Consider the following 48,232-nt stretch of genomic DNA (forward strand, 5'->3'; position numbering starts at 1 on the left):
GAACCCATATCAGCCGTTACCCAAGTAACGGATATGTACACGATCAAAGGCCATCTATGGAAAAGTCAAAGTTACGCAAGCTGGGAATGCTAACGGTATTAGCCGTAGCCATCGGCCTACTCATCTACACCGTCCAAGCCCCCGCCGACGCCCCCCAATACCTCACCGCCACCGCCGAACGCGGTGACATCGAAAACGCCGTCCTGGCCACCGGCCTGCTCGAAGGCATCAAACAGGTCGACGTCGGCGCCCAAGTCTCCGGCCAGCTCAAATCCCTCAAAGTCAAAGTCGGCGACAAGGTCAAGAAGGGCCAATGGCTCGCCGAAATCGACCCCTTGATCCTGCAGAACACCCTGCGCAAAGCCCAGGTCGACGAAGAAAACCTCCAGGCCCAACGCCGCGCCACGGCCGCCCAACTCAAGCAAGCCAAGTCCGTGTACGAGCGCTACAAAGGCCTGCAAATCGACGAATCGGTCTCCCGCCAGGACTTCGAGGACGCCGAATCCACCTATCAGGTGCAACAGGCCAACCTGCTGTCCCTGGACGCACAGATCAAAAGCGCCCACATCCAGATCGACACTGCCAAGGTCAACCTGGCCTACACCCGCATCGTCGCGCCCATCGACGGCGATGTAGTGGGCATCGTCACCCAGGAAGGCCAGACCGTGATCGCCAGCCAACTGGCGCCGGTCCTGCTCAAGCTCGCAGACCTGGACACTATGACCGTCAAGGCCCAGGTCTCCGAGGCCGATGTGATTCACATCAGCCCGGGCCAGCAGGTGTACTTCACCATCCTCGGCGAGGCGGACAAACGCTACTACGCCAAGCTGCGTGGCACTGAACCGGCGCCGCAGAACTTCCTCGAAACCCAGCCCGCCGGCACGCCCAAGCAGAACACGGCGGTGTTCTACAACGCGTTGTTCGACGTGCCCAACCCCGATCATCGCTTGCGCATCGCCATGACGGCCCAGGTGCGCATCGTGCTCGACACCGCCCAGGCGGCGCTGATGGTGCCGGTGGCGGCGCTGGGGCCGCGCAACAACGATGGCACCTACTCGGTGCGGGTGCTCGACGCCAAGGGCAAGGCGGTGTCGCGGGAGGTGAAAACCGGCATCAATAACAACGTCAAGGTGCAGGTGCTCGAAGGCCTGGCCGAAGGTGACAACGTGGTGATCGGCGACGCCACGCCGGCCGTGGCGGGGAATTGATCGATGACCCAGCCACTGTTGGAGCTCAAGGGCATCACCCGCAGTTTCATGGCCGGCGAGCGCGAGTTCATTGCGCTCAAGGGCATCGACCTGACGATCGAGGCCGGGGAGATGGTCGCGATCATCGGCGCCTCGGGGTCGGGCAAGTCCACCCTGATGAACATCCTCGGCGGCCTGGATTACGCCACGGCCGGCAGCTACAAGATCAACGGCATCGAAACCCGTTCCCTGGGCGATGAACAACTGGCGGAACTGCGCCGCGACTACTTCGGTTTTATCTTCCAGCGCTACCACCTGCTGGCGCACTTGAGTGCCTTGCACAACGTGGAAATGCCGGCGATCTATGCCGGCACGCCGGAAACCGCGCGCCACAGCCGCGCACGGGAGCTGCTTGCACGCCTGGGCCTGGCGGGGCACACCACCCACCGACCCAGCCAGTTGTCGGGCGGGCAGCAACAGCGGGTGAGTATTGCCCGGGCCTTGATGAACGGCGGGGAAGTGATCCTGGCCGATGAACCCACCGGCGCCCTCGATACCCACAGCGGCAAGGAGGTGATGCGTATCCTCGCCGAGCTGCACGCGGCCGGGCACACGGTGATCATCGTCACCCACGACCCCAAGGTGGCCGCCAATGCCCAGCGCATTGTCGAGGTGTGCGATGGCGAGATCGTCAGTGACAAGGCCAACGACAGCGTCGGGCTGGAGCTGAACACTGAGGCGCCCATCGAGCCCAAGCGCAGCGGAGCCCGGCGTTTGGTGGCCAGCCTGGGGTTGTTCAAGGAAGCGTTCAACATGGCCTGGGTCGCGCTGGTGTCCCACCGCATGCGCACGCTGCTGACCATGCTCGGGATCGTCATCGGTATCACCTCGGTGGTGTCGATCTCGGCCATCGGCGAAGGGGCCAAGCGCTATGTGCTCAAGGACATCCAGGCGATCGGCAGCAACACCATCGACATCTTTTCCGGCACCAGTTTTGGCGACAGCCGTGCCTCGGCCATCGAGACCTTGATGCCGTCGGATGTGGAGGCGCTGAACCAGCTGTATTACGTCGACAGCGCCACGCCGGTGGTGGGCCGCAACCTGTTGCTGCGCTTTGGCAACATCGACCTGGATGCGCAGGTCAACGGCGTGAGCGACCGCTACTTCAAGGTCAAGGGCCTCAAGCTCGAGGCCGGTATTGCCTTCAGCGAAAGCGATGCGCGGCGCCAGGCCCAGGTGGTGGTGATCGACCACAACACCCGCCAGCGCCTGTTCGGTCCGAACATCGACCCTCTCGGCCAGGTGATCCTGGTGGGGAACCTGCCGTGCACGGTGATCGGGGTGACGGCCGACAACAAAAACATGTTCGCCGCGAGCAAGGCGTTGAACGTGTGGGTGCCCTATGAAACGGCGGCAGGAAGGCTGCTGGGGCAACGCCACTTGGACAGCATCACCGTGCGCATCAAGGACGGCCAGCCGAGCAAGGTGGTGGAAGACAACGTCAACAAGCTGATGCTGCAACGCCACGGCACCAAGGACTTCTTCACCAATAACCTCGACAGCATCATGCAGACGGTGCAGAAAACCAGCCGTTCGCTGGCGTTGCTGTTGTCGTTGATTGCGGTGATTTCGTTGTTGGTGGGAGGCATCGGGGTGATGAACATCATGCTGGTGTCGGTGACTGAACGCACCCGTGAGATCGGCATCCGCATGGCGGTGGGCGCACGGCAGTCGGATATCCGTCAGCAGTTTCTGGTGGAAGCGGTGATGGTGTGCCTGATCGGCGGGATGATCGGCATCTCGCTGTCATTTGCCATTGGCTATTTGTTTTCGTTGTTCGTGAAGGAATGGGAAATGGTGTTTTCCCTGGGCTCGATCGTCACGGCGTTCGCCTGTTCGACGATGATCGGCATTGTGTTTGGCTTCGTGCCGGCACGAAACGCCGCACGCCTGGACCCGATCGAGGCATTGGCCCGGGATTGATACCTCCCAGGCACTGGATACTCAATGTGGGAGCGGGCTTGCTCGCGAAGGCGGCGTATCAGTCAACCGATTCATTCACTGATCCACCGCCTTCGCGAGCAAGCCCGCTCCTACATTTTAGATCTGCGTGGACTTAAAAACTGGCGGTTTCTTCAGTGGCATACATCCACCGCAACAACGAATGCCGCCCGCTGATCCCCAGCTTGATCGACGCGCGCTTGAGGTAGCTTTCGATGGTGTTGACCTTCAACGCCAGTTGCTCCGCCAATTCCGGTGCGGTACGCCCGGCCAGCAGGCCGACGCACACTTCCAGTTCACGGTTGGACAAGGTCAGCCCCGATTGCACCAGGCGTTCTTCAATGCGCCGGCGCAGGGTGTCGATGCCCTGGCTTTGCGGCACCTGCAGTTCGCTGTCGGTGCGGCACGGCTGGATGGCGGCGATGTGTTTTTCCACCATGGGCAGCAACAGCGAGGAAAAGTCCTGCAACATGCTGCGCTCCTGGGGCGAAAAGCTGTCGGACTGGCTCGCGCGGTACACCGACAGCACGTAGCGCATGTCGTCTTTGCGCCGCGTCAGGTGCAACTGCGCGGCGGGCTGTTCTTGCCCCAGCGCGGTCATCGAATCGGTGTACACAGGGCTGATCTTGCGGCGCAGTTGCCCTTCGGAACTCACCCGCAGCTGCGAGATATGCGTGGCGTCCACTGCCAGTTGGGTGAGGATGAGGTCATGCAGCATGCGTGGGAAATGGCGACTGCCGGTGCTGGCGATGACCTTGCCTATATGTGGGAACAGGTGTGAGTTCATCAATTCGTCCATGAGTTTCAAGTGCAGGCATTCGGCTATATAGCGACGGGGATTAAGAAGGTAGCAAGTGCGAATAACCCACAGTGATAATGCTCTCCGTCGGAACGTATGCTAGTACAGCCTGGCGAAAGGATGGGGATCCAATCTGCAAAAAAACCACTTTAAAAGCACAAAACGGTGGTCGGACCTGTCCGACCACCGTTTTGGGAAAACGCCGTGCTTGAGCACTATCTGACGGCGTGCGCGACCATCGCGGTATGACGCGGGGTTGTACGTGTGCATTTGGCCAGGGCTTGTTGCACATCTGCCAGCAAATCGGCGACATCTTCAAGCCCCACCGACAGGCGCACCAGGCCTTCACTGATGCCGTGGGCCGCGCGCTCCTCGGGCGTGTAGGTGGAGTGGGTCATGCTGGCGGGGTGCTGGGCCAGGGATTCGGCATCCCCCAGGCTGACCGCGCGGGTGAACAGTTTGAGTGCGTTCATGAAGCGCCGGCCAGTGTCGATCCCGCCCTTGAGTTCGAAGGCGATCATGCCGCCTGATTGGCTCATCTGCCGCGCCGCCAGGTCGTACTGGGCGAACGAGCGCAAGCCAGGGTAGGTGACGCTCGCAACAGCCGGATGGGCTTGCAGCGCCTCGGCCACGGCCAGGGCGTTGCTGCAATGGCGGTCCATGCGCAGCGCCAGGGTTTTCAGCCCGCGCATCAACAACGACGCATCCTGCGGCGACATCACGGCACCGGTCAGGTCCTTGAGCCCTTGCAGGCGGATACGCTGGGCCAGCGTGTGGCTGCTCACGGCGATGCCCGCCGTGATATCGCCATGGCCGCTGAGGTATTTGGTGGCCGAGTGCACCACCACATCCGCGCCCAGGTCCAGGGGGCGTTGCAGGTATGGGGTGCAGTAGGTGTTGTCGACCACCAGCGTGATGTTGCCGTGGGCGTGGGCGATGTCGGCCACGGCGGCAATGTCCACCAGTTGCAGGTTGGGGTTGGCCGGGGTTTCGCAATAGATCATGCGCGTGGCGGGGGAGAGCGCGGCACGCAGGGCGTCCAGGTCGGTGAGGTCGACGTGGCGCACCTTGATGCCGAATTCGCCAATACCGTGGTGCAGCAGTGCGAAGGTGCAGCCGTAGAGCGTTTGGCTGACGATCACCTCATCGCCGGGGCGCAGCAACGTCCAGAAGGTGGCGGCGATGGCGCCCATCCCGGAGCTGAACGCCACCGCCGCCTCGCCGTTTTCCAGGGTGGCCATGCGCGATTCCAGCAGCGCCAGGGTCGGGTTGGAAATGCGCGTATAGAAGTGGCCGTTGGCTTCGCCGGCAAAACACGCCGCGCCATATTCGGCGGTGGGAAAGGCAAAGGTTGCCGACAGGTAGGTGGGCGGCACGAGCGCGCCGTGGTGGTCCTTGGGGTCGTAGCCGTGGTGGATGGCGCGGGTGGAAAAGCCGAATGCATTGTGTTTATTGTTCATGTCGGACGCTCCTTATTTCCTACAATGCTATGCTCATAACCAGAGATGAACTTTGCAAAAAATGCGCACAAATCCCGCGTCCTGGGATGAATCTCCTATAAAAATAATGAATTGAGGCACGTTATGCCCGTGAGTCTGGACCGCACCGACAAAGCCCTGTTAAACGCCCTGCAGGGCAATGCTCGCCTCACCGTGGCCGAACTGGCCGACCGCGTTTCCCTGACCACCTCGCCCTGCTGGCGACGGGTGCGGAACCTGGAAGACAGCGGGGTGATCAGCGGCTACCAGGCGATCCTGTCGCCCAAGGCCCTGGGGTATGGGGTGACGGCCTTTGTCAGCATCATGATGGAAAGCCACACCCAGGAAATCGCCCGGAAGTTCGAGCAGCGGCTGCTGGAAATTCCGGAGATCGTGGCGTGCCACAACGTGTCGGGACGCTATGACTTTTTGCTCGAAGTGGTGGCCAAGGACCTGGAGTCGTTTGGCGAGTTTGCCCGCGAGGTGTTGCAGACCCTGCCGTGCGTCAAGGAGATCTATTCGAGCTTTTCCTACAAGTCGGTCCGGCCCTTGCGCGTGATCCCGTTGCCGGGATAAAGCTCAGCGAAAGAACTCCCCCGGTGTCGCCTCGAATTGTTGGCGAAACGCGTTGATAAACGCCGACGTCGACTCATACCCGCAGCCCAGCGCCACATCGGTCACCCGTTCGCCTTGCTCCAGGGCGGGCAGGGCGGTCAGCAAGCGCAGACGTTGGCGCCAGGCGCGAAACGTCAGGCCGGTGTCACTGAGGAACAAGCGGCTGAGGGTCTTCTCACTCACCCCCAGTTTCTGGCTCCACTGGCCCAGGGTGGTCTGCTGTTCCGGGTGCGCGTTGAGGCTGCGGTAGATCTGGCGCAGGCGCGGGTCCAGGGGCAGGGGCAGCATCAGGTCGACCTGAGGGGCGGCCGCCAGTTGGTCCAGCACCACCTGGGCCAGACGCCCGTCGGGTCCGTCTTCGGCGTACTCCACGGGCAACTCGCTGAAACTGCGGATCAACTCGCGCAACAGGCTGCTCACCTCCAGTACATGGCAGCGTTCGGCCGCCCAGGTGGTCACGCTGCAATCGAGGTACAGGCTGCGCATTTCAGTGTGGGGCGAACTGAACACCCGGTGCGGCACGCCTGCGGGGATCCACACCGCACGCTGGGGCGGCGCGACGAAGCGGCCGACGCTGGTCTGAATCTCCAGCACCCCGGAAATCGCGTAGGACAACTGCACCCACGGGTGGCTATGCCGACGGGTCAGCGCCCGGTTGGGCAGTGATTCGGTGCGCCCATACACCGGGCGTGGCAGGCTGGAAAGCCCAGGCACTGTGCGGCGGACGGTCTTGTCATGTCCTTTAGGCGGCATTTACTGGCTCATTGGCGTTAGTCGGTAACAAGCCGTTACGTTAGAGTCGCGAGGATGCTCTTGGCAACCCCTGGAAGATTTGCTTATGACCCGCCCGCGTTTTCTGCCTGACAACTTCACCCTGACATTGATTGCCACGGTGATCCTCGCCTCCTTGCTGCCCGCCAGCGGCCAGACCGCCGTGGCCTTTGGCTGGGTCACCAACCTGGCCATCGCGCTGCTGTTTTTCCTGCACGGCGCCAAGCTGTCGCGCCAGGCCATCGTGGCCGGTGCCGGCCACTGGCGCCTGCACCTGCTGGTATTCAGCCTGACCTTTGTACTGTTCCCGCTGCTGGGCCTTGCGCTCAAGCCGGTGCTGTCGCCGCTGATCGGCAAAGACCTGTACATGGGCATGCTCTACCTGTGCGCGTTGCCGGCCACGGTGCAATCGGCGATTGCCTTTACCTCCCTGGCGCGGGGCAATATCCCGGCGGCCATCTGCAGCGCAGCGGCCTCCAGCCTGTTCGGGATTTTCCTGACGCCGCTGCTGGTCACCCTGTTGCTCAACGTGCATGGCGATGGCGGTTCGACCGTCGACGCGATCCTGAAAATCAGTGTGCAACTGCTGCTGCCCTTTATTGCCGGGCAGATCGCCCGTCGCTGGATCGGCGAGTGGGTCGGCCGCAACAAGGCCTGGCTGAAATTTGTCGATCAGGGTTCGATCCTGTTGGTGGTGTACGGCGCGTTCAGCGAGGCGGTCAATGAAGGCATCTGGCACCAGATCCCGCTGTGGGAACTGGGTGGCCTGGTGGTGGCGTGCTGTGTGTTGCTGGTCCTGGTGCTGGTGGCGTCGACGCTGCTGGGCAAGGCCTTTGGTTTTAACCAGGAAGACCGCATCACCATCCTGTTCTGTGGCTCGAAGAAGAGCCTGGCGACCGGTGTGCCGATGGCTCAGGTGCTGTTTGCCGGGGCGACCATGGGCGTGCTGATTCTGCCGCTGATGCTGTTCCACCAGATCCAGCTGATGGTCTGCGCCGCCCTGGCGCAGCGCTATGCCAAGCGGCCGGAGTCGATTCCGGAACTGATGGCGCAGGTTGATCCTTAATGAGGTCTTGGGAAATTTCCTACGTATAGGTGGGACGTTTCCCTTATAGATCAAGACTATTCCCGGCCACTATTACCCCATTCGCACCCGCAAAGTGGTTGGTAAGCATGGACTCTTCCCCCGTCAAACCCTTGCCCAGTGAGCTGGAGATCCAGCGTGGCCTGGCCCTGGGTGAGTTTCGCGCCTGGTTCCAACCCAAGTTCTTCATGCACACCGGCCAACTGGCGGGCGTGGAGGCCTTGGTGCGTTGGGAACACCCGGCGCGGGGCGTGCTGTTGCCCGAAGACTTCCTGGCCGCCGTGCTGGCCTACGACCTGATCGACGACATGTTCAAGCAATTGCTCGAACAGGGGCTGAGCCTGCTCGGCGTGTTGCGCCGCCAGTCCATAGCGCTGGAGCTGGCGTTCAACCTGCACGCTTCGCAATTGCTCGGTGGCGCCCTGGTCGCTCACATCCAGTGGGCCCTTGGGCAGCACGGGTTTTCCGGTTCTTCCCTGGTGTTCGAATTTGCCGAGAACGGTTTGCTGAACGCCTCGCCGGCGGTCCAGGAAAACCTGCTGCGCCTGCGTATGCTGGGCTGCGGCTTGGCCATCGACGACTTCGGCAACGGATTTTCCTCCCTCAAGTTGCTCTGTCAACTGCCCTTCAACCAACTCAAGCTCGACGGTGGCTTTGTGCGCCACAGCCCCAGCCTGGTCAGCAGCACCCTGGCACTCTCGCGGTTCCTGGGCATGGGCCTGGTGATCGAGGGCGTCAGCAACCCGCAGATCCGGGACGGCGTGCTGGCCCTGGGCTGCGAGCTGGGCCAGGGGTTTTACCTGGCGCGGCCCATGGCGGGCTACCGTTTGCTACCTTGGCTGGAAGCGCAGGCGTCCGGCTATTCAAAGTTCTAAGAAATTTCCTACACTCAGGTCGCGCTCGTGTATTTTGTGGCGGCGTGTCTCACAGGGGTTGTTATGTTTAAAGCGTTAGTCGTGGACGATCATCCGTTTATTCGCTCCTCGGTGAAGATGCTCCTCAAGCAGGAAGGCTTCGAGGTGGTGGCCGAGGCCGACAATGGCGCCGACGCGGTGCAGTTGGCCCGTGAACACGAGCCTGAACTGATCGTGCTGGATATCGCCATGCCCAAGCTCGATGGCCTGGAAGTGATCGCGCGCATTTGCGGCCTGGGCCTGCGGTGCAAGATCCTGGTGCTGACCTCGCAGTCGCCGCTGTTCTATTCCATGCGCTGCATGAAGGCCGGCGCGGCGGGGTATATCTCCAAGACCAACGACCTGGATGAGCTGATCAAGGCGATCAAGGCGGTCATGGGTGGCTACACGTTCTTCCCCAACCTGGCCCACAGCTCGGTGCGCCGCAGTGACGCCGAAACCACCGACCTGGAATTGATCCAGACCCTGTCCGACCGCGAGCTGACCATTTTGCAGCAGCTGTCCCAGGGCTTGAGCAACAAGGAAATCGGCGACGCGATGCTGCTCAGCAACAAGACCATCAGCACCTACAAGACGCGCCTGATCGAGAAGCTCAAGGTCAAATCGGTGGTGTACCTGGCCGATTTCGCCAAGCGCAATAACCTGGTCTGAATGAACATGTCCTCGCGTAAATGGCTGATGGGCTTGCTGCTCGCCGGCACCCTGAATGGTGCCGTGCTGGCGGCCGCACCGGCCGATACCTATCAGGTCCTGGGCCGCTCCCATGTGTCGGAGTACGCGGTCTCGCTCGCCGAGCAGGACTGGAGCTGGCTGCGCAGCAAACGCACCCTGGTGCTGGGCGCGTCCGCCCCGGATTATTCGCCGTTTGGCATGACCACCAATGGCCGCGATTACGAAGGCATCACCGCCGACTACGCCACCCTGCTCAGCGAACTACTGCGTACACCGGTGGAGGTGCACCGCTTTGCGTCCCGGGCCGATGTGATCGAGGCGCTCAAGCGCGGCGAGGTGGATTTTCTCGGCACCGCCAATGGGTTTGAGCAGGCCGACCATGACCTGCTGATGTCGACCTCCTACGCCGAGGACCAGCCAACCCTGGTGACCCAGGTCGCCAACAGCCAGACCCTGACCGAGGACCTGGCCGGCAAGAAGATCGCGATGCTCTACCACTACCTGCCGCCGCAGGCCGTCGAGGCGTTCTACCCCAAGGCCACCTTGCAACTCTATCCCTCGACGTTGAGCGCAATCGGCGCCGTGGCCTTCGGCAATGCCGACGTGTACCTGGGCGACTCTATCAGCGCCCAGTACCTGATCAACAAGAACTACTTGAACAACGTGCAGCTGGCCGACTTCTCGCGGATGGAGGTCAGCAACTTCTCGTTTGCAGTGGCCCAGGGCAACCGCCGCTTGTTGCACATCATCAATACCGCGCTGGCGGCGATCCCCCAGGGCGAGCGCATGACCATCCTGCGCCGCTGGAGCGCGGGCGGTGGCAGCATGCCAGGGCGCACCGCACTGAATTTCAGCGCCAGCGAGCTGCGCTGGATGGCCGCGCACGCCCATGTGAGGGTGTCGGTCGACGACAGCTTTGTGCCGTTCTCGTTTTTCAACGAAGACGGCGAATTCCGTGGCATCAGCGCCGATGTGCTGGCCAAGGTCGCGCTGCGCACCGGCTTGAAGTTCGATGTACGCAGCACGCAGTCGGTGGCAGGCATGATCGAGCAGATCCGCACGGACAAGGCCGATCTGTTGATTACCGTCACCCCCAGCCAATCCCGTGAAAGCCAGATGCGCTTCACGCGGCCTTACTTGAGCACCCCTTACGTGCTGGTCAGCCGCACCGGCCCGGACAGCCCGGCCACCCTGGATGACATGGCCGGCAAGCGCCTGGCCGTGATCACCGGTAACCCGGTGCGCGACCAGTTGCTGGGTGAGTACCCGAATATCACCCTGGTCAACGCGCAGAACGCCCAGCAAGCCATGGCCCAAGTGGCCAATGGCGAGGCTGATGCGGCGGTCAATTCGTTGATCACGGCGCGCTACATGATCTCGCGCCAATACCGCGACCGGTTGCGCATCACCACCACGGTCGGCACCGAATCGGCGCGGGTTGCGTTCGCCACGTCGCGCGGTGCGCTGGAGCTGTATTCGATCCTGGAGAAAGCGCTGCTGAGCATCCCGCCGGAGGAGATGGACGAAGTCACCAACCGTTGGCGCAGTGAAATTGCCGTGGATGACAGCTACTGGCTGCGCAACCGTGCGCTGATCCTGCAAGGCTTTGCCGTTGCCGCGATCTTGCTGCTGGTGGCGTTCGGCTGGATCGCCTACCTGCGCATGTTGATGCGCCAGCGCAAACAGGCGCAGATCGCGTTGAATGACCAGATGGAGTTCATGCGCGTGTTGATCGACGGCACGCCGCATCCTATTTATGTGCGTGACCGTGAAGGGCGACTGCGCATCTGCAACAGCGGTTACCTGGACGTCTTCGGCGTGGAGCGTGACACCGTGCTCGGCAAGACGGTGGTCGAAGGCGTGCTCAAGCGCGCCGACGAAGCCGCCGCCTACCACGAAGACTATTTGCAGGTGATGGCCGACGGCGTACCCCGGGTGCAGGACCGTCGCTTGACCATGGGGCCGGACAACGTGCTGACCATCTACCACTGGATGCTGCCGTATCGCGGCAGTGACGGTGAAGTCAGCGGCATGATCGGCGGCTGGATCGACATCAGCGAACGCCAGCATTTGCTCGAAGCCCTGCGTGAAGCCAAGGAAGGCGCCGACGCGGCCAATCGGGCCAAGACCACGTTCCTGGCAACCATGAGCCATGAAATCCGCACGCCGATGAACGCGATCATTGGCATGCTCGAACTGGCGATGAAAAAGGCCGACCAGGGCGTCACCGACCGTTTCTCCATCGAAGTGGCGTCGGGTGCGGCTCGCGGCCTGCTGGACCTGATCGGCGATATCCTCGACATCGCGCGCATCGAATCCGGTCGCCTGTCCCTGGCACCGGAGCGCGCCAACCTGCGCGAGCTGGTGGAATCGGTGGCGCGGATTTTCGAAGGGCTGGCGCGGCAGAAACAGCTGCAGTTGATCCTCGACCTGGATGCCAGTATCAACCGTGAGGTGCTGGTGGACCCGCTGCGCTTCAAGCAGATTGCCTCCAACCTGTTGAGCAATGCGATCAAGTTCACCGGCCAAGGCCAGGTGCGCCTGCGGGTCAGCGCCGAACCTGGCGCCGATGACGAGCGCCTGGCGATCTGCCTGCGAGTGGAGGACACCGGCAGCGGTATTTCCAACGAAGACCAGCAGCGTCTGTTCAGCCCGTTTGCCCAGGCCAGCAACCATGGGCAGTCGGCGCGCGGAGGCTCTGGCCTGGGCCTGATGATCAGCCGTACGTTGTGCGAAATGATGGGCGGCAGCCTGGTGCTGCACAGTGTGCTGGGGCAGGGCACCCAAGTGGAAATGCGCGCCAGCTTGCCGACCCTGGCGGCGCTGGAACATGCGCCGGCTGCCGAGCCGATGCAGATGCCGGCGTCCCAGGCGCTGAAGGTGCTGGTGATCGACGATTACCCGGCCAACCGTCTGTTGCTCACCCAGCAACTGCACTACCTCGGCCACCGTGTGGTGGATGCCGAGGACGGCGCCCATGGTTTGCGGGCCTGGCGTGCAGAGCATTTCGACGTGGTCATCACCGACTGCAATATGCCGTTGATGAATGGCTATGAACTGGCCCGGGCGATCCGTGACGAAGAGCGTTCCCGGGGCCTGCAATCCGGGCTGATCCTCGGCCTGACCGCCAATGCCCAGCCCGAGGAAAAAGACCGCTGCCTGGCGGCGGGCATGGATGATTGCCTGTTCAAGCCCATCAGCCTGCAGGACCTGAGCGCACGCCTGACCTCCCTGACCCCGGAAAGCGTGCCGGCACCGGTCGAGGCCTTGCCGGACGACATCGACCTCACCAGCCTGGAACAACTCAGCCGGGGCGACGAGGCCTCGATCAGAAGCCTGCTGCACGACCTGGCCACCAGCAACCAGCAGGACATGTCCCGCTTGATGCAGCTGTTCACCCAGCACGACGTCACCGGCCTGGCCGACCTGGCGCACCGGGTCAAGGGCGGCGCACGGATCATCAAGGCGCAACGCCTGATCCAGGCCTGCGAAGCCCTGGAAGCCGCCTGCGAAGGGCTCAATTCGGCGGTCTTGACCGACGCCGTCGACACCTTGCAACAAGCCATGGAACAACTCGAACACCACCTCGACACCTACCTGGCTTGTAGTGAGCGAGCTAGCCTCGCGCCCCAGGCGCCGCGTACTTCCTGAAAAACCACGGCGCCCAAATTGGCGCCGCCACACGCCTGTAGTGAGCGAGCTTGCCTCGCGCCCCGGACACCGCGCACTCCCTGAAAAAACACGACACCCGAATTGGGGCGGCTTCGCCACCCGGCGCGGGGCAAGCCCGCTCACTACAGTGTGTGGTGTGGGAAATTTCCTACGTGTTGCGGGGATGGGGACTACATGGTTGGGTAATTCCGAGGCGGAAAATAAATCACGTCGACACAGCAGATGCTTTGTTTATTTCAGGCGCGTATCCGGCGCCTGGCAACTCATCCGTGCATGGCGACAGTGATTAAAACTTTCCCCTTGGAGTTGCACCATGAAGATCAAAGCCCTCTCGCTCGCAGCCCTGGTTTGCGCCACCGGCGCCCAGTTCGCCAATGCTGCCGATGGCACTATCAATTTCAACGGTGAGCTGGTCAACCAGACCTGCACCATCGCCGTTGACGGTGTTGTCAGCCCGGCCGTCGCTACCGTGACCCTGCCGACCATCTCTACCGGCCTGCTGACCGCTGCCGGCCAGGCCGAAGGCCGTACCGGTTTCAACATCCAGTTGAGCAACTGCGTCGGTTCTGCCGCCACGGCTGCGGCGTTCTTCAACTCGGGCGCCACTGTGGACCCGGTCACCGGCAACTTGAACAACATGACCGGCACCGCCACCAATGTGCAGCTGCAACTGGTCGACGCCCAAGGCGGCGCGGTGATCCAGGCCGGTAACACCAACCAGCTCACCCGCACCACCCGCAACACCATCGACGCCAGCGGCACGGCGAACATGCCGTACGCCGTGCAGTACTTCGCCACCGGCACCACCACCGCCGGCACCGTGGTCAGCTCCATCACGTACAACGTCGACTACCAGTAAGCCCCAGTCACATCTGCGCGCGGCCTGTGCGGCGCGCCGATGTGCGGCTGATGAGGTGTGTTATGTCCTGCCTGAAAATGCTCCGCCGTAGCGCATGTGTGGCCCTCGCCACGTTGGTCTGTTCCCAGGCCATGGCCGGTGTGGTGATCACCGGCACCCGTTTGGTCTACCCCGCGGGCCAGAAGGAAATCACCGTCAAATTGAACAACAACGGGATGCACCCCGCGCTGGTCCAGGCCTGGGTGGATACCGGTGATATCAACGCCAGTCCCACCAGTTCCAAGGCACCGTTCGTGCTGTCGCCGCCGGTGTCGCGCATCGACCCGAGCAAGGGCCAGAGCCTGCGCCTGATGTTCACCGGCGCGCCGTTGGCCAGCGATAAAGAGTCGGTGTACTGGCTCAACATCCTGGAAATCCCGCCCAAGGCCGATGGCCCGGTGGACCTCAATATGCTGCAGATGGCGTTTCGCTCGCGGATCAAGATTTTCTACCGCCCCGATGGCCTGCCGGGCAGTGCCACCGAGGCACCCGCCGGGCTGCAATGGAAGGTCGTCCCGCAGGGCCAGGGCTATGCGCTGCAGGCCTACAACCCGAGCGCGTTCCATGTGTCGCTGGTGGAACTGACCCTCGCGACCGGCAACCAGCGCTTCGACGGTGAGAACGGCATGGTCGACCCGGGTGCGACCCGCGTGTTTGCGGTCAATGGCCTCAAGGCCTTGCCCGGCGCAGGCCAGGTCGAGTTCAACGCCATCAACGATTACGGCGCCCTGATGCCGATGCAACAACCGCTCAAGCCCTGACTCCCATCGCGCACGAGTAACTGACCATGACTATTCCAGGCCTGGGCCACGGCCCGCAGGCGCAACCGCGCTTTGCCCTCAACCCGCTCGCAGTGGGTGTCATCACCGCGCTGGTAGGGTGCCTGGCGCCGTCGGCGTGGGCTGAAGACGTGCAGTTCAACGACGCCTTCCTGCCCGAGGACTCCCGCAGCCTCGACCTCACCGCGTACCAGAAGAGCAACCCGGTGCTGCCGGGTGACTATCGGGCGGACGTGGCGGTCAACGGCAACCTGGTCAGCCGTCAGGACATCCGTATCAACGCCGATGCCGACGGCAGCCACCCCGTGGTGTGTTTCAACAGCGGCCTGCTGCAACTGATTGGCGTGGACATGCACAAGCTGTCGGCCCACGCGAGCGCCGCCCTGGAGAGCGGCGCCACGTGCCTGGACCTGGGCCAGTTGATCGAAGGCGCCACCGCGACCTTTTCGCCGGACAACCAGCAGTTGGATATCAGCATTCCGCAGGTGGCCTTGCGCCGGGACGCCCGTGGGTATGTCAGCCCTGAACTGTGGGACCGTGGCGTCACGGCCGGCACCTTGAGCTACACCTTCAACGCCAACCACAATAAGACCGACTTCGGCACCTACGACTCGGCCTACCTGGGCCTGAATGCCGGCTTGAACCTGGGCGACTGGCGCCTGCGCCACAACGGCTCGCTCAATTGGCAGAAGGACGCGGGCCAGGATTACCAGACCCTCAACACCTACGCCCAGCGCGACGTGACAAGCCTGCAAAGCCAGCTGACCGTGGGCGAGGCCAATACCAGTGGCGAGATCTTCGACACCCTGGCCTATCGCGGCGTGCAGCTGGGCACCGATGACCGTATGTTGCCCGAATCCCAGCGCGGCTACGCACCGGTGATCCGAGGCATTGCCCGCACCGGGGCACGGGTGGCGGTGCGCCAGGCCGGCAACCTGCTCTACGAAACCACGGTGGCGCCGGGCGCCTTCGTGATCGACGACCTATACGCCACCGGCTATGGCGGCGACCTGGACGTGACCGTGTACGAGGCCGATGGCAGCGAACAACGCTTTGTCGTGCCTTACGCCGCCACCGCCCAATTGCTGCGCCCTGGCACCTCGCGCTTCAGCGTGACCGCCGGTGAAACCCGCAGCAACTACCTCGACCGCCAGGCCAGGCTGGTGCAAGGCACCTACCAACTGGGCCTGAGCAATATCTTCACCGGCTACGGCGGCGTACAGGGCAGCGACGACTATCGCGCGCTGCTCGGCGGGTTGGCGTTCGGCACGCCGATTGGCGCCATGGCCGTGGACGTGACCCAGGCCCAGACCGACCTCAAGAGCGGCCAGGCCAAAGGGCAGAGCGTGCGCATGAGCTACAGCAAGAACATCCTCAGCACCGGCAGCAACTTCGCCGTGGCGGCCACGCGTTTTTCCACCCAGGACTACCTGGATTTCACCAACGCGATGCAACTGCTGGACGCCGAGCGCACGGGCCTGGATACCAGCCTGTTCGGGCGCCCGCGCAGCCGTGTGTCGCTTACCGCCAACCAGAGCCTCGGCCCGTGGGGCCAGGTGGCGTTCAGCGGCTTTACCCAGAATTACTGGAACCAGCCGGGCCGCGATGTGCAATACCAGTTCAGCTACAGCAAGCAGGTGCGCCAGGTCAGCTATGGCATCAGTGCCAACCGCAGCCGTGTCGGCCTGGGCGAGATGGACACCAGCCTGTTGTTCACCGTGAGCATGCCCCTGGAGTTCGGCAAGTCCACCCGTCAGCCGCAACTGTCGGCGCGGGTCATGCGTGACACCCAGGGCACCTACAGCGAGCAGGCGACCCTCAGCGGCACCGCTGGCGAGGATCGTCAGTATCAATACAGCCTCACCGGTGGCCATGAAGGCGCCAGCGGTGCCAACAGCACCTCGGTCAACGGCCAATACATCGGGCCCAAGGCGGTTGTCGGCGGCACGGTCAGCCGTGGGCAGGGCTACGACAGCCTGTCGCTGAACGCCAGCGGCAGCGTGGTGGCCCACCCCGAGGGGGTGACGTTTACCCCGTATCGCGGCGAAACCATGGCCGTGATCAGCGCCCCAGGTGCCCAGGGCGCCAAGGTGGTCGGCTTCCCGGGTCTCAAGCTCGATGGCCGGGGCAATGCGGTGGTGCCTTACCTGCGCCCCTATGAATTGAACGAAGTGGCGATCGACCCGATCGGCTCTTCCCTGGACGTGGAGCTCACCGAAACCAGCCAGCAAGTCGCGCCGCGTGCCGGTGCGGTGGTGGCCCTCAAGTACGGCACCAGCACCGGTGAAGCCCTGTTGCTCAACGTGACGCTCACCGATGGCAGTGCGCTGCCGTTCGGCGCCAGCGTGACCGATGACCGGGGCGTGTCCGTGGGCGTGGTGGGGCAGGGTGGTCAGCTGTATGCGCGGGTCAAGGACGATGCACGGCGTTTGTTGATCAGTTGGGGAACCAAGGCCGGCCAGCAGTGTGCGTTGCCGCTGCCCGCCGGCAAAAGTGACGGCCAGCAACTGCGCCAGCTGGATGTGGTGTGTGCGGCGCCAACGGACATGTCGCGGCTCAACGCTGCGCGGTCGAACTGATTCGGAGGTTATATGAAGTCTGTATTGGCCATTCTGGCGTGTGTGTTGAGTGTGTTCGGCAGCCAGGTTTCGTTCGCCGCCGTGTGCCGCTTTTCGGACGACAACCCGTTGGGCAACCGGGGAGTGACCGCCACCATGCCGTTGTTGGGGACGAACATTACGGTGGGTCGTGATGTGCCCTTGGGGGCCGAGGTGTATCGCCAGACGTTCGCTCCCGCCAGCGTCATCAAAACCACGTGCAACGACATCAGCACCTACGCGATTGAACGCAACTTCTTCACCCGCACGCCGATGCCGTTGAGCAGTTGGTCGTCGGGGCCCTATGCCGGGAAAATCTATGAAAGTGGCGTGCCCGGGATCGGCATCGTGGTGACGCATGGCAATGATGCCGTGCCCTATGACTGGAACTGGATGAACTGCACCAATTGGACCGTCACCTGCATCGTTTCGATGGGCACGGGGACGCTCTCGTTCACGGTTCTTTTCATCAAGACCGGGCCTGTGTCTGCGGGTGTCGTCAATGGCAGCAACATCCCATCGCCGGGTCGCAACCTGATCACCGACCTGACGATGGACATGATCCGTCTCAACTTCTCCGGCAGCATCAATATCGTCTCGCGCACCTGCGCCACGCCGGACGTCGCGGTGCCCATGGGCAGCCATCAACTCAGTGAGTTTTCCGGGCGCAACACCTTCACGCCCTGGAAGGATTTCTCCATTGCCCTGAACAACTGCCCGGCGTTCAACGGCTACTACCAGAGCAGTGGGCCGACCTGGACCAGCGATGGCGGCAGCGGCCTGGTGGGCAACCTGGACTCGCGCAAGAGCAACGTACTGCGGGTGCGCATCGACCCGACGCTGGCGGCGGTCAACCCCACTCAAGGCATTTTGAACGTCAACCCCAGTGCGCCCGGCGACAGCCCGGCCGCTACCGGTGTGGGAGTGCAGGTGGCCGACAGTCACGGCACGCCCTTGCCCCTGGCCACCTTGCGTGCCAGTGGTATCACACCGCGTGCCGATGAAGGGGCCAGCTATTCCATACCGCTCAAGGCCCGCTACATCCAGACCGAAGACCGCATCACGGCCGGTCCGGCGAATGCCACCGCCACCTTCACCATTGACTATTACTGAGGCTTTTTCATGTCATTTCTACCGCTGCGGGTCCTGGTACTAGAGGACCACCTGTTCCAACGTTCCGTGGCCGTCAGCTTGTTGAAGCAACTGGGCTGTGGCGAAGTGCTGGAAGCCGCCAATGGCGACGAGGCCCTGGTGGCGCTGCACCGCGCCGGCCGCGTGGATGTGGTGGTGTGTGACTTGCAAATGGATGGCATGGACGGCCTGGAGTTTATCCAGCGCATCAGTGCCACCGGGCAGGTGGGCGCGATCATCGTCAGCAGTGGCCTGCCCTGGGATGTGCGCCGCGCGGTGCGCCAGATGGGGGCGTTGCTGGGGGTGAACATGCTCGGGGATATTGGCAAGCCGTTGCAGGCCGAAGCCCTGCAGCCATTGCTGGAACTCGCGTTGAGCCAGCGCCCGGTGGTCCCTGACGTGCAGTCGCCGCTGGACATCGCCGATGAACCGCAGGTACGCCAGGCCATTCTCGACCAGCAACTGGAGGCCTGGTACCAGCCCAAGTTCGACCTGCAGACCGGTGCCGTGCTCGGGGTGGAAGTGTTGGCGCGCTGGAACCACCCGTTCAAGGGGGTGCAGTCGCCTGCGGTGTTTTTGCCGGCGATGGAAAAAGCCGGCCTGATGGACGAACTGCTGTTTGCCCTGATGCGCCAGGGCCTGTCCTTGCAACGTCAGGCCAAGGGCCAGGGGTTGAGCCTGGACCTGGCGTTCAACCTGCACGCAGCGCAGTTGGCCGATGCCGGCTTGACCGCCCATATCAAGGGCCTGCTCAGTGCCTACCAGGCACCCTGCGCAGGCATCACCTTTGAACTCACCGAGAGCGGCCTGCTGGAAGTGCCTGCCGTGTCCCTGGAAAACCTGGTGCGCCTGCGCATGCTCGGTTGCCGCCTGTCCATCGATGATTTCGGTGCCGGGTTTTCCTCGTTGCAGCGCCTGTGCCAGTTGCCGTTCAACGAGATCAAGCTCGACGCCGAATTCGTCCGTGGCCTGGCCCATGAGCCACGCTGCCGCGCGGTGATCGGCAGCACCCTGGCCCTGGGCAAGACCCTGGACATGTCGGTGGTGGTGGAGGGTATCGAAACCGCCGAGCAGCACCAGCAACTGTTGGAACTGGGCTGCACCCAGGGCCAGGGCTACTGGCATGCACGGCCGATGCAGGGCGCCGACCTGTTGCGCCTGCTGCAAGGCAACGCGCAACTGCGCCGCTGGAGCCAGCCATGATCAATAAAGCCCTGCGCATCATGATCGCCGACCCGCAGCACCACCAGCGCCTGCGCCTGGAACAGGACTTCAATCGCCAGGGCTATTACGCCATTGCGCCGGTGTCGAGCCTGGATGAAATGCTCACGCTGCTCGATTATGGCGGCCTGGGCTTTGACCTGGTGCTGGTGAATGCCAGCCTGGCCGCGAGCGAGCGTTTTGACCTGTCGGCCTATTGCCTGGAGCACCCACGGGTGGGCCAGGCGTTGATCTACGCGGTGCCCCAGCGACAAACGGCCTAAAGTCCGAGCCGTCGTGGACGACTACCTTCTTAACTACACAAGAAGGAGCGTCGGCATGAACCTCAAGCGTTTGTCATTGGTTACCGGCTTTCTTGCGGTGTGGGCGGGAAACTGCATGGCCGCCTCCTCGGGTGTCATTCAGTTTCACGGGAGCATTGTCGAGCCTGGCTGTGTGCCGGACGCACCGGGCGGCGCCGCAATGCTGTTGAAAAACTGCCCGCAAGCGTCTCGCGGTAGCCAGTTCGACGTACAACCTGCCCGTAGCGTCCAGGCGCTGGGCAACGCTGCGGTCAACGTCAAGCTGGTGACGGACAGCGGCGAGGGGCGTTATTACGACCAGCGGTATGTGCTGGTGGATTCACGGGGCAAGCCCATTCAATCGGGGGCCTACGTGGTCACCATGACCGCACCCTGAGGACGGTTGAGGTTATTTTGAGCCGGATGAGCGTCAACAACCGGGCCGCAAACCTATAGAATGCTCGGCGGCGGCGCTTGTCCTGGGCGGCCGCTTGATCATCGCCAGAGTACCGCGCCCTTCAATGAGCATTTCAGCCGCAACCCCCCAAGCCAACTGGCAACCGGTCATCGCCCTCGCGCTGGCCGCGTTTGTGTTCAACACCACCGAATTCGTCCCCGTCGGGCTGCTCAGCGCCATTGGCGCCAGCTTCGACATGCCCATCGCCAGCGTCGGCCTGATGCTCACCATCTACGCCTGGATCGTGTCCCTGACCTCGCTGCCGGTGATGCTGCTGACCCGTAACGTCGAGCGGCGCAAATTGCTGATCGTGCTGTTCGGCCTGTTCATCGCCAGCCATGTCCTGTCCAGTGTCGCCACCAGCTTCGGCATCCTGATGCTCAGCCGGGTCGGTATTGCCTTGTCCCATGCGCTGTTCTGGTCGATCACCGCCTCGCTGGCGGTGCGCCTGGCGCCAGAAGGCAAGCAGGTGCAAGCCCTCGGCCTGCTGGCTACGGGCACGTCCCTGGCAATGGTGCTGGGTATTCCCCTGGGTCGCCTGCTGGGCGAAGCCATGGGCTGGCGCACCACGTTCCTGGTGATCGGTGCCTTTGCGGCCGCCCTGGTGTTTTGGCTGGCGCGCACCTTGCCGTTGCTGCCCAGCCAGAACTCCGGCTCCCTGCGCAGCCTGCCGTTGCTGTTCAAGCGTCCGGCGCTGGTGGCGCTCTACGTGCTCACCGCCATGACCGTGACCGCGCAATTCACCGCCTACAGCTACATCGAACCCTTCGTCGAAGGCGTGGCCGGCATGAGCGGCGGCGCCGTGACCCTGATCCTGCTGGTCTTCGGCGGCGCGGGCATCATTGGCTCGCTGCTGTTCAGCCTGGTGCACCGCTTCAACCCGCACCTGTTCGTGGTCGGCGCGGTCTCCATCCTGGCCGCCTGCCTGGCGTTGCTGTTGCCCCTGAGCGGGGCCGAGTCGTACCTGGTGGCACTGAGTGTGTTCTGGGGCATGGCGATCATGGGATTCGGCCTGGCCATGCAATCGAAGGTGCTGGTACTGGCGCCGGATGCCACGGACGTGGCCATGGCGATGTTCTCCGGCATCTACAACATCGGCATCGGCGGCGGCGCGCTGATGGGCAGTTGGGTTGGCAGCCACTTCGGCTTCGCCTGGATCGGCGCGGCGGGCGGCTTGCTGGCAGCGGTGGCGCTGATCGGCTATTGCCTGGCGATTCGCAGATTCGGCACGGGTGTTCCCCGTCCATGAGGAGGCAGCGTATGACGATAAAACCTGCGGTGTTTGCATTGCTTGCCAGCGCGTCGGCGCTGCTGCTCAGCTCCTCAAGCTCTGCCGCCAGTTTCGACTGCACCAAGGCCAAGGCGCCTGACGAAATCACCATCTGCAAGCACGTCAGCCTCAATGACCAGGATGTGACCATGGCGTTGCTCTACGACCTGAACAAGCACTTCATGGCCATGGGCGGACGCGGTTCGTTGATGGACGGGCAGGCCGAATGGCTCAAAAAACGCCACACCTGCGGCGCGAACGTGAGCTGTTTGAGCGATGCCTATACGCAGCGGATTGGCATGCTGCGTGGGTTTATCGATGAGCGGGTGATGACGAAGGGGCCGTTCTGAACGTTAGTGCAGGCGGTGTTCGAAGCCCGGTAAAGAAGACCTCATAAAAACCAGACAAGTCTCACGGAGAATCTGGTTACGCATTGCTACCGTCGCCCAGGACCGCACACATCCCGTGTGACGGCACCTGAGTAGCAATGGAGTCGCGTGTGCAAAAGCGTTTGACTGTAGAGTTTCTGGGCACTTTCTGGCTGACGTTCGGCGGCTGCGGCAGTGCGATCCTGGCGGCGGCATTTCCTGGGTTGGGCATTGGTTTTGCCGGCGTAGCCCTGGCGTTTGGTCTCACCGTGTTGACCATGGCCTATGCGGTGGGGGGGATTTCCGGCGGGCATTTCAACCCGGCGGTGACCGTCGGCCTGTGGGTGGGGCAGCGCGTGTGCGGTGCAAAGGTGTTGCCGTATATCGTGGCGCAGGTCATCGGTGCGATTGCCGCGGCTGCGGCCCTGTATGTGATTGCCAACGGCCAGCCAGGTTTCGAGATGGGCGGCTTTGCGGCCAACGGCTACGGCGCGTTAAGCCCGGGCCTGTTCGACATGAAGGCCGCGCTGGTGGCTGAAGTGATCGCCACGTTCTTCTTTGTGCTGATCATCATGCGCGTCACCGCGCCGGGCCCGGCCGCCGCCTTTGCGCCGATTGCCATCGGCCTGGCCTTGACCCTGATTCACTTGATCCTGATCCCGGTGACCAATACTTCGGTCAACCCTGCACGCAGCACCGGCCCGGCGTTGTTTGCAGGCGGCGAATACATTGCGCAGCTGTGGCTGTTCTGGCTGGCACCGATGGTTGGTGGCGTGCTGGGGGCGCTGTCGGCGCGTGCATTGGACGAACGCAGCCCGGCGTGATACGGCGGCTTTTGCAGGAGCGCGCTTGTGCGCTCCTGCAGAAAACCTGCGTTACAGCGCAGCCAGTACGGCCTCGAGTTTTTCCTGGTCCCGCGCGAACTGGCGAATGCCTTCGGCGAGTTTTTCGGTGGCCATTGCATCTTCATTCGACGCCCAACGGAACTGCGCTTCGGTCAGTGGTTGGCGCGCTTCACCCGTGGCGCCCGGCACCAGTTTGCGTGCCAGTGTGCCGTTGTCGTCGGCCAGCTTTTGCAGCAGGTCCGGGCTGATGGTCAGGCGATCACACCCCGCCAGTTCTTCGATCTGGCTGAGGGTGCGGAAGCTGGCGCCCATGACCACGGTCGGGATGTCGTTGGCCTTGTAGTAGTTGTAGATGCGTGTCACCGACTGCACACCCGGGTCTTCGGCACCGGTGTAGTCCAGGCCGGTGTTCTTGCGGTACCAATCGTAGATGCGGCCCACGAATGGCGAGATCAGGAACACCCCTGCGTCGGCGCAGGCCACGGCCTGGGCGAAGGAGAAGAGCAGGGTGAGGTTGGTCTGGATACCGGCTTTTTCCAGGCGCTCGGCGGTGCGGATGCCTTCCCAGGTGGAGGCCAGCTTGATCAGCACGCGGTCGCGGCCGATACCGGCCTGGTCGTACAGGGCGATCAACTGGTTGGCCTTGGCCCACAGCGCTTGCTCGTCGAAGGACAGGCGAGCATCCACTTCGGTGGAGATACGCCCCGGGATCACCTTGAGAATGCCGGCCCCCACGGATACCGCGAAGTGATCGCAGGCCAGGTCTACATTGCCCTTGGAGTGGGCGACGGCGCTGCGCAGCAGTTCGGCATATTCCGGAATGGCCGCGGCCTTGAGCAGCAGCGACGGGTTGGTGGTGGCGTCCACCGGGCGCAGGCGGCTGATGGCTTCCAGGTCGCCGGTGTCGCAGACCACGGTGGTGAACGCTTTGAGTTGTTCGAGCTTGGACTTCATGGGCAGCAGTCTCCAGAAAAGGGGTTAGTGGTTCAGGGCCTGGGCGGTGTCGAGGTCGGTGATCAGGATGTCGAGGTAGCCGCCCTTGAGCGCGCCGCGAATCGCCTGGACCTTGTTCAGCCCGCCCGCCAGGCCAAGCACACGTTGGATCGAGCGCAGTTTGGGCAATGCCACCGACACCACGAATTCTTCGTCTTCTTCCAGCACCGGTTTGCCCTGGGCGTCGAAGTAACGCAGGCAGATATCGCCCACGGCGCCGCGCTCGGCGAGCAGGCGCAGCATGTCTTCGGTGTAGTAGTTGCCGCTGTTGCGCAGCAGTTGCGAGGGTTCCAGGTCACCAATGCCGACGATCGCCAGGGTGATGCTGTCAAAGCGCTGCAGCACCTCCTTGACCTCTTCCATCTGCACGATGCGCTGCTTGCTTTCCACCGATTGCTCGATGCTCTGGGACGGCAGCAGGAACGCCGGGCAGTTGAGCAGGGTGGCCAGGCGCTGGGTGAGCAGGGTGGCTTCGAAGGCGCCTTTGTGGCCCACGCCGCCGAGCAATTGCACCACTTCCTGGGCGCCTTGCTTGCCCGGTTGCGCGTGCAAATGGCCGACCATGGCGCGGATGGTGCTGCTCCACGACGATATGCCGATATGGTCCTGGGGCGACAGGCTGGTTTCCAGGTAATGCGCCGCCGCCGAACCGATGGCCTGCTTGATGCTTTCATCGCTACCGGGTTCGGTGGCTTCCACCACGATCACCCGGCGCACGCCGTAGCGCCGTTGCAACTGGGTTTCCAGTTCCAGGTGCAGGCCTTGCAGGCGCATCACGCTGATCTTCACCACGCCTTCCTGCAGCGCCCGGCGCAGGGCGCGGCTGATAAAGGACTGGGACAGGTCCAGTTGTTCGGAAATCTCGGACTGCTTCAGCCCTTCTTCGTAATAGAGGCTGGCGATCTTGGTGATCAGGCGCTGTTCTTCGATCTGGCTCATGAAAGCCTCAATAAATGAATCAATGTCGGTGAGGATACCAAACCCTTACGACATGATCAGGCCGCCATCGATATTGATCGCCTGACCGGTCAGGTAGGCCGCGTCGTCAGAGGCCAGAAACGCCACCAGACCTGCCACATCCGAGGGTTTGCCGGCGCGGCGCAGGGGGATGTTCTTGACCCATTCGGCCATCAGTTCGCCCTTGCCGTAGCGTTTTTCATCGGTACTGAGGATCTCGCCCCACACGCGGTCGTTGTAGTCCCACATTTCGCTTTCGATGATGCCGGGGCAAAACGCGTTGACCGTGATGTTGTGTCGCGCCAGTTCCAGCGCCAGGCTTTGGGTGATACCGATGACGCCCATCTTGCTCGCCGCGTAGTGCGGCGTATAGATGAACCCCTGGCGGCCCTGGCCGGACGAGGTGTTGATCAGGCGCCCGCTGCCTTGCTTGACCATGTACTTGGCCGCTTCCCGGCAGCCCAGCCAGACGCCGGTGGTGTTGACGTGCAGCACCTTGTCGAAGTCGGCACGGGGCATTTTGTCGTAGTGATCAATGGTGATGATGCCGGCGTTCTGCACCGACACGTCGATGCTGCCAAAGCGCGCATGGCCTTCGCGGTAGAGCTTTTCGATATCTTCTTCGTTGGTGACGTCGATGCCCAGGGCGAGGGTGGCGACCTTGTATTCCTGGGCCAACTGGGCGGCGGTGAAGGTCACGCGCTCCAGGTCGTTGGAGGCCAGCACCAGGTTGGCGCCTTCCTGGGCGAAGCGTTCGGCAATGCCGGCGCCGATGCCACGGCAAGCGCCGGTGATGACTACAGTTTTACCGCTGAAGCGTTGCGACATGACAAAAGGCTCCAAAAAAGGCTTACCAGCAGACAAAACCGCCATCGACCAACAGGTCGACGCCGGTGCAGAACGACGAGGCCTGGCTGACCAGGAAAATCGCCGGGCCGACCATTTCTTCCACGCTGGCCATGCGGCCCATGGGCGTGGTCTGTTCAAAGATCTTCACCTGGTCGGCCACCTCCGGGCGCGAGTTCATCGGCGTGGCGGTGTAGCCGGGGCTGATGCAATTGACCCGCAGGCCCTTGTCGGCCCATTCCATCGCCAGGCTTTTGCTCAGGTGGATGACCCCGGCCTTGGACGTGTTGTAGTGGGCTTGCAGCAAACCCCGGTTGACGATGCTGCCGGACATGGACGCGATGTTGACGATAGCGCCTTTGCCCCGGGGCAGCATCACCGCGGCCTGGGCCTGGCAACTGAGGAAAATCCCGGTGAGGTTGATGTCCAGGGTGGTCTGCCAGCGTTGCAGCTCCAGGTCTTCGGCGGCCTGGGCATTGGCGATGCCGGCGCAGTTGACGGCCACGCTGAGTTCGCCGAGTTCGGCTTCGGTGCGGGCCACCGCCGCGTCGAGGGCAGCGCGCTCGGTGACCGTGCCGCTCAGGGCCAGGGCGCGACGGCCCTGGGCCTGGATGCGTTCCACGGTGCTGGCGATGCCGGGGCTGCCCGGCAGGTCAAAACAGGCCACATCGGCCCCAGCCTCGGCCAGCCCGACCGCGATGGCCTGGCCAATCCCGCTGCCGGCGCCGGTGACGAAGGCGACCTGGCCGTGAAGACTAAAAAGTTGCATGAACGACTCCATTATTTGAAATAACACCGAACCCCTGTGGGAGCTTCATTGTTTGCGAAGGTAGGGCACTAGGCCGTGGCCATTTCCATCACCGAAACCGGTGTTGCCTCGCCACGCTCCAATATCCCCATCTGCCGGCCCCGGCTCATCACCATCACCCGATGGGACAGGCCGAGCACTTCATCCAGGTCCGAACTCACCACAATCACCGCCATGCCTTTGGCTGCCAGGTCTGCGATCACTTCATAGATCGCCGCCCGTGCGCCCACGTCGATACCGCGAGTGGGCTCGTCGAGGATGAACACTTTGGGATTGCGCGCCAGCCATTTGGCAATGATCACCTTCTGCTGGTTGCCGCCCGACAAACTGGAAATCCGCGACTGCGGCGCACCTTTCACGCCCAGCCGTGCCACCGCCGTGCGCGCGAACTCGCGCAGCGGGGCAGGCAGCACCCAACCGCGTTTGTCCAGCAGGTCGGTGTTGCCATAGATCAGGTTGTCTTCGATGCGATGTTCCACCACCACGCCTTGCTGCTTGCGGTCTTCGGGCACCAGCACCACACCGGCCTGGATCGCCTCGAAGGGCGAGCGCAATTGGCGAATCTCACCATCCAACACCATATGCCCCTTGATGTCCTGGGCCGCGCCGGCAATGGTGCGCACCAGCTCGGTCCGCCCGGCGCCGACCACACCGGCAATGCCAAACACTTCACCAGCGCGCACGCTGAAATCGATGCCGTGCAACGCAAACTCACGGCAACTCAGGTCCTTGACCTGCAACATCACGTGTTCCTTGGGCGCCTGCAACGTCGGGAAAATTCGCTCCAGGCTGCGCCCGACCATCTGTTCTACCAGCTCGCGCACCGGCACTTGGGCCGTGGCGTGCAGGGCGATCTGGCGACCGTCACGCAGCACCAGCACGCGGTCGGCGATGCGCGCGATTTCTTCCAGGCGATGGCTGATATAGATAAACGACACACCTTCAGCCTTGAGCCGCTCCACCTGCTGGAACAACAGCTCGGTTTCTTCACCGCCCAGGGCGGCCGTGGGCTCGTCGAGGATCAGCAGCCGCGCCTTGAGGGTCAGCGCCTTGGCGATTTCCACCAGTTGTTGGGCGGCCACGCTCAGGCCTTCGACCTTGCGCGACGCCGGCACCTTGAGCCCCAGGCGTTCCAACTGGATCTGCGCCTGGGCCTCGATGTAGTCGCGGTCGACCCGCCCGTGACGCATGGGCAGGCGGCCGACGAAGATGTTTTCGGCGATCGACAATTGCGGCAGCAGGCGGATTTCCTGGTGGATCAGGCCGATACCGGCACCCAACGCGGCCCCCGGTGAACCGGGGGCGTAGGGCTGGCCCAGCCAGGTCATGCTGCCTCCGGCTTCGGGTTGCACCAGCCCGGCGATGATCGACGACAAGGTCGACTTGCCCGCGCCGTTCTCGCCGAGCAGGGCCAGCACTTCACCGGGGCGAATGTCCACGTTGACCTGGGACAGCACCTGCACCGGCCCATAGGCCTTGCTGATATTGCGCAGGCACAGCACCGCCTCAGCGGTGGTATCCAGAGCGGCTGCTCTCATGACGATCTCCGAGGTTTACGGGTGCTGTTGCAGGAACGGCGCGACGTTTTCTTTGGTGGTCAACACGGTCGGCAGCAGTTGTTCCTTGGGCACGGCTTTACCGGCCTTGAGGTCGATGGCCGACGCCACGGCCAGGCGCCCCATTTTCTGGGTCTGCTGGGTCATGGTCGCGTTCAGCACGCCACTTTCCACGGCCTTGAGCCCGGCGACGTCGCCGTCGAAACCCACCACCACGACTTTGTGATCCAGGTTGCCGACCTTCACCGCCTGGGCGGCACCGAGGGCCATGGCATCGGCGCGGCCGAAGAACACGCTGATGTTCGGGTCACGCTGGAGCAGGTCCTGGGCCACGGCGAAGCCTTTGTCCTGGGCCCATTCGGCCGGTTGCTGGGCGACCACCTTGAGGTCCGGGAAGGCTTTCAAGCCTTCTTCGAAGCCTTTGGCCCGGTCAATTTCAGGCGTGGTGCCCAACTGGCCTTGCAGGATGGCGATGCGGCCTTTGCCGTCGGTGATCTTGCCCACGTATTCGGCGAGGGTCTTGGCCCCGGCCACGCTGTCGCTGGCGATAAAGGTGTCACCCGGGGCATCGGGCGCGTTGCGGTCCACGGCAATCACCGGGATGCCAGCGGCCTTGGCGGCCTTGACCGGTACACCGGCTGCGGTGGCACCGGCCGGGATGTAGATCAACACGTCGATCTGGCGGGTGATCAGGTCTTCAATCTGGCTGACCTGGGTGGACGAGTTGCCCTGGGCGTCCACGGTGATCACCTTGATCCCCTTGGCCTTGCCCTCGGCTTCCACCGATTGCTTGATCTGGTTGAAGAAGTCGGCCTGCAGGTTGGCCACGGCCAGGCCGATGGTCAGGTCCTTGGCCCAGGTGGTGCCGGCTGCGGTGAGGGTGGCGGCCGCGAGTGCGGTGGCGATAAGCAGTTTCTTGGGGCTGAACATGTCGGTGACTCCTGGTTTTATTGTTGGAGGGTGTCAACTGTCGAACAGGTTTATCGGGCGGTGCTGGAGCGGCGTCGCAGGGTGTCGATGGTCACGGCGAGGGCGATGACCACGCCGATCACCACTTGTTGAATGAAGGGCGAGACGCCGAGCAGGTTCAGGCCATTGCGCAACACGCCAATGATCAGCACGCCCACCAGGGTGCCGCCGATGCTGCCCACGCCACCGCTGAGGCTGGCCCCGCCAATCACCACGGCGGCGATGGCATCCAGTTCCAGGCTCAGGCCGGCGCTGGGTTGGGACGAGTCGAGGCGGGCGGCGAGGGTGACGGCGGCGATACCGGCCAGGGCGCCGCTGATGGCGTAGACCCACAGGGTGATCGCACGCACCTTGATGCCTGACAAGCGCGCCACTTCGGGGCTGCCGCCCATGGCATAGAGGTTGCGGCCACCGGCACGAAAGCGCAGGAACACCCAAGCCACCACCAGCATCACCAGAAACAGGCCGACCGTGGCCGAGAGGAAGCCGAAATGCCGCACCGTGGCCAGGCTGGTGAACCAGTCCGGGTAGCCGACGATCTGCCGGCCTTCGGTGAGGATGTTCGCCAGGCCCCGGGCCACCGACATCATGGTCAGCGTGGCAATGAACGGCGGCAGCTTGGCGTAGGTAATCAGCCCACCGGAGACCAGCCCGGCGAGCATGCCGCTGGCGATCGAGATCGGAATCGCAAAGCCCAGGGGCATGGCCTGGTCCTGGTACAACCAGCCCAGCATCATCATCGAGAACGCCAGCACCGAGCCGACCGACAGGTCGATGCCGCCGATCACGATCACCGCCGTCATGCCAATCGCCAGGATGCCCAGCACGGTGACCTGATCGAGGATGTTCAGGCCATTGCGCAACGAGAAGAAGAATTCGGAACTGAAGGAGAAGACCAGCACCAGCAACACAAGGCCGATCAGCGGGCCACCGATGTTGCTGGGAAGCAGTTTCACCAGCCGGGGACGGCGGGTCGGCTTGAGATCGGCCGGGTGATGGACAGAGGCTTTGGCGTCCACATTGTTCTCCTGACTTATTTTTTTTGGAGTTCATTCAGGCGGCGTGAATATTTATGCGTGCCTGACTGTTAATTCAGATTCCAGTGACACCGTGGCAAAGTCAAGCGCTTAATTTTTCATGCATGCCTCTAGACCGCCGTTTTTATCGGGCGCAAAGCCACGGGATAGATAAGCGCGCGTGGGATTTTAGCCGTCTGTCCGAGGGGAGTTTCCGGGTTTTATTTCATTTTTCCGCCGTTCGCTCACTTGACCTGCTGCGGGATCGGCGTCTAAATAGAAATATATTGTCACTGCTGAATAAATATTCAAAACAGCCGTGAACGCTTTCACCTCGCGTGGTCAGCCTCAAAGGAGCCGCTGCATGAATGCCTTCCAGTACGACGCCCACCAGATCAAAGAACAGGCCCGTTTGATCCGGCGCCATGTGATCCGCTTGAATGCCGACTCCCCGGCAGGCGGCCACACCGGGGCGGACCTGTCGGAAACCGACATCCTCGCCACCCTGTATTTCCGCATCCTCAACACCGGCCCCGAGCGCACGGAAGACCCCGAGCGCGATATCTACATCCAGAGCAAAGGCCATGGCGTGGGCGGTTTGTACTGCTGCCTGGCGCAGGCCGGCTACATCCCCACCGACTGGTTGCCGACCTACCAGCACTTCAATTCCCATTTGCCCGGCCACCCGGTGCGGCAGAAAACCCCGGGCATCGAACTCAACACCGGCGCCCTCGGCCACGGGTTGCCGGTGGCGGTAGGGCTGGCGTTGGCGGCGAAGATGTCCGGCAGTAAAAAGCGCATCTACGTGTTGACTGGCGACGGCGAGCTCGCCGAAGGCTCCAACTGGGAAGCGGCGATGGCGGCGGCCAAGTACGGGCTGGATAACCTGTTTGTGATCGTCGACAAGAACAAGCTGCAACTGGCCGGGCTGACCGCCGAGATCATGCCGCTGGACCCGCTGGACGTGAAATGGGCGGCTTTCGGTTTCACCGTCAGCGAGTGCGATGGCAATGACGTCGGCCAGCTGATCGAGAGCCTCGAAACCATGCAAGCCCACACCGGCTCACCCCAGGTGCTGATCGCCCACACCATCAAGGGCAAGGGCGTGTCGTTTATTGAAGCGCGTCCCGAATGGCACCACCGCGTGCCCAAGGGTGATGAAATCAACGCAGCACTGGAGGAGTTGAATCATGGCAAGTGAGCACCTGGCGAGCGTCATGGTGGAGGCGTTTATCGCGGCGGTCGATGCTGGCCTGGACGTGGTGCCGGTGGTCAGCGACTCCACCTCCACGGCCAAGATCGGTCCGTTTGCCCAACGCTTCCCCGAGCGGTTGATCAACGTCGGCATTGCCGAGCAGTCCCTGGTCAGCGTGGCGGCTGGGCTGGCATTGGGTGGCAAGATCGCGGCCACCTGCAATGCCGCGCCGTTCCTGATTTCCCGCGCCAACGAACAGATCAAGGTGGACGTCTGCTACAACCAGGCCAACGTCAAGATGTTCGGCTTGAATGCCGGCGCCAGTTACGGCCCGTTGGCCAGCACCCACCACAGCCTCGACGATATTTCGGTGATGCGCGGGTTTGGCAATGTGCAGATCTTCGCCCCGGCCGATGCGCTGGAGTGCCGGCAGATCATCGATTACGCGCTGCGCTATAAAGGCCCGGTGTATGTCCGGCTTGACGGTAAAGCTTTGCCTGAGGTGCATGGCGCCGACTATCGATTCGTGCCCGGCCAAGTGGACATCCTGCGCCAGGGCGCAGACGTGAGCATCGTTGCGTTGGGCTCCGTGGTACACGAGGCGGTGGATGCGGCGGCCTTGCTGGCCGAGCAGGGCATCCAGGCGCAGGTGATCAACCTGTCGTCGATCCGCCCATTGCAGCGTGACGCCTTGCTCAGTGCACTGAGCGCCACGCGCGCGGTGATTACCGTCGAAGAACACAACATCAATGGTGGCGTCGGCAGCCTGGTCGCCGAAGTGCTGGCCGAAGCCGGGCTGGGCATTGCGCTGGTCCGCCTGGGCATCGGCGACGGTGAATACGCCGCGGCCGGCGCCCGCGAACCGACCCGCGCCTTGCATAACATCGACGCGGCTGGGATTGTGGCGGCTGCCACTCGGTTGCGGTGAACCCATGACAAACCACACTCCGCTGATCCTGGCGATAGATGAAGGCACCAGCAACGCCAAGGCAGTGCTGGTCAACGAACTCGGGCAGGTGATTGCCCGGGGTTCGCGGCCCTTGAGCATCAACCACCCCCAGCCCGGCTTTTCCGAGCAGGACCCGTTGTTGATCTGGCTGCACACCCTGGCCGCGATTGAAGAATGCCTGGCCCAGGTGGAGCGACCGATCACCGCATTGGCCATCAGCAACCAGCGCGAGTCGGTGGTGGCCTGGGACCGGCGCAGCGGCGAGCCGTTGTCGCCGTGCATCAGTTGGCAATGCCGACGCTCCACCGCGTTGTGCGCACAGTTGCATGAGCAGGGGCACGAAGCACTGGTCCTGGAAAAGACCGGGCTGGCCCTCGACCCGATGTTTTCCGCCGGCAAATTTCGCTGGATCCTTGATCACCTGGACAACGGCCACGCACGTGCGGCGGCCGGTGAAATCTGCCTGGGCACGGTCGACAGTTGGTTGTTGTGGAAGCTCAGCGGCGGTCAGGTGTTCGCCACCGATTATTCCAACGCCGCGCGCACGCAACTGTTCAACCTGCACACCGGCACCTGGGACCCGGAGCTGCTGGCCCTGTTCGCGATTCCAGCTGCGGCGTTGGCGCCGATTCGGCCGAGTGCGGGTTTCTTCGCCGAAACCGTCGCGCTGGGCGGCTTGCCTGCGGGTATCCCGGTGATGTCGATGATGGGCGACTCCCATGCGGCGCTGTACGGGCAGGGTGGTTTCGCCCCAGGGCTGGTCAAGGCCACCCTCGGCACGGGCTCGTCGTTGATGACACCGATGGGCGGGCCGATTGCGTCCACCCATGGGCTTTCCACCACCTTGGCCTGGCATGACGGCAACGCGGCGACGTTCGGCATGGAAGGCAACATCGTGCACACCGGCGCCGCCGTGCAGTGGGCCTCGCGGCTGGTGGCCGGTGAGTCGCTGGACGCGTTGACGGAACAGGCCGCGCAATTGCCGGATAACGGCGGCGTGTACTTTGTGCCGGCGCTGTCCGGGTTGGGGGCACCGCACTGGAAAGCCGACGCCCGTGGCTTGATCTGTGGCCTGAGCGAAGCCACCTCGGGCGCGCATATTTTGCGCGCCTCGCTGGAGTCCATCGGCTATCAGATTCGTGATGTGTTTGAGGCGATGCAGCAGGACATCCGCAGCCCGTTGAAAGAGCTGTGGGTCGACGGCGGTGCGACACGCAATCGCTGGTTGATGCAGTTCCTGGCCAACCTGCTGCAACGTCCGGTGGTGCGCAGCCTGTCGCCGGAGGTCTCGGCACTCGGGGCTGCACACCTGGCGGGTAGGGCGTTGGGAATTTGGGCGAGTGATGAGGCTTTGGGTGCGCTGGAGCGTCAGCGCGAGCGCTTCGAACCCCAGGATGATCCTGCGATGGCAGGGCGTTACGCCGAATGGAAAAAGGCCCTGGCCCGCACCCTTCTCTAACACCCGATGAACATCAAGCCTGTGGGAGCTGGCTTGCCTGCGATTACGGTGGGTCAGTCAACACATTCGTCAACTGAGCCACCGTATTCGCGAGCAAGCCCGCTCCCACATTTAGACCGATTTATGCCTGACCCAACTGTTTAAGCCTCGGGAAAACCGGTCTTCTGTGCCCAGCGATTCTGACAAAACCTCTCATGGCTTCCAGGTCTGCACGTCCTTGGCGTCCACGGCCTTGGGCAGCAACCCTGCCTTGAAGAACGCATCGGCAATTTTCTGCTGTTCGCCCAACTGATCGAGCGTCACCGGTTGCACCTGATAGCTGCGGTGCGCGTTGGCCGCTTCGACGGTGGCCACATCGAGGTTACCCCACAGCGGGCCAAGCACCTTGGCGGCGTCTTGCGGGTGGGTTTTCACCCATTGGCCGGCTTTTTCCAATTGTTCGTACACCACCTTCAGGACCTCAGGGTGGGCCTTGGCGTAGGGCGTGCCCGTCAGGTAATAGCGCTTGTAGCTGGCCAGGCCCGCGCCATCCGCCAGGGTGCGGGTGGGCAGTTGGCGCTGCACGCCTGTGAGGAAGGGTTCCCAGGTGACCCAGGCATCGACTTTATTGTTCTCGAACGCAGCGCGGCCATCGGCCGGTGTCAGGTAGGCCGGTTCGATATCCGAGAACGCCAGGCCGGCCTTGGCCAGCGCCGCGATCAACAGGTAGTGGGTGCCGGCGGCTTTGGTCACGGCGACTTTCTTGCCTTTGAGGTCGGCCAGTTGCTGGATCGGCGAGTCCTTGCGCACCACGATGGCCTGGGCCGACGGCGAGGGCGCTTCCTGGGCAAAGTAGGTGAGTTTGGCCTGGGCCGCCTGGGCGAAGATTGGCACGGTGTCGGCCACGTCGGCGCTGATGTCGACATTGCCGACGTTCAGTGCCTCCAGCAGCGGCAGGCCGCTGGGAAACTCGTGCCAGGACACGTCGATGTTGTCGGCCTTGAGGGCTTTTTCCAGGGTGCCCTGGGTCTTGAGCAGGGTAATCAGGGTGGACGATTTCTGGTAACCGATACGCACGGTCTCCTGGGCCTCGGCGCTGACCGCCACGGAAAAAGCCAGAAGCCCGATGACAACGGCGAGGGGACGACGAATAGACATGGCGCGCTCGATCTTCAATGGAATGCAGCCAAGCATAAAGTTCTAAAAACCAATCGATAAATACTCTTTCGATCTGAGCTTAAATCGCTTTCTCACCTTGTAGTGAGCGGGCTTGCCCCGCGCCCGCGCCGCCACAAATCCCCGCAATTTTCCCTGGAACAGATGAGGTGGGGCTTATTACGCCGCGCGGGGTAAACCCGCTCACTACAAGCGTCCGCGCTGCCACAATCCTGGCAAAGGGTCAGGAGGTCGATTTGGGCCGGCTGTTGCTGAGCACACACCACACGGCCAGGCAGATGAGGCCGCCGCCGTAGAGGTGTGCGCTGGACAGTCGTTCGCCCAGGAACAGCACACCCCACAGCACGCCAAACGGCGGGATCAGGAAGGTCACCGTCAGTGAACGAACCGCCCCGATATCGGCGATCAGGCGGAAATACAGAATGTACGCATACGCGGTGCACACAAACCCCACCACTCCCAGCGCTGCCCAGATCGTCGGGTTGCCCCAGCTGTGCGGCGGGTTGAGCACGGCTGAAACACCGAAGAACGGCAGCAGGAACAACGTCGCGCCGATCTGGCTGCCAAAGGCCACGAGCTTGGCGTCCAGCCCGCCCTTGTCGGCGATCCAGCGGCGGGTCAGGAACCCGGCAACGCCGTAGCAGCCGGTGGCGACCAGGCACGCCAACGCGCCGGTCACCACGGCGACCGAAAGGGTGACCGGGCCGGTGGTGGTCAGCAGGGTGATACCCATCAGGCCAATCACCACCCCAGCGGCTTTTTTCGGCGTCAGCGGGTCGCTGAAAAACAGCGCGCCCATCATCACGCCCATCAGCGGGGTGGTGGCGTTGAAGATCGCCGAGTAGCCCGCCGGCAGCAACGTCGCCGCCACGCCGTACATCAGGAACGGCACGCCGGAATTGATCACGCCCAACACCAGGGTGGGTTTGAGTTTGCCGTTGAAGGCGATGCGGGTGCGCAGCACGGTGACAATCACCGCCAGCCCGATGGCCCCCAGCAGCACACGGAAAAACGCCGTGGGCAACGCGCCCAACACCGGCGCCGCGATGCGCATGAACAGAAAACTCGCGCCCCAGATCGCCGCCAGTACCAGTAGCCGAACACCGTCAGAAAGCTTCATGCGTCACCTTTGTTTGTGGAATTCCAAATCGCGTAGTGCTCGGGCATGCACACTGCACAAGGCCGGTAGCCGGCGGCAATGGCGGTGGGCTCGTCGGCAAAGAACACGCGGTGTTTCACATAACCGCCGTTGGCAATTGCTCGCCGTGCGGCGCGGCAGTCCAGGCGGCCGTAGATCTGGGTGCCGCGATGCCCGGCGCAGGTGCCCGGCACAAGGCTGGCGTAAGGTTTGCCCGTTACCCCGAGCAAGGTGAACGTCTTCATCGGCCACCCTCTTGGGTATCAGGTGCATCATGGAACAGCACTTCCAATCCCACGCGTTCGCCGCCGCGCACGCGGCTGATGGCGTGCTTGAGGTTCACGCGGTAATAGCCCTGGCTGCCTCTGAACGGGCGCACCGCCGTGGCGATGATCGCCACATCACCGCGTTTAAGCGGCACCACCATCGGCCGCGATTGCAGGCGCGGGCGTTGTTCGGTCATCACCAGCTCACCTCCTTGGAAGTCCGTCCCCGGCTCGGACAGCAGTGCAACGATTTGCAAGGGAAACACATGAAAGCCGGCATTGCGTTGATGCAGGGGCACCTGGTCATGCACACGCAACCGGTACAGATGGGACTGCCCTCGGGTCTGGCCGGCGTTGCGGTTTTGCCGCAGGAACTCATCCAGCGTAGCCGGGTAACGCGCATCGATGGCCAGGGTTTCGTTCCAGCGATTGGCGACTGGGGCCAGGCGCCGGTAGAGCGCCGTGCGCCACTCGGCCAGCGGGGTGGGCAGGTCTGTCTCGAAGTAGCGCCATTGCGCAAACAGGTCCTGCGCGGTGACGCACTGGGCCAGGGCGTCGACGACCGCTGCGCGCAACAACCCGGGCAGCACGGCGTAGCCTTCGCTATCGAGTTGGCGGTGGAGGTCGGCCCAGTCCAGCTGATCAAGTGCGGCGTCGAATTCAAGCAAGTTCATGTTCACCTCGCATCATGAAAAATCAGGCCGACGGCATGGCGCTGACCGCTGCGGATGCGGCTCACACCGTGGCGCATGGCGACCTTGCGCAGACCGCGCGGGCCCATGGCCGGGCGTTGATTGACGGTAAATACCAGCCCATCGCCCTGGCGCAGCGGGATGACTTCGGCGCGCTGGCCCTGGGATGAACGCTCGGTCATGACGAACTCGCCGCCGACGAAATCCCGTCCGGGTTCCGATAGCAGGATCGCCACCTGGAGCGGGAAAACGTGCTCGCCGTAGAGGTCCTGATGCAGGCAGTTGTAGTCACCTGCGCCATATTTGAGGATCAGCGGAGTAGGGCGGGCCTGGCCTGTGGCATGGCATTGACGCAGGAACTCGTTCAGCTCACTTGGGTACTGCACGTCGAGGCCGAGCTGGAGGTTCCAGGCATTGGCAATCGGGGCAAGGCCTGTGTAGAGCGCGTGCCGCAGTTGATCGAGCAACGGCGGCAAGGGGTAGGCAAAGTATTTGTACTCGCCGCGCCCGAACCCATGTCGAGCCATCACCACCCGCGAGCGATAGCCGGTTTCCTGCGCATAGCGCGCGGCGAGCGCCTCGCACTGTTGGGCTGTCAGCAGCGCGGGCAGCACCGCGTTTCCGTGGGCCTCGAGCTCACGGGCGATGCGGTTCCAGTCGTGCGTGGGGGCGTTGTTTCTGGGGGTGTGCATGGCCTTGACGCTCATCGGTGGGCAGATGAGCGGAGTCTAGGGGGCACTTGCCGGCTTGGAACTCTGCGGCTTGCGGTCGAATTGTTTAACGGCGCAACTGCGCTTCACCTTCGATGCACGCCACCAGAAACTCCATCACCACTTTCACCAGGGGCGAGCGGCGCATGTCCGGGTACACGGTGAGCCAGATGTCGCGGATGGGACCGTCGGTGGCGGTGGGCAAGCGTGTCAGCAGTGGGTCGTGGTCGCCCACCAGGGTCGGCAGCACTACCGCGCCTACTTGGGCGCGGGCCGCCATTTGCTGGGTGACCAGTTCGCTGGCGGCAAACACGATGGGGCGCACGCCGCGCAGTTGGTGCATCCAGGCCTGTTGGGGCAGGTGGTCGCGGCTGCTGTCGTAGGCGATGAACGCCCACTGAACGGGAGGCTGTTGCGCTAATTCGGCAGCGCCATACAACCCGAAGCGCACCACGCCGACCTTGCGCCGGACCAGCGCGTCTTCGTCGGGACGCACGGTGCGCAAGGCGATATCCGCTTCGCCTTTGTCCAGCGCAGCCAGTTGGGTGGAGGGCATCAGCACCAGATTCAGCTGTGGGTACTGCGCACGCAATCGCGCGACATGAGGTGCGATGCAGTGGTTGGCGATGGACGGCGGGCAACTGACCCGCACCGTGCCGGCCATCTCGATGGAAGCGACCCGCGACAGGCGCATCACGTCGGTCGCCATCGCGTCCATGCCCGCCGCCAGTTCGGCCAACGCCCGGCCCTGGGCGGTGAGCGGGCGGCTACGGGGCAGGCGGTCCACCAGTTTTACGCCCAGGGCTTTTTCCAGTGCATCGACCCGGCGCCCCACGGTGGCGTGTTCCACCTGCAACTCACGGGCAGCCGCCGACAGCGACTGGGTGCGCGCCAAGACGGTGAAGTAATACAGGTCTTGCCAGTCGAACATCGGGGTATTTCCGCACAGAGGCTGGGAGAGATTGGGGAATTTTCCTACTGAGAGGCCCCTTTTACCATGGCCGCTTCCCAGAGCAAACGGAGTTGTTGCCCGATGAAAGCCATCACCCTGCAAGCCTATGGCGGCCCTGAAGTCGCCCAGTTGCGCCACGATGTTCCCAAACCCGAGGTCACCCCGGGGCATGTGCTGATCAAAGTTGCCTGCGCCGGGATCAACTTCATGGACATTCACACGCGCCAAGGCAAATACGCCCAGTCGGTGACTTACCCGGTGCGCCTGCCATGCACTTTGGGCATGGAAGGCGCCGGCGTGGTGGTGGAAGTGGGCCCTGGTGTGAGCCACTTGGCCGTAGGCGACCGTGTGGCGTGGTGCATTGCCTGGGGCGCGTATGCCGAATACGCCAACATCCCGGCCGACAACGTGGCGCAGATTCCCAGCGAAATCACGTTCGATCAGGCGGCTGCCGCGATGTTCCAGGGCTGCACGGCTCACTACCTGATTGATGACGTGGCGCGTTTGCAGGCCGGCGACACCTGCCTGATTCATGCCGCGTCCGGCAGCATCGGGCAATTGCTCGTGCAAATGGCCAACCGTTTGGGTGCGACTGTGTTCACCACTGGCAGCACCGCCGAGAAATGTGCGATAGCGCTTCAACGCGGCGCCCACCAGGCCTGGACCTATGACGGCTTTGCCGACCGGGCATTGGCCGCCACAGCGGGCCGAGGCGTGGACGTGGTGTTCGACTCCGTGGGCAAAACCACCCTGCGCGACAGTTTCCGCGCCTGCCGGCCCCGCGGGTTGATCGTCAATTACGGCAATGTCTCGGGCTCGCTGACCGACCTGGACCCGATTGAACTGGGTGAAGCGGGTTCCTTGTTCCTGACCCGCCCACGGCTGGCCGACCACATGGCTGACGGCGCCACCGTGCAACGGCGTGCCAACGCGGTATTTGCGGCGATGCTGGAAGGTTCGCTCACCGTAGACATCGAAGGGCATTACAGCCTGGAAACGGTGCAGCAGGTGCACGCACGGATCGAGGCGCGGCAACAGATCGGCAAGGCGGTGTTGTGGGTTGACCGTGACCTGCACTAATCACAGGCGAAAAAAAAACCGGCTGATCAGGCCGGTTTGGGGCACCTCGCCAACCGCGAGGGTTATGCGTTGTTGCTGTGCAGACGATCAGAACCACCTTCGGCCAGGCCACGTTCTTGCAGACGATCCGCACCGCCTTCGGCCAGACCACGTTCTTGCAGACGGTCAGCACCGCCTTCGGCCAGACCACGTTCCTGCAGGCGATCAGCACCGCCTTCGGCCAGGCCACGTTCTTGCAGACGATCCGCACCACCTTCGGCCAGACCACGTTCCTGCAGGCGATCCGCACCACCTTCAGCCAGGCCACGTTCCTGCAGACGGTCAGCACCGCCTTCAGCGACACGACGTTCCAGCAAGCGATCAGAACCGCCTTCGGCAACGCGGTTACCTTGCAGGCGGTCGGCACCACCCTCGGCAACGCGGCTGTCCATCAGGCGATCTGCGCCGCCTTCAGCGACAACAGGGTGAGCAAAAGCGTTGGCGGCGAGTACCGAGAAAGCGAGGCTAAGCAGGATTTGGCGTTTCATGGTTGTGTGCTCCGAGTGTTTAAGTAGGTTGCTGCTGGGTATGGATTTAATGGTACGCGTTGGATTTTTTAAGAGAACTTCATTGCGCTGATGGTGACTATCGACGCCAGCGATGGCCCGTTTCAGGGGCCCATCGTGGTGCACGTCATGGCATCTGCGGCAGTTCTTGCGGGCGCAGGTCAAACACCAGCACCTCGGCATCCGCGCCACCACTGAGGCGGATCTGGCGCTCATCCCGCACCCGGGCACCGTCACCTTCCTGCAAGCGCTGGCCGTTGACCTCGACACTGCCCCGGGCCACATGGATGTACACGTGGCGGTCTGGCGCCAGGTCCAGGCTCGCGGTTTCGCTGCCGTTGAACAGCCCGGCATACACCCGCGCATCCTGGCGAACATGCAGCGACCCTTCGGCGCCGTCCGGCGAGATGATCAACTGCAAGCGCCCGCGTTTCTGCGCTTCGCTGAAGTGCTCCTGTTGGTAGCGCGGCTCGGCGCCGGCCACGTTCGGCACGATCCAGATCTGCAGGAAGTGCACGCCACGGGTCTGGCTGTGGTTGAACTCGCTGTGGGCCACGCCGCTGCCGGCGCTCATCAGTTGCACATCGCCCGGGCGGATCACCGAGCCGGTGCCCAGGGTGTCCTTGTGTTCCAGGGCGCCTTCGAGCACGTAGGAGAAAATCTCCATGTCGCGGTGCGGGTGCTGGCCGAAGCCTTTGCCGGCCGCCACGCGGTCATCGTTGATCACCAGCAGGTCGGAAAAACCCTGCTCGCTGGGGTTCCAGTAGTTGGCGAACGAGAAGGTGTGGAACGACTTCAACCAGCCGTGATTGGCGGCGCCGCGTTCGGAAGCTTTGCGAAGGGTCAGCATGGTCTTGTCCTCAAGTGAGCGGGGTCTGCGAAGTGCAGGTCGCTTGCGTTGAGAAGAAGGTTAATGGTTACCAATAAATTCATTAAGAAGCTGAAATCTGAATAACTGTCTCTTTAAAGTTGACAGTAAAAGGCATGCCATAATGTCTGCCGCTTCCCTTATCGACGGACCTTGCTCTCTATGAAAACCGTGGCCATGGCGCTTTTTCCTGACTTCCTCCTGCTCGACATGGCCGGCCCGCTCGAAGTGTTTTCCATTGCCAACCGCTACCTGCCGCAAGCCGAGCACTACCAGATCCTCACCCTCGGCATCGAGCCTGGGCCGTTGCGTGCCTCCAACGGTGTGAGCGTGCAGCCCGACCTGCTGCTTGAGCAGGCGGCTGATGACTATGACCTGCTGCTGATCCCCGGTGGTCCCGGCGCCTATAACGAATGCCACCCGGCGTTGCTGCCGTGGCTAAAAGCCGCTGCACCCCGGGCGCGGCGCTTCGGTTCGATCTGCACCGGCGCCTTTGTGCTGGGGCACGCCGGCCTGCTCGATGGCCACCGCGTGACCACCCACTGGCACTACACCGAGCGCCTGATCAAGGCGTTTCCCAAGGCGATTGTCGAGACCGATCGCATCTACCTGCAGGACGGTCGGCTGATCACGTCGGGCGGCGTCACGGCCGGTATCGACCTGGCACTGTCCGTCGTCGCCCAGGACCACGGCAAGGCGGTGGCGGTGGAGGTGGCCAAAGTGCTGCTGGTGGTGATGAAGCGCCAAGGTGGCCAGGCCCAGTTCAGCCCGATGACCGCCGCCGTGGCGCCCCATGAAAGCGCGATCACCCGGGTGCAGAACCAGGTGCTGGCGCAGTTGGACCAGCCGTTCACCATTGAATCAATGGCCGCACTCGCCGGCATGAGCCCACGCCACTTTGCGCGGCTGTTTGCCAAGGAAGTCCAGATGACGCCCATGGCCTTCCTGCAAGGCGCGCGCATCGACCGCGCCCGGCATTTGCTCGAAACCACCGACCTGCCGCTCAAGACCGTGGCGTTCCACGCAGGCTTTGGCAGCGTGCGCTACATGCGCTTTTTATTCAGTGACAAGCTCGGCCTGAACCCGACCCAGTACCGACAACAGTTCAGTTAACCGCCGGATGTCCGTCTGGCGCACCCGAATGTCCGTGTCGCTCCCCCTGCCAGCATTGTCCTGTCACGGCAGGCTGGCAAGATAGCGCAAGGCCCACGGAAAAGGATGCGCAGCCGCCCAAGAACGGGCGTTCCAGCGCTTTTACACCCGATGAACAACCCCCACGCGGTGAGCTTCGGCCCCTACACGTTTCATCCTCAGCAACGCTTGGTCAGCAAGGCCGGCTGGCCGGTGCCGTTGGGTGGGCGCGCGCTGGATATCCTCGCGGTGCTGCTGGAGGCGCCGGGGCAATTCATCAGCAAGGAGGCGCTGATTGCCCGCGTGTGGCCGAGCAGTGTGGTGGAAGAGAACAACCTGCGTGTGCACATCGCCGCTTTGCGCCGCGCCTTGCCGGGGCAGCCTTACATTCTCAACGAGCCTCAACGGGGCTACTGCTTCGTGGCAACGCAACAGGCTGCGCTGCCAACGGCGATGCCCCGGCATAACCTGATGGCCCGGCTCAGCCCGGTGATCGGCCGTGACGAGTTAGTGGGGCGGTTGGCACGGCGAATGTCGGGGCAACGCTTGATGACCCTCACCGGTTGCGCCGGCGTGGGCAAGAGCACCCTGGCAGTGGCCCTGGCTGAACGGGTGTTGCCACGTTACCGCGACGGCGTGTGGTGGGTGGACCTGGCGACGGTTACCGCGCCGACTCAAATGTTGCGCCATCTCGCCAGTGCCCTGCACCTGCAGCCCTGTGGCAACGCCGCAGCATTGGCCAGCCAATTGGCTGCGCGCCAATTGTTGCTGGTGCTCGACGGGGCGGATGTGTTGCTCGGTGCCTGCCGTCATCTGGTGCGCACGCTGCACGAGAAAGCCCCCCAGGTCAGCGTGGTGTTGAGCAGCCGCGAAGCCTTGCAGGTGCCGGGCGAATGGGTGCAACCCGTGCCGCGCCTGGCAGTGCCGGTACCCTCGGCGTGGGCCAGTGTCGAGCAGGCCATGGAATACCCAGCGGTGCAGGTGTTCGTTGCACGCGTACGCGCCGCGCAGCAAGGCTTTGCCCTGCGACCCCAGGAACTGGCCCCGCTGCGCGATATCTGCCGGCGCCTCGACGGCATCCCGTTGGCCCTCGAATTGGCGGCCGCCCAGGTGAATGCTCTGGGGGTGCACGGCGTACACGCACAATTGCAGCAAGGTTTGCAGGTGCTGACCCGTGGCCGGCGCACGGCGGTTGAGCGGCACCAGTCCTTCACGGCGGCCCTGGATTGGAGCTACGAGCGCTTGAGCCTGCCGGAGCGCTGGCTGTTCCTGCAGATGGCGCTGTTCAAGATGGCCGTGACGTTGCCGGCCTTGAGTCGACTGGTCGCCGGCACCGAGCTGGAGCACGCCGACCTGTCGTACTTGCTGGAGCGCCTGGCGGGCACCTCATTGCTGACCGTGGAGCCCGGCCCTGGGCCTACGCGCTACCGCCTGCTCAACAGTGTGCGCAGCTACGCCCTGGCGCAGTTGCGCAACCCCGAGCAAGTGGCACGCCTGCAACAAGGCTATGGGCATTACCTGGGACCGTTTTCAGGCCGGCCGTTTGTCTTGCAGCTCGTCGAGCAGGCGGCGTGCGCGGGTTAGGTCATGGGTGGCAAACCCTTCGGTGAATTGCCCATAGACCGAACCCACCAGTTCGCGGGCGACACGCAAACGGCCTTGGTCTTTCCACAACCGCGCCAGCGACGTGGCACTGCGTAATTCCCACGCCAGCGCGCCTTGCTGATGGGCCAGGCCCATGGCCTCCAGCAGCAACGCTTCGGCCCCACGGGCGTCCGTCATGCCTTCGGCCCTGACCCGCAGAATCTCCGGGGTACACCAACCGGCTGCACCGTTTCGGGCGCGCTCAAACGCGCTGTCACTGACCTCGCTGGCCTGGAAGGTCAGCAGGAGGTCTTCGACCAATCCCAGGCCTTGCAGCGATGCTTGTTGCGTCGTGCCCGCGTAGTGCTGGGCCCAGGTGTGGAACAGCTGCACCGAGTGTTTTTGGGATTGCTGCAACAACAGCTGCAGTAGTGAGTCTGCCGCCGAGGTGTCGCCGTTGTAGCGTGCAATCACCACACCGGCCAGCGCCAGGGTGTAGCAGATCGACGTACCGTGGTTGATCTGCAAGGCCAGATCCAGGGCCTGGCTGGCCGTGCGCCAGGCGCGTTCCGGAAAACCGCGCAGCCACAAGGTGCGCGCGAGGATGGTCAAGGACGCCACGCTCTGGTCGTACTGCACGCCGAAGCCATGGGTAAACCGGTTGAGATGGCCGCTGTGGGCCATGCGCTGGATCACCTGCTCGGCGTTGTGCAGGGCCAGCGCCTGGTTGCCGGCGAAGTGTTGCGCCAGTACGCGCAGGCGCTGGGCGCTGAGGGCCAGCAGCGGTTCGGTCTGCGGGCCGAGCTGGTCAAAGTGCAGGCTTTGCGCCAACGCTTCACGGTAGTTGCCGCAGCACAGGTTGACCGCCATATGCCCCGACACCGCCCGCAACTGGCCGGCCAGGTCCTTGCCGCCTTCGGCCAGGCGCCGTGCGCAGGCAAAGGCTTCAATGGTCTGCGGTGTGCCGCCCTGGGTGTGATAGGAAAAACTGCCCAGGGCCAGTTGCAGCATCATGTGCAGGCGCTGGCTCGGCGCGCTCGACTGCTTGAGCCGTGCCAGGGCCTTGCCCACGTACAGGCCGTGTTCACGCAGTAACGAAAGCTCTTGCCACAGCGGCATGGCGCCGACGGTCAGGCGAATGCCCAGCAGGTGCACACCCTTGTCGCCCAAGCCCCAATCGAGGGCGGCACGGATGTCTTCACGCAAGGGCGCGTAGCGGTCGATCCAGGCCTGGGTGGCAATCAGCTCCCAGTCGTCCTGCGCCTGGTTCATCAACGCCAGGCAGCGTTCTGCATGGCGTTCACGGGTGGTCTGGAGTTCATCGGCCACGCTGAGTTGTTCCAGGGCGTAGGTGCGGGTGATGTCCAGCAAGCGATAGACCATCTCGTCATCGCCGGCTTCCACGTTGAGCAGGGATTTGGCGACCAATTGGGTGATCGACCCCAGCACCTCGCTGGGTGCGATCTGTTCCCCGGCGATCACCGCAGCGGCGCTGGCCAGGCTGAAGCCGCCGCGAAACACCGCCAGGCGCCGCAGGCAGATCTGCTCGCACGGGGTGAGCAGGTCAAAGCTCCAGTCCAGCGTCGCGCGCAGGGTTTGCTGACGGGGCAGGGCGCTGCGCCGGCCACGGGTGAGCAGGCGGAAGTTGTCTTCCATCTGTACCAGCAGCCCCGGCAGGCCAAAGCGTTCGATTTGGGCGGCCACCAACTCAATGGCCAGGGGAATGCCGTCCAGCTTCTGGCAAATATCAATCGCCAACGGCAGCTCGGCTTCGCTCAGTTCAAAGCTGTCCTGGTGAGACATGGCTCGTTCGATCAGCAATTGCAAGGCCGGGTAGCCCAGCGCCTGGGCGCGGTTGCCGCTGGCGGGCGGGCAGGCGAGGGGTTCCAGGCGTTGCACGCATTCGCCTTCGGCCCGCAAGGCCTCGCGGCTGGTGGTGAGGATGTGCAGGTGAGGGGCGTGACGCAGCAGGGTTTCGCTGATCAGCGCGATGTCATCGAGCAGGTGTTCGCAGTTGTCGATCACCAGCAGCATCTGGCGTTCGTGCAATTGATGGGCAAAGGCGGCGAGGGGCTCATGCTCGGCGCAGGTCAGGTCGAGCAGGGCGGCGAGGTTGGGCAGGATCATCGGCGGCGCGCTGAGCGGCGCCAGGTCCAGCAGGCGGATACCATCGCGGTAATGCCCGATCAGCAGTTCCGCCACGCGCAACGCGACGGTGGTCTTGCCGATGCCCCCGGGGCCGGTCAGGGTGATGAAGCGTTGCTGGGGCAGTTGCTGCACCAGCGTGTCGATCAGCGCCTGGCGGCCGATCATGCGGGTGTGGCGCAGAGGCAGGTTGTGGCACGGGCGCTGGGGGTCGCCGTCGGTGGGCAGTGTCATCGGTTCGATGCTCAGTGGCGCGACAAAACTGTAGCCACGCTGCGCCACCGTGACGATGTAGCGCTGCCCGGCCTGGCCGTCGCCCAGCGCCTTGCGCAGCGCCGCCATGTGCACGCGCAGGTTGCCGTCCTCCACCACGCTTTTGGGCCAGACCCGGGCGATCAGTTCCTGCTTGCTCACCACGTTGCCCGCCTGCTCCAGCAGGATCAGCAGAATGTCCACCGCACGCCGCCCAAGGCGCAATGGGCGACCGGCCTCCAGCACCAGGCGTTGGTGCGGGTGGACGCGGTAGGGGCCGAAATGCACGGCCTGGTCGCGGGGGGCACTCATGGGTGGCCGTGCTCTGGGAAAAGGGTCTGGGCAGCATAGGCCACGCGGGTGCAGACCACTAGGCCGCGATCACTTGGGGCTTATGGCGCAATTGGTGGTTTCGCCAGGTCATCGGGTTGACGCCTTCACTGCGGGTGAACATGTGGCAGAAGTGCGCCTGGTCGCAGAACCCGCACTCCAGGCTGATTTGCGTCAGGCTCAGGGCGGAACCGGTGATCAGCTCCTTGGCCCGTTGGATGCGCTGTTGGCGTATCCATTCCTGGGGCGACAGCCCGGTGGTGCACTTGAAAGCACGAGAAAAATGGCTGCGCGACAGCGCACAGGCCTGGGCCAGGTCAGCAATCGCCAGGCTTTCACCGAGGTTGGCGAGGATCAGTTGTTTGGCAATCCGCTCGCGCCGAGGGCAGAGGCCGCCGGTAGCGGATAAGCGGGGAGCACAGTGCTCAAGTCGGGCCATGACAAATATCCGCAGTCGATGGGAGCGTTCCCGGTGAATGGAGGCAGTGTAGACCGGCTCATTCTTGGCGCCGGACCGTCTGGCTGACGAGTTAATCGTTGTTAATTTCGCCAGGTCCAGGGCCGGAAAAGACAGCACAGGCGTGCAATCGCGGCGCCGACGGGCGTGCTTATCTGGCGGCTTGCCAACCGTTTGGATACACGCCATGAACCGTAACGACCTGCGCCGCGTCGACATGAACCTGCTGGTGATTTTCGAAGCGCTGATGTTCGAAAAGAACCTGACCCGTGTGGCCGAAAAGCTGTTCATGGGCCAACCCGCCGTGAGTGCGGCGCTGGGGCGTTTGCGGGACTTGTTCGACGACCCGTTGTTGCTGCGCAACGGGCGGGGCATGGAGCCCACGCCACGTGCCGTGGCGATACTCAAGGAGTTGCAACCGGCCATGGACACTATTTCGGGCGCGGTCAGCCGCGCCAAGGATTTCGACCCTTCTACCAGCTGTGCGGTGTTTCGCATTGGCCTGTCCGATGACGCCGAATTCGGTCTGTTCCCGCCCTTGCTCAGCCAACTGCGCGAAGAGGCACCGGGGATCATCGTGGTGGTGCGTCGGGCCAATTACCTGTTGATGTCGTCGTTGTTGGCCAGTGGCGAGATTTCGGTGGGGGTGAGCTACACCACCGAACTGCCGGCGAATGCCAAGCGCAAGAAACTGCGGGATATACCGTGCAAGGTGTTGCGCGGAGATGATGGCGTGCAGCCGCTGACGTTGGACGACTACTGTTCGCGGCCCCATGCGATGGTGTCGTTTTCGGGGGACCTGAGCGGCAATATCGACCTGGACCTGGCGCGCATTGGCCGGTCGCGGCGGGTGGTGCTGGCGGTGCCGCAGTTCAGTGGGTTAAGGGCGTTGCTGGCGGGGACGCAGATTATTGCGACGGTGCCGGATTACGCGGCGTGTGCGTTGACTGAGGGGACGACGTTGCGGGCGGAGGATCCGCCGTTTGCGATTGATGCGGCGGAGTTGTCGATGGTGTGGAGTGGGGTGCATGACAACGACCCGGCGGAGCGGTGGTTGCGGGGGAGGATTGGGGAGCATATGGCTCGGGTGGTTTGATTGGGGGGCATATCCGTTGCTGCGGTAACGGCTGCTATTGGTT

44 protein-coding genes are annotated in these 48,232 nt (G+C 63.3%); 24 read left to right on the forward strand and 20 right to left on the reverse strand.

All coding sequences use genetic code 11. The features are described 5' to 3' along the window. Window positions 1-56: 56 nt before the first annotated feature. A complete protein-coding gene (gene macA, locus HX803_RS21180) occupies window positions 57-1,208 on the forward strand; it encodes a macrolide transporter subunit MacA (RefSeq protein WP_178923230.1) in 1,152 nt (383 codons plus the stop codon). Between the two features lie 3 nt (window positions 1,209-1,211). Further along, window positions 1,212-3,170: a MacB family efflux pump subunit gene (locus HX803_RS21185; RefSeq protein WP_178923232.1), complete on the forward strand. Its 1,959-nt coding sequence runs from the start codon at window positions 1,212-1,214 to the stop codon at window positions 3,168-3,170. 133 nt (window positions 3,171-3,303) lie between these two features. On the opposite strand, the gene HX803_RS21190 is transcribed toward HX803_RS21185, so the two are convergent. Both HX803_RS21190 and HX803_RS21195 read right to left on the reverse strand, forming a co-directional pair. Further along, complete coding sequence (locus tag HX803_RS21190; RefSeq protein WP_178923234.1) at window positions 3,304-3,975, reverse strand: response regulator transcription factor; 672 nt, start codon at window positions 3,973-3,975, stop codon at window positions 3,304-3,306. A gap of 227 nt (window positions 3,976-4,202) precedes the next feature. Continuing rightward, entirely contained in the window at window positions 4,203-5,447 is a 1,245-nt protein-coding gene (locus HX803_RS21195) for a methionine gamma-lyase (RefSeq protein ID WP_178923236.1), read from the reverse strand. 123 nt (window positions 5,448-5,570) lie between these two features. Here HX803_RS21195 and HX803_RS21200 point away from each other — a divergent pair, with 123 nt between their 5' ends. Continuing rightward, entirely contained in the window at window positions 5,571-6,041 is a 471-nt protein-coding gene (locus HX803_RS21200) for an Lrp/AsnC family transcriptional regulator (RefSeq protein WP_178923238.1), read from the forward strand. 3 nt (window positions 6,042-6,044) lie between these two features. Here HX803_RS21200 and HX803_RS21205 read toward each other — a convergent pair whose 3' ends face one another. Continuing rightward, the gene (locus HX803_RS21205) at window positions 6,045-6,833 is read right to left on the reverse strand and encodes a helix-turn-helix domain-containing protein (protein WP_178923240.1); all 789 of its coding nucleotides are present in this window, start codon (window positions 6,831-6,833) and stop codon (window positions 6,045-6,047) included. A gap of 85 nt (window positions 6,834-6,918) precedes the next feature. On the opposite strand from HX803_RS21205, the gene HX803_RS21210 reads away from it, so the two are divergent. The 14 genes from HX803_RS21210 to aqpZ all read left to right on the forward strand — a co-directional run bounded on the left by HX803_RS21210 (window position 6,919) and on the right by aqpZ (window position 23,019). Continuing rightward, window positions 6,919-7,917: a bile acid:sodium symporter family protein gene (locus tag HX803_RS21210; RefSeq protein ID WP_178923242.1), complete on the forward strand. Its 999-nt coding sequence runs from the start codon at window positions 6,919-6,921 to the stop codon at window positions 7,915-7,917. Between the two features lie 107 nt (window positions 7,918-8,024). Then, window positions 8,025-8,810: an EAL domain-containing protein gene (locus HX803_RS21215; RefSeq protein ID WP_178923243.1), complete on the forward strand. Its 786-nt coding sequence runs from the start codon at window positions 8,025-8,027 to the stop codon at window positions 8,808-8,810. Between the two features lie 63 nt (window positions 8,811-8,873). Beyond that, window positions 8,874-9,500 (forward strand): response regulator transcription factor, encoded by a 627-nt coding sequence (locus HX803_RS21220; RefSeq protein ID WP_178923245.1) that lies wholly within the window; start codon window positions 8,874-8,876, stop codon window positions 9,498-9,500. After that, complete coding sequence (locus HX803_RS21225) at window positions 9,501-13,172, forward strand: transporter substrate-binding domain-containing protein (protein WP_372339934.1); 3,672 nt, start codon at window positions 9,501-9,503, stop codon at window positions 13,170-13,172. A gap of 334 nt (window positions 13,173-13,506) precedes the next feature. After that, a complete protein-coding gene (locus tag HX803_RS21230) occupies window positions 13,507-14,052 on the forward strand; it encodes a fimbrial protein (RefSeq protein WP_178923249.1) in 546 nt (181 codons plus the stop codon). Window positions 14,053-14,114: 62 nt separating this feature from the next. Further along, the gene (locus HX803_RS21235) at window positions 14,115-14,852 is read left to right on the forward strand and encodes a fimbria/pilus periplasmic chaperone (protein ID WP_256732900.1); all 738 of its coding nucleotides are present in this window, start codon (window positions 14,115-14,117) and stop codon (window positions 14,850-14,852) included. Window positions 14,853-14,878: 26 nt separating this feature from the next. After that, window positions 14,879-17,449, forward strand: coding sequence for a fimbria/pilus outer membrane usher protein (locus HX803_RS21240; protein WP_178923251.1), 2,571 nt, complete (start codon window positions 14,879-14,881; stop codon window positions 17,447-17,449). Window positions 17,450-17,461: 12 nt separating this feature from the next. Then, a complete protein-coding gene (locus HX803_RS21245; protein ID WP_178923253.1) occupies window positions 17,462-18,580 on the forward strand; it encodes a fimbrial protein in 1,119 nt (372 codons plus the stop codon). A gap of 9 nt (window positions 18,581-18,589) precedes the next feature. Further along, a complete protein-coding gene (locus tag HX803_RS21250; RefSeq protein ID WP_178923255.1) occupies window positions 18,590-19,801 on the forward strand; it encodes an EAL domain-containing protein in 1,212 nt (403 codons plus the stop codon). After that, on the forward strand, window positions 19,798-20,082 hold the full coding sequence (locus HX803_RS21255; protein ID WP_178923257.1) for a hypothetical protein: 285 nt from the start codon (window positions 19,798-19,800) through the stop codon (window positions 20,080-20,082). Before HX803_RS21250 ends, HX803_RS21255 begins: the two co-directional genes overlap by 4 nt. A gap of 55 nt (window positions 20,083-20,137) precedes the next feature. Then, window positions 20,138-20,497: a type 1 fimbrial protein gene (locus HX803_RS21260; protein WP_178923259.1), complete on the forward strand. Its 360-nt coding sequence runs from the start codon at window positions 20,138-20,140 to the stop codon at window positions 20,495-20,497. Window positions 20,498-20,621: 124 nt separating this feature from the next. Further along, window positions 20,622-21,806, forward strand: a complete 1,185-nt coding sequence (locus HX803_RS21265; RefSeq protein WP_178923262.1) for a sugar transporter — start codon at window positions 20,622-20,624, stop codon at window positions 21,804-21,806. 11 nt (window positions 21,807-21,817) lie between these two features. Then, the gene (locus HX803_RS21270) at window positions 21,818-22,177 is read left to right on the forward strand and encodes a lysozyme inhibitor LprI family protein (protein ID WP_178923264.1); all 360 of its coding nucleotides are present in this window, start codon (window positions 21,818-21,820) and stop codon (window positions 22,175-22,177) included. A 137-nt stretch (window positions 22,178-22,314) separates the two neighbouring features. Next, window positions 22,315-23,019, forward strand: coding sequence for an aquaporin Z (gene aqpZ / locus HX803_RS21275; protein WP_178923266.1), 705 nt, complete (start codon window positions 22,315-22,317; stop codon window positions 23,017-23,019). A gap of 51 nt (window positions 23,020-23,070) precedes the next feature. On the opposite strand, the gene tal is transcribed toward aqpZ, so the two are convergent. The 7 genes from tal to HX803_RS21310 all read right to left on the reverse strand — a co-directional run bounded on the left by tal (window position 23,071) and on the right by HX803_RS21310 (window position 30,188). Continuing rightward, window positions 23,071-23,994, reverse strand: a complete 924-nt coding sequence (gene tal, locus HX803_RS21280; RefSeq protein ID WP_178923268.1) for a transaldolase — start codon at window positions 23,992-23,994, stop codon at window positions 23,071-23,073. Window positions 23,995-24,018: 24 nt separating this feature from the next. Continuing rightward, window positions 24,019-24,972, reverse strand: a complete 954-nt coding sequence (locus HX803_RS21285; RefSeq protein WP_178923270.1) for a sugar-binding transcriptional regulator — start codon at window positions 24,970-24,972, stop codon at window positions 24,019-24,021. 45 nt (window positions 24,973-25,017) lie between these two features. After that, a complete protein-coding gene (locus HX803_RS21290; RefSeq protein ID WP_178923272.1) occupies window positions 25,018-25,818 on the reverse strand; it encodes an SDR family oxidoreductase in 801 nt (266 codons plus the stop codon). A gap of 22 nt (window positions 25,819-25,840) precedes the next feature. Beyond that, window positions 25,841-26,605: an SDR family oxidoreductase gene (locus tag HX803_RS21295; RefSeq protein WP_178923274.1), complete on the reverse strand. Its 765-nt coding sequence runs from the start codon at window positions 26,603-26,605 to the stop codon at window positions 25,841-25,843. A gap of 68 nt (window positions 26,606-26,673) precedes the next feature. Continuing rightward, window positions 26,674-28,182, reverse strand: a complete 1,509-nt coding sequence (locus HX803_RS21300; protein ID WP_178923276.1) for a sugar ABC transporter ATP-binding protein — start codon at window positions 28,180-28,182, stop codon at window positions 26,674-26,676. Window positions 28,183-28,197: 15 nt separating this feature from the next. Continuing rightward, complete coding sequence (locus HX803_RS21305; protein WP_176999006.1) at window positions 28,198-29,130, reverse strand: sugar ABC transporter substrate-binding protein; 933 nt, start codon at window positions 29,128-29,130, stop codon at window positions 28,198-28,200. Between the two features lie 50 nt (window positions 29,131-29,180). Next, window positions 29,181-30,188: an ABC transporter permease gene (locus HX803_RS21310; protein ID WP_176999007.1), complete on the reverse strand. Its 1,008-nt coding sequence runs from the start codon at window positions 30,186-30,188 to the stop codon at window positions 29,181-29,183. Between the two features lie 361 nt (window positions 30,189-30,549). On the opposite strand from HX803_RS21310, the gene HX803_RS21315 reads away from it, so the two are divergent. From HX803_RS21315 to HX803_RS21325, 3 genes are read left to right on the forward strand one after another with little or no spacing between them, the layout of a single operon-like run. After that, a complete protein-coding gene (locus HX803_RS21315) occupies window positions 30,550-31,386 on the forward strand; it encodes a transketolase (RefSeq protein ID WP_178923278.1) in 837 nt (278 codons plus the stop codon). After that, window positions 31,376-32,308 (forward strand): transketolase family protein, encoded by a 933-nt coding sequence (locus HX803_RS21320; RefSeq protein WP_178923280.1) that lies wholly within the window; start codon window positions 31,376-31,378, stop codon window positions 32,306-32,308. Before HX803_RS21315 ends, HX803_RS21320 begins: the two co-directional genes overlap by 11 nt. A 4-nt stretch (window positions 32,309-32,312) precedes the next feature. Continuing rightward, entirely contained in the window at window positions 32,313-33,788 is a 1,476-nt protein-coding gene (locus HX803_RS21325; RefSeq protein WP_178923282.1) for an FGGY family carbohydrate kinase, read from the forward strand. Window positions 33,789-33,980: 192 nt separating this feature from the next. Here HX803_RS21325 and HX803_RS21330 read toward each other — a convergent pair whose 3' ends face one another. From HX803_RS21330 to HX803_RS21355, 6 genes are all read right to left on the reverse strand, one after another. Next, a complete protein-coding gene (locus HX803_RS21330; protein ID WP_176999011.1) occupies window positions 33,981-34,925 on the reverse strand; it encodes an aliphatic sulfonate ABC transporter substrate-binding protein in 945 nt (314 codons plus the stop codon). Between the two features lie 241 nt (window positions 34,926-35,166). Next, complete coding sequence (locus tag HX803_RS21335) at window positions 35,167-36,063, reverse strand: DMT family transporter (protein ID WP_178923284.1); 897 nt, start codon at window positions 36,061-36,063, stop codon at window positions 35,167-35,169. Then, a complete protein-coding gene (locus tag HX803_RS21340; protein ID WP_178923286.1) occupies window positions 36,060-36,326 on the reverse strand; it encodes an Ada metal-binding domain-containing protein in 267 nt (88 codons plus the stop codon). The genes HX803_RS21335 and HX803_RS21340 overlap by 4 nt, the downstream gene beginning before the upstream one ends. After that, window positions 36,323-37,021, reverse strand: a complete 699-nt coding sequence (locus tag HX803_RS21345; RefSeq protein WP_178923288.1) for a 2OG-Fe(II) oxygenase — start codon at window positions 37,019-37,021, stop codon at window positions 36,323-36,325. The genes HX803_RS21340 and HX803_RS21345 overlap by 4 nt, the downstream gene beginning before the upstream one ends. Before the next feature lie 2 nt (window positions 37,022-37,023). Continuing rightward, window positions 37,024-37,731, reverse strand: a complete 708-nt coding sequence (locus tag HX803_RS21350) for a 2OG-Fe(II) oxygenase (RefSeq protein ID WP_178923289.1) — start codon at window positions 37,729-37,731, stop codon at window positions 37,024-37,026. Window positions 37,732-37,816: 85 nt separating this feature from the next. Then, on the reverse strand, window positions 37,817-38,680 hold the full coding sequence (locus HX803_RS21355) for a LysR family transcriptional regulator (RefSeq protein ID WP_178923290.1): 864 nt from the start codon (window positions 38,678-38,680) through the stop codon (window positions 37,817-37,819). A 102-nt stretch (window positions 38,681-38,782) separates the two neighbouring features. Here HX803_RS21355 and HX803_RS21360 point away from each other — a divergent pair, with 102 nt between their 5' ends. Then, complete coding sequence (locus HX803_RS21360) at window positions 38,783-39,781, forward strand: quinone oxidoreductase (protein ID WP_178923291.1); 999 nt, start codon at window positions 38,783-38,785, stop codon at window positions 39,779-39,781. Between the two features lie 62 nt (window positions 39,782-39,843). Here the strand turns inward: HX803_RS21360 and HX803_RS21365 are convergent, their stop codons facing one another. Together HX803_RS21365 and HX803_RS21370 are read right to left on the reverse strand one after the other, a co-directional pair. After that, window positions 39,844-40,308, reverse strand: a complete 465-nt coding sequence (locus HX803_RS21365) for a hypothetical protein (protein ID WP_178923292.1) — start codon at window positions 40,306-40,308, stop codon at window positions 39,844-39,846. A gap of 145 nt (window positions 40,309-40,453) precedes the next feature. After that, window positions 40,454-41,176 (reverse strand): pirin family protein, encoded by a 723-nt coding sequence (locus HX803_RS21370; RefSeq protein WP_178923293.1) that lies wholly within the window; start codon window positions 41,174-41,176, stop codon window positions 40,454-40,456. A 180-nt stretch (window positions 41,177-41,356) separates the two neighbouring features. Here HX803_RS21370 and HX803_RS21375 point away from each other — a divergent pair, with 180 nt between their 5' ends. Then, complete coding sequence (locus HX803_RS21375) at window positions 41,357-42,307, forward strand: GlxA family transcriptional regulator (protein WP_178923294.1); 951 nt, start codon at window positions 41,357-41,359, stop codon at window positions 42,305-42,307. Window positions 42,308-42,457: 150 nt separating this feature from the next. Then, the gene (locus HX803_RS21380) at window positions 42,458-43,909 is read left to right on the forward strand and encodes a winged helix-turn-helix domain-containing protein (RefSeq protein WP_178923295.1); all 1,452 of its coding nucleotides are present in this window, start codon (window positions 42,458-42,460) and stop codon (window positions 43,907-43,909) included. Here HX803_RS21380 and HX803_RS21385 read toward each other — a convergent pair. Both HX803_RS21385 and HX803_RS21390 read right to left on the reverse strand, forming a co-directional pair. Further along, entirely contained in the window at window positions 43,856-46,618 is a 2,763-nt protein-coding gene (locus HX803_RS21385) for a winged helix-turn-helix domain-containing protein (RefSeq protein ID WP_178923296.1), read from the reverse strand. The two genes, HX803_RS21380 and HX803_RS21385, sit on opposite strands and share 54 nt — an antisense overlap. A gap of 58 nt (window positions 46,619-46,676) precedes the next feature. Next, window positions 46,677-47,075, reverse strand: coding sequence for a helix-turn-helix domain-containing protein (locus HX803_RS21390; RefSeq protein WP_176999023.1), 399 nt, complete (start codon window positions 47,073-47,075; stop codon window positions 46,677-46,679). 205 nt (window positions 47,076-47,280) lie between these two features. On the opposite strand from HX803_RS21390, the gene HX803_RS21395 reads away from it, so the two are divergent. Beyond that, on the forward strand, window positions 47,281-48,189 hold the full coding sequence (locus tag HX803_RS21395; protein ID WP_176999024.1) for a LysR family transcriptional regulator: 909 nt from the start codon (window positions 47,281-47,283) through the stop codon (window positions 48,187-48,189). Window positions 48,190-48,232: the final 43 nt, after the last annotated feature.

The sequence above is a fragment of the Pseudomonas sp. P7548 genome (assembly GCF_013386585.1).
Taxonomy (GTDB): domain Bacteria; phylum Pseudomonadota; class Gammaproteobacteria; order Pseudomonadales; family Pseudomonadaceae; genus Aquipseudomonas.

What these genes read in the sequence shown, in the direction of transcription:
- HX803_RS21365 (WP_178923292.1), bottom strand. Translation starts at nt 40,308, where the DNA reads ATGAAACGCCAAATCCTGCTTAGCCTCGCTTTCTCGGTACTCGCCGCC.
- aqpZ (WP_178923266.1), top strand. Translation starts at nt 22,315, where the DNA reads ATGGAGTCGCGTGTGCAAAAGCGTTTGACTGTAGAGTTTCTGGGCACT.
- HX803_RS21370 (WP_178923293.1), bottom strand. Translation starts at nt 41,176, where the DNA reads ATGCTGACCCTTCGCAAAGCTTCCGAACGCGGCGCCGCCAATCACGGC.
- HX803_RS21200 (WP_178923238.1), top strand. Translation starts at nt 5,571, where the DNA reads ATGCCCGTGAGTCTGGACCGCACCGACAAAGCCCTGTTAAACGCCCTG.
- HX803_RS21290 (WP_178923272.1), bottom strand. Translation starts at nt 25,818, where the DNA reads ATGTCGCAACGCTTCAGCGGTAAAACTGTAGTCATCACCGGCGCTTGC.
- HX803_RS21255 (WP_178923257.1), top strand. Translation starts at nt 19,798, where the DNA reads ATGATCAATAAAGCCCTGCGCATCATGATCGCCGACCCGCAGCACCAC.
- HX803_RS21380 (WP_178923295.1), top strand. Translation starts at nt 42,458, where the DNA reads ATGAACAACCCCCACGCGGTGAGCTTCGGCCCCTACACGTTTCATCCT.
- HX803_RS21205 (WP_178923240.1), bottom strand. Translation starts at nt 6,833, where the DNA reads ATGCCGCCTAAAGGACATGACAAGACCGTCCGCCGCACAGTGCCTGGG.
- HX803_RS21295 (WP_178923274.1), bottom strand. Translation starts at nt 26,605, where the DNA reads ATGCAACTTTTTAGTCTTCACGGCCAGGTCGCCTTCGTCACCGGCGCC.
- HX803_RS21300 (WP_178923276.1), bottom strand. Translation starts at nt 28,182, where the DNA reads ATGAGAGCAGCCGCTCTGGATACCACCGCTGAGGCGGTGCTGTGCCTG.
- HX803_RS21195 (WP_178923236.1), bottom strand. Translation starts at nt 5,447, where the DNA reads ATGAACAATAAACACAATGCATTCGGCTTTTCCACCCGCGCCATCCAC.
- HX803_RS21360 (WP_178923291.1), top strand. Translation starts at nt 38,783, where the DNA reads ATGAAAGCCATCACCCTGCAAGCCTATGGCGGCCCTGAAGTCGCCCAG.
- HX803_RS21390 (WP_176999023.1), bottom strand. Translation starts at nt 47,075, where the DNA reads ATGGCCCGACTTGAGCACTGTGCTCCCCGCTTATCCGCTACCGGCGGC.
- HX803_RS21220 (WP_178923245.1), top strand. Translation starts at nt 8,874, where the DNA reads ATGTTTAAAGCGTTAGTCGTGGACGATCATCCGTTTATTCGCTCCTCG.
- HX803_RS21185 (WP_178923232.1), top strand. Translation starts at nt 1,212, where the DNA reads ATGACCCAGCCACTGTTGGAGCTCAAGGGCATCACCCGCAGTTTCATG.
- HX803_RS21215 (WP_178923243.1), top strand. Translation starts at nt 8,025, where the DNA reads ATGGACTCTTCCCCCGTCAAACCCTTGCCCAGTGAGCTGGAGATCCAG.
- HX803_RS21320 (WP_178923280.1), top strand. Translation starts at nt 31,376, where the DNA reads ATGGCAAGTGAGCACCTGGCGAGCGTCATGGTGGAGGCGTTTATCGCG.
- HX803_RS21190 (WP_178923234.1), bottom strand. Translation starts at nt 3,975, where the DNA reads ATGAACTCACACCTGTTCCCACATATAGGCAAGGTCATCGCCAGCACC.
- HX803_RS21270 (WP_178923264.1), top strand. Translation starts at nt 21,818, where the DNA reads ATGACGATAAAACCTGCGGTGTTTGCATTGCTTGCCAGCGCGTCGGCG.
- HX803_RS21305 (WP_176999006.1), bottom strand. Translation starts at nt 29,130, where the DNA reads ATGTTCAGCCCCAAGAAACTGCTTATCGCCACCGCACTCGCGGCCGCC.
- HX803_RS21350 (WP_178923289.1), bottom strand. Translation starts at nt 37,731, where the DNA reads ATGCACACCCCCAGAAACAACGCCCCCACGCACGACTGGAACCGCATC.
- tal (WP_178923268.1), bottom strand. Translation starts at nt 23,994, where the DNA reads ATGAAGTCCAAGCTCGAACAACTCAAAGCGTTCACCACCGTGGTCTGC.
- HX803_RS21265 (WP_178923262.1), top strand. Translation starts at nt 20,622, where the DNA reads ATGAGCATTTCAGCCGCAACCCCCCAAGCCAACTGGCAACCGGTCATC.
- HX803_RS21225 (WP_372339934.1), top strand. Translation starts at nt 9,501, where the DNA reads ATGAACATGTCCTCGCGTAAATGGCTGATGGGCTTGCTGCTCGCCGGC.
- HX803_RS21210 (WP_178923242.1), top strand. Translation starts at nt 6,919, where the DNA reads ATGACCCGCCCGCGTTTTCTGCCTGACAACTTCACCCTGACATTGATT.
- HX803_RS21340 (WP_178923286.1), bottom strand. Translation starts at nt 36,326, where the DNA reads ATGAAGACGTTCACCTTGCTCGGGGTAACGGGCAAACCTTACGCCAGC.
- HX803_RS21250 (WP_178923255.1), top strand. Translation starts at nt 18,590, where the DNA reads ATGTCATTTCTACCGCTGCGGGTCCTGGTACTAGAGGACCACCTGTTC.
- HX803_RS21285 (WP_178923270.1), bottom strand. Translation starts at nt 24,972, where the DNA reads ATGAGCCAGATCGAAGAACAGCGCCTGATCACCAAGATCGCCAGCCTC.
- HX803_RS21330 (WP_176999011.1), bottom strand. Translation starts at nt 34,925, where the DNA reads ATGTCTATTCGTCGTCCCCTCGCCGTTGTCATCGGGCTTCTGGCTTTT.
- HX803_RS21335 (WP_178923284.1), bottom strand. Translation starts at nt 36,063, where the DNA reads ATGAAGCTTTCTGACGGTGTTCGGCTACTGGTACTGGCGGCGATCTGG.
- HX803_RS21240 (WP_178923251.1), top strand. Translation starts at nt 14,879, where the DNA reads ATGACTATTCCAGGCCTGGGCCACGGCCCGCAGGCGCAACCGCGCTTT.
- HX803_RS21235 (WP_256732900.1), top strand. Translation starts at nt 14,115, where the DNA reads ATGTCCTGCCTGAAAATGCTCCGCCGTAGCGCATGTGTGGCCCTCGCC.
- HX803_RS21355 (WP_178923290.1), bottom strand. Translation starts at nt 38,680, where the DNA reads ATGTTCGACTGGCAAGACCTGTATTACTTCACCGTCTTGGCGCGCACC.
- HX803_RS21395 (WP_176999024.1), top strand. Translation starts at nt 47,281, where the DNA reads ATGAACCGTAACGACCTGCGCCGCGTCGACATGAACCTGCTGGTGATT.
- HX803_RS21245 (WP_178923253.1), top strand. Translation starts at nt 17,462, where the DNA reads ATGAAGTCTGTATTGGCCATTCTGGCGTGTGTGTTGAGTGTGTTCGGC.
- HX803_RS21385 (WP_178923296.1), bottom strand. Translation starts at nt 46,618, where the DNA reads ATGAGTGCCCCCCGCGACCAGGCCGTGCATTTCGGCCCCTACCGCGTC.
- HX803_RS21375 (WP_178923294.1), top strand. Translation starts at nt 41,357, where the DNA reads ATGAAAACCGTGGCCATGGCGCTTTTTCCTGACTTCCTCCTGCTCGAC.
- HX803_RS21315 (WP_178923278.1), top strand. Translation starts at nt 30,550, where the DNA reads ATGAATGCCTTCCAGTACGACGCCCACCAGATCAAAGAACAGGCCCGT.
- HX803_RS21345 (WP_178923288.1), bottom strand. Translation starts at nt 37,021, where the DNA reads ATGAACTTGCTTGAATTCGACGCCGCACTTGATCAGCTGGACTGGGCC.
- HX803_RS21230 (WP_178923249.1), top strand. Translation starts at nt 13,507, where the DNA reads ATGAAGATCAAAGCCCTCTCGCTCGCAGCCCTGGTTTGCGCCACCGGC.
- macA (WP_178923230.1), top strand. Translation starts at nt 57, where the DNA reads ATGGAAAAGTCAAAGTTACGCAAGCTGGGAATGCTAACGGTATTAGCC.
- HX803_RS21260 (WP_178923259.1), top strand. Translation starts at nt 20,138, where the DNA reads ATGAACCTCAAGCGTTTGTCATTGGTTACCGGCTTTCTTGCGGTGTGG.
- HX803_RS21325 (WP_178923282.1), top strand. Translation starts at nt 32,313, where the DNA reads ATGACAAACCACACTCCGCTGATCCTGGCGATAGATGAAGGCACCAGC.